This window comes from Dictyoglomus sp. NZ13-RE01 (assembly GCA_002878375.1).
Classification (GTDB): Bacteria; Dictyoglomota; Dictyoglomia; order Dictyoglomales; family Dictyoglomaceae; genus NZ13-RE01.
In genome coordinates, this window is the sequence record NIRF01000001.1 from 57,672 (window position 1) to 115,342 (window position 57,671).

General features: G+C 31.4%; 58 protein-coding genes and 2 tRNA genes (2 of these 60 cut by a window edge). 37 read left to right on the top strand and 23 right to left on the bottom strand.

Annotated elements, in window-relative coordinates; all coding sequences use genetic code 11:
* The 8 genes from dnaN to CBR30_00310 form a co-directional block, all read left to right on the top strand.
* A protein-coding gene (gene dnaN, locus CBR30_00275; protein ID PMQ02132.1) for a DNA polymerase III subunit beta crosses the window boundary here: on the top strand, nucleotides 1-187 show its end. 917 nt of this gene lie to the left of the window's left edge; only the last 187 of its 1,104 coding nucleotides appear in the window; its start codon lies off the left edge, out of view; its stop codon occupies nucleotides 185-187.
* Nucleotides 184-408, top strand: coding sequence for an RNA-binding protein (locus CBR30_00280; GenBank protein PMQ02133.1), 225 nt, complete (start codon nucleotides 184-186; stop codon nucleotides 406-408). The genes dnaN and CBR30_00280 overlap by 4 nt, the downstream gene beginning before the upstream one ends.
* Nucleotides 409-1,515: a DNA replication and repair protein RecF gene (locus tag CBR30_00285; GenBank protein ID PMQ02134.1), complete on the top strand. Its 1,107-nt coding sequence runs from the start codon at nucleotides 409-411 to the stop codon at nucleotides 1,513-1,515.
* Nucleotides 1,496-1,969: a hypothetical protein gene (locus CBR30_00290; protein PMQ02135.1), complete on the top strand. Its 474-nt coding sequence runs from the start codon at nucleotides 1,496-1,498 to the stop codon at nucleotides 1,967-1,969. Before CBR30_00285 ends, CBR30_00290 begins: the two co-directional genes overlap by 20 nt.
* On the top strand, nucleotides 1,950-3,854 hold the full coding sequence (gene gyrB, locus CBR30_00295) for a DNA topoisomerase (ATP-hydrolyzing) subunit B (GenBank protein PMQ02136.1): 1,905 nt from the start codon (nucleotides 1,950-1,952) through the stop codon (nucleotides 3,852-3,854). The genes CBR30_00290 and gyrB overlap by 20 nt, the downstream gene beginning before the upstream one ends.
* Before the next feature lie 12 nt (nucleotides 3,855-3,866).
* Nucleotides 3,867-5,945, top strand: a complete 2,079-nt coding sequence (locus tag CBR30_00300; protein ID PMQ02137.1) for a hypothetical protein — start codon at nucleotides 3,867-3,869, stop codon at nucleotides 5,943-5,945.
* Between the two features lie 186 nt (nucleotides 5,946-6,131).
* Nucleotides 6,132-7,649 (top strand): GMP synthase (glutamine-hydrolyzing), encoded by a 1,518-nt coding sequence (locus CBR30_00305; GenBank protein ID PMQ02138.1) that lies wholly within the window; start codon nucleotides 6,132-6,134, stop codon nucleotides 7,647-7,649.
* Nucleotides 7,650-7,664: 15 nt separating this feature from the next.
* Nucleotides 7,665-8,306 (top strand): lactate utilization protein, encoded by a 642-nt coding sequence (locus CBR30_00310; protein ID PMQ02139.1) that lies wholly within the window; start codon nucleotides 7,665-7,667, stop codon nucleotides 8,304-8,306.
* On the opposite strand, the gene CBR30_00315 is transcribed toward CBR30_00310, so the two are convergent.
* Nucleotides 8,303-8,980 (bottom strand): hypothetical protein, encoded by a 678-nt coding sequence (locus CBR30_00315; GenBank protein ID PMQ02140.1) that lies wholly within the window; start codon nucleotides 8,978-8,980, stop codon nucleotides 8,303-8,305. The two genes, CBR30_00310 and CBR30_00315, sit on opposite strands and share 4 nt — an antisense overlap.
* A gap of 44 nt (nucleotides 8,981-9,024) precedes the next feature.
* Between CBR30_00315 and CBR30_00320 the strand changes: the two genes are divergently transcribed.
* Nucleotides 9,025-10,134 (top strand): glycosyl transferase, encoded by a 1,110-nt coding sequence (locus CBR30_00320; protein PMQ02141.1) that lies wholly within the window; start codon nucleotides 9,025-9,027, stop codon nucleotides 10,132-10,134.
* Here CBR30_00320 and CBR30_00325 read toward each other — a convergent pair.
* Nucleotides 10,106-11,050: a hypothetical protein gene (locus CBR30_00325; protein ID PMQ02142.1), complete on the bottom strand. Its 945-nt coding sequence runs from the start codon at nucleotides 11,048-11,050 to the stop codon at nucleotides 10,106-10,108. The genes CBR30_00320 and CBR30_00325 overlap by 29 nt on opposite strands.
* 57 nt (nucleotides 11,051-11,107) lie before the next feature.
* Here CBR30_00325 and CBR30_00330 point away from each other — a divergent pair.
* A tRNA-Ser gene (locus tag CBR30_00330) sits at nucleotides 11,108-11,202 on the top strand.
* A 3-nt stretch (nucleotides 11,203-11,205) separates the two neighbouring features.
* Here CBR30_00330 and CBR30_00335 read toward each other — a convergent pair.
* The gene (locus tag CBR30_00335) at nucleotides 11,206-12,588 is read right to left on the bottom strand and encodes a sugar kinase (GenBank protein PMQ02143.1); all 1,383 of its coding nucleotides are present in this window, start codon (nucleotides 12,586-12,588) and stop codon (nucleotides 11,206-11,208) included.
* A gap of 179 nt (nucleotides 12,589-12,767) precedes the next feature.
* On the opposite strand from CBR30_00335, the gene CBR30_00340 reads away from it, so the two are divergent.
* The 9 genes from CBR30_00340 (at nucleotide 12,768) to CBR30_00380 (ending at nucleotide 20,137) form a co-directional block, all read left to right on the top strand.
* Nucleotides 12,768-13,622: a hypothetical protein gene (locus CBR30_00340; protein PMQ02144.1), complete on the top strand. Its 855-nt coding sequence runs from the start codon at nucleotides 12,768-12,770 to the stop codon at nucleotides 13,620-13,622.
* Nucleotides 13,623-13,641: 19 nt separating this feature from the next.
* Nucleotides 13,642-13,899 (top strand): hypothetical protein, encoded by a 258-nt coding sequence (locus CBR30_00345; protein ID PMQ02535.1) that lies wholly within the window; start codon nucleotides 13,642-13,644, stop codon nucleotides 13,897-13,899.
* Nucleotides 13,896-14,516, top strand: a complete 621-nt coding sequence (locus CBR30_00350) for a guanylate kinase (GenBank protein PMQ02145.1) — start codon at nucleotides 13,896-13,898, stop codon at nucleotides 14,514-14,516. The genes CBR30_00345 and CBR30_00350 overlap by 4 nt, the downstream gene beginning before the upstream one ends.
* The gene (gene rpoZ / locus CBR30_00355; GenBank protein ID PMQ02146.1) at nucleotides 14,513-14,710 is read left to right on the top strand and encodes a DNA-directed RNA polymerase subunit omega; all 198 of its coding nucleotides are present in this window, start codon (nucleotides 14,513-14,515) and stop codon (nucleotides 14,708-14,710) included. Before CBR30_00350 ends, rpoZ begins: the two co-directional genes overlap by 4 nt.
* Nucleotides 14,711-14,716: 6 nt before the next feature.
* The gene (gene priA / locus CBR30_00360) at nucleotides 14,717-16,822 is read left to right on the top strand and encodes a primosomal protein N' (GenBank protein ID PMQ02147.1); all 2,106 of its coding nucleotides are present in this window, start codon (nucleotides 14,717-14,719) and stop codon (nucleotides 16,820-16,822) included.
* Nucleotides 16,823-16,839: 17 nt separating this feature from the next.
* On the top strand, nucleotides 16,840-17,289 hold the full coding sequence (gene def / locus CBR30_00365; GenBank protein PMQ02536.1) for a peptide deformylase: 450 nt from the start codon (nucleotides 16,840-16,842) through the stop codon (nucleotides 17,287-17,289).
* Nucleotides 17,286-18,227 (top strand): methionyl-tRNA formyltransferase, encoded by a 942-nt coding sequence (locus CBR30_00370; GenBank protein ID PMQ02148.1) that lies wholly within the window; start codon nucleotides 17,286-17,288, stop codon nucleotides 18,225-18,227. Before def ends, CBR30_00370 begins: the two co-directional genes overlap by 4 nt.
* A 2-nt stretch (nucleotides 18,228-18,229) precedes the next feature.
* Complete coding sequence (locus CBR30_00375; GenBank protein ID PMQ02149.1) at nucleotides 18,230-18,862, top strand: hypothetical protein; 633 nt, start codon at nucleotides 18,230-18,232, stop codon at nucleotides 18,860-18,862.
* 201 nt (nucleotides 18,863-19,063) lie between these two features.
* Complete coding sequence (locus CBR30_00380; GenBank protein PMQ02150.1) at nucleotides 19,064-20,137, top strand: hypothetical protein; 1,074 nt, start codon at nucleotides 19,064-19,066, stop codon at nucleotides 20,135-20,137.
* Here CBR30_00380 and CBR30_00385 read toward each other — a convergent pair.
* Both CBR30_00385 and lexA read right to left on the bottom strand, forming a co-directional pair.
* Nucleotides 20,117-21,355, bottom strand: coding sequence for a DNA polymerase IV (locus tag CBR30_00385; GenBank protein ID PMQ02151.1), 1,239 nt, complete (start codon nucleotides 21,353-21,355; stop codon nucleotides 20,117-20,119). The two genes, CBR30_00380 and CBR30_00385, sit on opposite strands and share 21 nt — an antisense overlap.
* Nucleotides 21,356-21,359: 4 nt before the next feature.
* Complete coding sequence (gene lexA / locus CBR30_00390) at nucleotides 21,360-21,950, bottom strand: repressor LexA (protein ID PMQ02152.1); 591 nt, start codon at nucleotides 21,948-21,950, stop codon at nucleotides 21,360-21,362.
* Between the two features lie 230 nt (nucleotides 21,951-22,180).
* On the opposite strand from lexA, the gene galU reads away from it, so the two are divergent.
* Nucleotides 22,181-23,053, top strand: coding sequence for a UTP--glucose-1-phosphate uridylyltransferase (gene galU / locus CBR30_00395; protein PMQ02153.1), 873 nt, complete (start codon nucleotides 22,181-22,183; stop codon nucleotides 23,051-23,053).
* On the opposite strand, the gene CBR30_00400 is transcribed toward galU, so the two are convergent.
* The 7 genes from CBR30_00400 to CBR30_00430 are packed head-to-tail and all read right to left on the bottom strand — an operon-like array spanning nucleotide 23,045 to nucleotide 32,424.
* The gene (locus CBR30_00400; protein ID PMQ02154.1) at nucleotides 23,045-25,798 is read right to left on the bottom strand and encodes a hypothetical protein; all 2,754 of its coding nucleotides are present in this window, start codon (nucleotides 25,796-25,798) and stop codon (nucleotides 23,045-23,047) included. The two genes, galU and CBR30_00400, sit on opposite strands and share 9 nt — an antisense overlap.
* Nucleotides 25,795-26,988 (bottom strand): nuclease, encoded by a 1,194-nt coding sequence (locus CBR30_00405; GenBank protein ID PMQ02155.1) that lies wholly within the window; start codon nucleotides 26,986-26,988, stop codon nucleotides 25,795-25,797. The genes CBR30_00400 and CBR30_00405 overlap by 4 nt, the downstream gene beginning before the upstream one ends.
* The gene (locus tag CBR30_00410; protein PMQ02156.1) at nucleotides 26,988-28,643 is read right to left on the bottom strand and encodes a hypothetical protein; all 1,656 of its coding nucleotides are present in this window, start codon (nucleotides 28,641-28,643) and stop codon (nucleotides 26,988-26,990) included. Before CBR30_00410 ends, CBR30_00405 begins: the two co-directional genes overlap by 1 nt.
* Nucleotides 28,643-29,746 carry a hypothetical protein gene (locus tag CBR30_00415; protein ID PMQ02157.1) on the bottom strand — a complete coding sequence of 368 codons (1,104 nt, stop codon included), beginning with the start codon at nucleotides 29,744-29,746 and terminating at the stop codon, nucleotides 28,643-28,645. The genes CBR30_00410 and CBR30_00415 overlap by 1 nt, the downstream gene beginning before the upstream one ends.
* 4 nt (nucleotides 29,747-29,750) lie before the next feature.
* Nucleotides 29,751-30,947, bottom strand: a complete 1,197-nt coding sequence (locus CBR30_00420; GenBank protein PMQ02158.1) for a glycosyl transferase family 1 — start codon at nucleotides 30,945-30,947, stop codon at nucleotides 29,751-29,753.
* Nucleotides 30,944-31,396: an acid phosphatase gene (locus CBR30_00425; GenBank protein ID PMQ02159.1), complete on the bottom strand. Its 453-nt coding sequence runs from the start codon at nucleotides 31,394-31,396 to the stop codon at nucleotides 30,944-30,946. Before CBR30_00425 ends, CBR30_00420 begins: the two co-directional genes overlap by 4 nt.
* Nucleotides 31,393-32,424 carry a glucosamine--fructose-6-phosphate aminotransferase gene (locus tag CBR30_00430; protein ID PMQ02160.1) on the bottom strand — a complete coding sequence of 344 codons (1,032 nt, stop codon included), beginning with the start codon at nucleotides 32,422-32,424 and terminating at the stop codon, nucleotides 31,393-31,395. The genes CBR30_00425 and CBR30_00430 overlap by 4 nt, the downstream gene beginning before the upstream one ends.
* Before the next feature lie 114 nt (nucleotides 32,425-32,538).
* Here CBR30_00430 and CBR30_00435 point away from each other — a divergent pair, with 114 nt between their 5' ends.
* On the top strand, nucleotides 32,539-33,561 hold the full coding sequence (locus tag CBR30_00435; protein ID PMQ02161.1) for a geranylgeranyl pyrophosphate synthase: 1,023 nt from the start codon (nucleotides 32,539-32,541) through the stop codon (nucleotides 33,559-33,561).
* On the opposite strand, the gene CBR30_00440 is transcribed toward CBR30_00435, so the two are convergent.
* Genes CBR30_00440 through CBR30_00450 form a run of 3 tightly spaced genes read right to left on the bottom strand, consistent with a single transcriptional unit; the run spans nucleotide 33,531 to nucleotide 36,001 of the window.
* Nucleotides 33,531-34,139 carry a hypothetical protein gene (locus tag CBR30_00440; protein ID PMQ02162.1) on the bottom strand — a complete coding sequence of 203 codons (609 nt, stop codon included), beginning with the start codon at nucleotides 34,137-34,139 and terminating at the stop codon, nucleotides 33,531-33,533. The genes CBR30_00435 and CBR30_00440 overlap by 31 nt on opposite strands.
* A gap of 2 nt (nucleotides 34,140-34,141) precedes the next feature.
* Complete coding sequence (locus tag CBR30_00445; protein PMQ02163.1) at nucleotides 34,142-35,578, bottom strand: glutamate--tRNA ligase; 1,437 nt, start codon at nucleotides 35,576-35,578, stop codon at nucleotides 34,142-34,144.
* A gap of 12 nt (nucleotides 35,579-35,590) precedes the next feature.
* Nucleotides 35,591-36,001 carry an osmotically inducible protein OsmC gene (locus tag CBR30_00450; GenBank protein PMQ02164.1) on the bottom strand — a complete coding sequence of 137 codons (411 nt, stop codon included), beginning with the start codon at nucleotides 35,999-36,001 and terminating at the stop codon, nucleotides 35,591-35,593.
* A gap of 97 nt (nucleotides 36,002-36,098) precedes the next feature.
* On the opposite strand from CBR30_00450, the gene CBR30_00455 reads away from it, so the two are divergent.
* From CBR30_00455 to CBR30_00465, 3 genes are read left to right on the top strand one after another with little or no spacing between them, the layout of a single operon-like run.
* Complete coding sequence (locus CBR30_00455; GenBank protein ID PMQ02165.1) at nucleotides 36,099-37,175, top strand: bifunctional phosphoglucose/phosphomannose isomerase; 1,077 nt, start codon at nucleotides 36,099-36,101, stop codon at nucleotides 37,173-37,175.
* Nucleotides 37,172-37,756, top strand: a complete 585-nt coding sequence (locus CBR30_00460) for a serine/threonine protein phosphatase (GenBank protein PMQ02166.1) — start codon at nucleotides 37,172-37,174, stop codon at nucleotides 37,754-37,756. Before CBR30_00455 ends, CBR30_00460 begins: the two co-directional genes overlap by 4 nt.
* Nucleotides 37,753-38,547 carry a transcriptional regulator gene (locus tag CBR30_00465; GenBank protein ID PMQ02167.1) on the top strand — a complete coding sequence of 265 codons (795 nt, stop codon included), beginning with the start codon at nucleotides 37,753-37,755 and terminating at the stop codon, nucleotides 38,545-38,547. The genes CBR30_00460 and CBR30_00465 overlap by 4 nt, the downstream gene beginning before the upstream one ends.
* Here the strand turns inward: CBR30_00465 and CBR30_00470 are convergent.
* Nucleotides 38,544-39,764: a DNA helicase UvrD gene (locus CBR30_00470; GenBank protein PMQ02168.1), complete on the bottom strand. Its 1,221-nt coding sequence runs from the start codon at nucleotides 39,762-39,764 to the stop codon at nucleotides 38,544-38,546. The genes CBR30_00465 and CBR30_00470 overlap by 4 nt on opposite strands.
* Before the next feature lie 95 nt (nucleotides 39,765-39,859).
* On the opposite strand from CBR30_00470, the gene CBR30_00475 reads away from it, so the two are divergent.
* The 5 genes from CBR30_00475 to CBR30_00495 all read left to right on the top strand — a co-directional run bounded on the left by CBR30_00475 (nucleotide 39,860) and on the right by CBR30_00495 (nucleotide 43,338).
* Entirely contained in the window at nucleotides 39,860-40,828 is a 969-nt protein-coding gene (locus CBR30_00475; GenBank protein ID PMQ02169.1) for an acetylxylan esterase, read from the top strand.
* A gap of 84 nt (nucleotides 40,829-40,912) precedes the next feature.
* The gene (locus CBR30_00480; GenBank protein PMQ02170.1) at nucleotides 40,913-41,332 is read left to right on the top strand and encodes an Rrf2 family transcriptional regulator; all 420 of its coding nucleotides are present in this window, start codon (nucleotides 40,913-40,915) and stop codon (nucleotides 41,330-41,332) included.
* Nucleotides 41,333-41,335: 3 nt separating this feature from the next.
* Nucleotides 41,336-41,965, top strand: a complete 630-nt coding sequence (locus CBR30_00485) for an iron-sulfur cluster assembly scaffold protein (GenBank protein ID PMQ02171.1) — start codon at nucleotides 41,336-41,338, stop codon at nucleotides 41,963-41,965.
* Nucleotides 41,966-41,973: 8 nt separating this feature from the next.
* Complete coding sequence (locus tag CBR30_00490) at nucleotides 41,974-42,525, top strand: hypothetical protein (GenBank protein ID PMQ02172.1); 552 nt, start codon at nucleotides 41,974-41,976, stop codon at nucleotides 42,523-42,525.
* A 240-nt stretch (nucleotides 42,526-42,765) separates the two neighbouring features.
* Nucleotides 42,766-43,338, top strand: a complete 573-nt coding sequence (locus CBR30_00495; protein PMQ02173.1) for a hypothetical protein — start codon at nucleotides 42,766-42,768, stop codon at nucleotides 43,336-43,338.
* Nucleotides 43,339-43,340: 2 nt separating this feature from the next.
* Here CBR30_00495 and CBR30_00500 read toward each other — a convergent pair whose 3' ends face one another.
* Genes CBR30_00500 through CBR30_00525 form a run of 6 tightly spaced genes read right to left on the bottom strand, consistent with a single transcriptional unit; the run spans nucleotide 43,341 to nucleotide 49,249 of the window.
* Nucleotides 43,341-43,637: a septum formation initiator gene (locus CBR30_00500; GenBank protein ID PMQ02174.1), complete on the bottom strand. Its 297-nt coding sequence runs from the start codon at nucleotides 43,635-43,637 to the stop codon at nucleotides 43,341-43,343.
* Nucleotides 43,612-45,351 (bottom strand): pyruvate kinase, encoded by a 1,740-nt coding sequence (gene pyk, locus CBR30_00505; GenBank protein PMQ02537.1) that lies wholly within the window; start codon nucleotides 45,349-45,351, stop codon nucleotides 43,612-43,614. Before pyk ends, CBR30_00500 begins: the two co-directional genes overlap by 26 nt.
* Before the next feature lie 5 nt (nucleotides 45,352-45,356).
* Nucleotides 45,357-45,572 carry a hypothetical protein gene (locus CBR30_00510; protein PMQ02175.1) on the bottom strand — a complete coding sequence of 72 codons (216 nt, stop codon included), beginning with the start codon at nucleotides 45,570-45,572 and terminating at the stop codon, nucleotides 45,357-45,359.
* Complete coding sequence (locus CBR30_00515) at nucleotides 45,573-47,090, bottom strand: multifunctional 2',3'-cyclic-nucleotide 2'-phosphodiesterase/5'-nucleotidase/3'-nucleotidase (protein PMQ02176.1); 1,518 nt, start codon at nucleotides 47,088-47,090, stop codon at nucleotides 45,573-45,575.
* Nucleotides 47,091-47,150: 60 nt separating this feature from the next.
* Entirely contained in the window at nucleotides 47,151-48,353 is a 1,203-nt protein-coding gene (locus CBR30_00520) for a hypothetical protein (protein ID PMQ02177.1), read from the bottom strand.
* Entirely contained in the window at nucleotides 48,350-49,249 is a 900-nt protein-coding gene (locus CBR30_00525) for a transporter (GenBank protein ID PMQ02178.1), read from the bottom strand. Before CBR30_00525 ends, CBR30_00520 begins: the two co-directional genes overlap by 4 nt.
* A gap of 123 nt (nucleotides 49,250-49,372) precedes the next feature.
* Between CBR30_00525 and CBR30_00530 the strand changes: the two genes are divergently transcribed.
* Genes CBR30_00530 through argF form a run of 4 tightly spaced genes read left to right on the top strand, consistent with a single transcriptional unit; the run spans nucleotide 49,373 to nucleotide 53,890 of the window.
* On the top strand, nucleotides 49,373-50,551 hold the full coding sequence (locus tag CBR30_00530; GenBank protein ID PMQ02179.1) for a hypothetical protein: 1,179 nt from the start codon (nucleotides 49,373-49,375) through the stop codon (nucleotides 50,549-50,551).
* A complete protein-coding gene (locus CBR30_00535) occupies nucleotides 50,544-51,629 on the top strand; it encodes an amino-acid racemase (protein ID PMQ02180.1) in 1,086 nt (361 codons plus the stop codon). The genes CBR30_00530 and CBR30_00535 overlap by 8 nt, the downstream gene beginning before the upstream one ends.
* On the top strand, nucleotides 51,626-52,954 hold the full coding sequence (locus tag CBR30_00540; protein ID PMQ02181.1) for a GTPase: 1,329 nt from the start codon (nucleotides 51,626-51,628) through the stop codon (nucleotides 52,952-52,954). Before CBR30_00535 ends, CBR30_00540 begins: the two co-directional genes overlap by 4 nt.
* 3 nt (nucleotides 52,955-52,957) lie before the next feature.
* On the top strand, nucleotides 52,958-53,890 hold the full coding sequence (gene argF, locus CBR30_00545) for an ornithine carbamoyltransferase (GenBank protein PMQ02182.1): 933 nt from the start codon (nucleotides 52,958-52,960) through the stop codon (nucleotides 53,888-53,890).
* Here the strand turns inward: argF and CBR30_00550 are convergent.
* Nucleotides 53,871-54,662, bottom strand: a complete 792-nt coding sequence (locus CBR30_00550; GenBank protein PMQ02183.1) for an AP endonuclease — start codon at nucleotides 54,660-54,662, stop codon at nucleotides 53,871-53,873. The genes argF and CBR30_00550 overlap by 20 nt on opposite strands.
* Before the next feature lie 66 nt (nucleotides 54,663-54,728).
* Between CBR30_00550 and CBR30_00555 the strand changes: the two genes are divergently transcribed.
* The 4 genes from CBR30_00555 to CBR30_00570 all read left to right on the top strand — a co-directional run.
* Nucleotides 54,729-54,818, top strand: a tRNA-Ser gene (locus CBR30_00555).
* Between the two features lie 36 nt (nucleotides 54,819-54,854).
* Nucleotides 54,855-55,346: a YfcE family phosphodiesterase gene (locus CBR30_00560; GenBank protein ID PMQ02184.1), complete on the top strand. Its 492-nt coding sequence runs from the start codon at nucleotides 54,855-54,857 to the stop codon at nucleotides 55,344-55,346.
* Nucleotides 55,343-56,980, top strand: coding sequence for a formate--tetrahydrofolate ligase (locus CBR30_00565; GenBank protein PMQ02185.1), 1,638 nt, complete (start codon nucleotides 55,343-55,345; stop codon nucleotides 56,978-56,980). Before CBR30_00560 ends, CBR30_00565 begins: the two co-directional genes overlap by 4 nt.
* A 12-nt stretch (nucleotides 56,981-56,992) precedes the next feature.
* On the top strand, nucleotides 56,993-57,671 hold the 5' portion of the coding sequence (locus tag CBR30_00570; protein PMQ02186.1) for a bifunctional protein FolD. It continues 170 nt past the right edge of the window; the window shows 679 of its 849 coding nt (coding positions 1-679); it begins with the start codon at nucleotides 56,993-56,995; its stop codon lies beyond the right edge, outside the window.

The window sequence follows — 57,671 nt, forward strand, 5'->3', positions numbered from 1 at the left end:
TGCTGAAGTTTTTGGTTCTGAGCAAAGTTTAGATATTGGTTTCAATGTAGATTATCTAATTGAGCCCTTAGAAAATTTGGATTCTGATGAGGTTGAGCTTAATTTTACATCTGATCTTGGACCAGCAGTTATTAAGATTCCAAACGATGATAGCTATATTTATGTTTTAATGCCAGTGAGATTATGAAAGAAGTTATAGATATAGAGATATATACTCCTACTATAACCTTAAATCAATTTTTAAAATGGGCTCGTATTGTAGAAACGGGTGGGCAGGCGAAAAATCTTATTCAGTCTGGAATGGTAAAGGTTAATGGTGATGTTGAAGTGAGAAGACATAGAAGTTTAAAAGATGGTGATTTAGTTGAGGTTGAGGGGAAAATTTACAAGGTGGTGAGTAAAAAATAATTGATTTTGAAAAAATTAAAGGTAGTTAATTTTAGAAACTTAAAAAATGTTGAAGTTGATTTTATTAAGGTCAATATTTTATATGGAGAAAATGCTCAAGGCAAAACCAATTTAATCGAGAGCATTTATTATTTACTTACAGGAAGATCTTTCAGGACCTTTTTTGATAAGGAATTGATAAAATGGGGAGAAGAATACGCATATATAAAAGGGAATTTGGACTGGCAAGAGCAGGATATTTTGATAGAGTCTGCACTAAATGTTCAGGGAGAAAAAAGGATAAAGATCAATCAAAAAACGGTAAAGAGACAGAAAGAGTTGGTTTATTTATTTCCAGTAGTTATTTTTACACAGGATGATATACAAAGTATTAAGGATGAACCATTAAAGAGAAGACAAATGTTTGATAGGTTTTTGTCTATATTAAATTTTCAGTATTATAAAAACTTACTTGAGTATAATAAAATTTTATACCAAAGAAATATTGTTTTAAAAAGTCCAGATAAATTGAAAGATTTGGATGTATGGGACGATTTATTAATAGAAAAAGGAAGTAATTTAACTTATCATCGCCTATCTATTCTAAAGGAATTAGAAAGGTATATTTCAGAGATCAGTAAAAAGATTTTGGGAAGAGAAGCTCTCAAGGTTAAGTATATTTGTAGTTTTACCGTAGATGATATAGATTTAGATAGTATAAAAAGAGATTTTGAAGAGTCTTTAAGTAAACAGAGAAAAGAAGATATAAATAAAAAATATACATCAGTTGGTCCCCATAGAGATGATATAATATTTTATTGGCAAAGAGAGGATAGGGAATATTCATTGAGAAATTTTGGGTCAGGAGGGGAAAGAAAGATAGCCTTTTTAATCTGGAAACTTTCTGAGCTAAAATTACTTTCAGAAAAGAGAAGAGAAAAAGCAATTTTGCTTATTGATGATTTGTTTGCTGAATTAGATGATGAGAAGAAAGAAATTGTTTGGAACTCTATAAAAGACTTTCAAGTCTTTATTACCACTGCTTACAAATTAAAATTTTTGGAAGATCAACCTTATTTTGAGATAAATTCAGGGAAGGTAACTTTCCATGAAGCCTATTTCAAATGAGCTTTGGAATGTATTTTCTTATTTTAAATTAGATGAAAAGTTACGTGAACATCTTCTTATAGAAAAATGGGATGAAGTAGTAGGTAATGTTTTATCTCAACATACAAATCCTAAGAGTATTAGGAATGGTATCTTGTTTGTCGATGTCGATAGCAGTATTTGGGCTCAAGAGTTAAGTTTGTTAAAGCATAAAATAATTGAGGATTTAAATAATATATTTAGTTCAAATATAATAAAAGACATCATGTTCGTAGATAAGGGACATACTTTTAGGAAAAAGATTAAAAATAAAAAGGTAAAATCGAGAGCCAAACTTTCTTTACAAGAGGAAGAAAGAATTGATAAAATAGTTGAGTCTATTGAGGATAGTGAAATTAGAGAAATTGTTAGAAATTATTTAAAAAGCCTTGCAATGTTAAATAAGGGAGGATTTCATGGTTCCGAAAAAAGATAGTTATACTGCAGAAAGCATACAAATTCTTGAGGGAACTGAAGCTGTAAGAAAAAGACCTGGAATGTATATTGGAGATACAGGCGTTCGAGGTCTTCATCACTTAGTATTTGAACTTGTTGATAACAGTATTGATGAAGTTTTTTCAGGATATTGTAATTATATATTGGTGGTAATTAAAAAGGATGGGGGGATTATAGTAGAAGATAATGGAAGAGGTATTCCTGTAGATATTCACCCACAGGCGAAAAAGTCTGCCTTAGAGGTAGTTTTAACTACTTTACATGCTGGTGGTAAATTTTCAAATTCAATCTACAAAATTAGTGGTGGATTGCATGGTGTAGGACTTTCCGTAGTAAATGCATTATCATCCTATCTTGAAGTTGAAGTTAAAAGAGAAGGAAAAATATATAGACAAGTTTATGAGAAAGGGAAACCTAAAACCCCAGTTGAGGTAGTAGGTCAGTCAGAAAGCTCTGGTACAAAAATACTTTTTTATCCTGATCCCTCCATATTTGAGACTGTAAATTTTGATTATGATATTATTGCAAATAGACTTAGAGAGCTTGCCTTTCTAAACAAAGAAGTGACTATTGAACTTATCGACGAAAGAACAAACAAAAGGAATGTTTTTCATTTTGAAGGTGGTTTAACAGAATTCATTGATTTTCTTTCAAAGGGTAAAGAGGTTTTGCATAAACCTTGTTACTTTAAGAGAGAAGAAGGGAATTTAGTCCTCGAAGTGGTATTTCAATATAACACAGGTTATGATGAATTGATTTTGTCTTATGTTAATGGTATTCACACTATTGAGGGAGGAACTCATGTTTCTGGATTTCGTATTGCTCTTACAAGAGTAGTTAATAATTTTGCGAGATCTTGGAATATGTGGAAGGAATCAGAGTCGTTATCTGGTGAGGATGTAAGGGAAGGCTTGATAGCCATCATTAATACAAAGGTACCTGAGCCACAATTTGAAGGGCAAACAAAAACAAAACTTGGAAATTCTGAGGTCAGAAAGTTTGTAGAATCAGTCACAGATGAGGAATTAAGTAGGTTTTTCTCAGAAAATCCTGACGTTGGAAAGTTGATAATTAATAAGATTATTGAAGCATACCGAGCAAGACAAGCAGCAAGAAAGGCAAGAGAGTTAGTAAGAAGGAAAAGTCTATTAGAATCTACTTTACTTCCTGGGAAGCTTGCGGATTGTAGTGAAAAAGATCCTAAGTTTTGTGAGCTTTTTATAGTAGAGGGAGAGTCAGCAGGCGGTTCTGCAAAACAAGGAAGAGATAGAAGATATCAGGCCATTCTCCCTTTAAGAGGTAAAATATTGAATGTAGAGAAGGCTCAACATTTAGCGAAAATTTTATCAAGCGAGGAGATTAAAGCTATAATTGCAAGTCTTGGAACTGGTATAGGGCAAGATTTTGATTTATCAAAATTGAGATATCATAAGATTATAATAATGACAGATGCAGATGTAGATGGAGCTCACATAAGGACCTTACTTCTTACCTTTTTCTATAGACATTTAAGACCGTTAATTGAAGGTGGATATGTTTATATAGCACAGCCTCCTTTATACCTTTTAAAGAGGGGAAAAGAGGAGAGGTATGTTTACAGTGAAGAAGAAAAGGAAAAAGTATTAAAGGAATGGGGAAACCCGGATAATGTTTATATTCAAAGATATAAAGGATTGGGAGAGATGGATCCAGAGCAATTAAGGGAAACCACAATGGACCCTCAAAAAAGAATTCTTCTACAAGTAACAATAGAAGATGCTTTAGAGGCTGAAAGAATCTTCTCAGTTCTAATGGGAAACAATGTAGAAGAGAGAAGAATGTTTATAGAAGAGAAAGCAAAGTTTGTAAGAAATTTGGATATTTAATGGTAAAAAGTTATGAGGAGTATCTGTAAAGAAAAAATTAGAGAAGATGAAAATTTTGAGACTTATAAGATATATTTCCCTTCAGAGGATTTAGTAAATGAACTAAAAGAGAGAGGTATAGAAGCTGTTTATAAAGGAGATCAAAATATATTATGGGATGCTCTGATCACAGATTTAGCTTTAAAAATTAGATTAGAAGATAAAGTCAAGTATATTCCTTTTATACATGATGAGAAGTTAGGAACAGGTGATCAGAGGTTAGCTAATCTTTATGATGATAAAAATAGATTTACTATTACTGAGGATTATGCTCAAAAAGTAACAGGAGCAGTTTATATAAATCAGGATATATCTTATGGAATTTTTTATGCAGTTCCCATAGAGCCCCATGAATATAAAAACTTGGGGTTTCATCTCTCATGGATTTCAAGAAAATGGAGAGATTATAAAAAATTATTGATTAATGACGATAGTTTTACGAGAGCTATAGAGTCACTCGGTTTTACATATAATTACCACAGGGTCTCACAAGTAACACGGTTGGGACCATGTGCTAATATATCTGCTTTAAAAAAGCTTTTTGAAAGAAATCCACAAGCTGAAATCTATTATCTTTTTTCTAAGTCTCTTGGTTGGTATGGTATTGTACCGCGAGAGGCAGAGGATATAAGCCTTTCAAGTATATATTTAGATGAGTCAAATATTAAAATTCTTTTGGAAAAATTGTTTATTCTTGGTGTAAGGGGGACTTTAAAACAGATTAAAAATAAAAATTATAGGAAAAGAGTTATAGAAAGAGCAAAAAAAATTAGGAATTGGTATAAAGAAATTATATTTTCAAACCACAATATCTCTATTGTTGATCTTCATAAGTATATTTCAAAAAAAATAATAGAAGATCTATATAAAAATGATATAGAATTGAAATTTGAGACCACATCTAATATGTTTAGAATAACATCCAAAGAAGAGGTAAAGGAAGATTCTTACTATTTCTTTGATTTAAGTTTGAGAAATCCCCAATTATTTGCTCAGGCTTATAATATGGCTTTAAATAAAGCGGGTTTGCATTTAAAAAGAATGCACATTAAGAATAACACTTTTTCTCCCCCATTTTTTATGGAAGTGTTTTCCATTGAGAAATCAAGATTGATTCTAACTCGATGTAATATTGAGATTAAAAATGATGGGATTTCAGAAGTTCGGTTATATTCTCCCCATTGTACTTCAACCACTTTAATCTCGAAAAATTCTTTATCCAGTGCCTGTGAATTTATAAAAACCCTTTTAGATTCAGAAAGATTTCCTCATGGATTTAGTTTAATTGGAAAAGCAGGACCATTTATGGCGGAGATGAGAAAATATCCAAAAATTTTAGCAGTACCTGAATTAGGTTCAAAATATGCTCCTATGGTAGATTACTTTTTAGGAGAACTTTTTAGAAGGGGAGTAGAGGTTCCTTCCTCTCACTTATTAAGAATTAGAATAAACTTGTTAGACAATTTAAAATATCTGGGAGATACTGAAATAATACTACCCAAGTATCTTTCTATATTTTTCGGTGAAACAGTAGATCCAAAAGATTTTAGCTATTCATGGAGAAATATTGTGGATACTATAGATAAATTTTTGGAAATTATTTCTAATACCCAACAAGGCGAATATTTTCATTTGGCTAAGATTATCTTAGCTGAAAAGGGAATAATCGATTTTGAAAGATCCCATAAATATTTGAAATATAAAGAAAAAATTAAGAATTCCATTGGGATCATAAAAGAAATAAAAATCCCAATGGAATTTTTAGAAGAACTTAAAAATTTGATTTATGAAAGAGAAAAGATTTTAAACCTTTTGAGGGAAAGAAAAAAGAATTCAGATAAATCCCTTTTTGATAAAAGGGATCTTTTAGAGTATAAAATTCTTTTCCTTTTTGGTGTTTTAATAAGAGGTTTGTTGTTAGTAAAAGAATCATTAATTTATATAAACTACCGACCTTACTCCCTTATTCTATATCTGTTAGGAGATGACTTTTTCAAAACCTTAGTAAATAATGCGCAATTTAATTTGGAAGAGATTAAGTTTAAGACTTAGGAACAAATTGAGGACAAGAGCCTTCTGCTTTTACAGGTATTCCAAAGCACATACCTTTATTAGGATCCGATGGGTTTGGTTGGAAAAATTTGCAGTTTTTGCATTTACGCTCTTCCATTTAAAACCCCCCTTTTATATAAATAATTCTACTATATTATTTTATCACATAATGGAGGTAAAGGTATAATGTTTGCAGTTATCGATTTTGGTTCCCAATATACTCAATTAATTGCAAGAAGACTAAGGGAATTAAAAGTATACTCCTTAATTTTTCCTCCTAATGTAGAGACGAGAGAGCTTGAGGGGGTAGAGGGGATAATTTTATCTGGAGGACCTGGAAGTGTTTATGAGGATAGTCTTGATTTAAATATGGATATCTTTAATATTAATGTTCCAATATTGGGGATTTGTTTTGGTTTTCAATTAATAGCTAAGATCTTTGGAGGAGAAGTTGTAAAGGGTGAGAAAGGGGAATACGGACTTACAAAGATAAAAATTATAAATCCATCAAAACTACTTGAAGGTTTAAATGAAGAAGAGATTGTTTGGATGAGTCATCAAGATGTAGTTTCAAAACTTCCAAGTGGATTTGTACCTTTAGCTATATCAGAGAATAATTACCTTTCCGCCTATGAGTCGATAGAGAAAAACATATACGGAGTACAGTTTCATCCAGAGGTAAGTCATACTAAAAAAGGAAGGGAAATATTAAAAAATTTTGTTTTCAAAATCTGTGGGAGTAAAGAAAGCTGGAACTTAAGTAAATTTGTTGAAGATAGTATTAAAGAGGTTAGGGAGCGTGTTGGGAATGAAAAGGTCCTTTTGGCAGTAAGTGGAGGGGTAGACTCTTCAACTTTAGCTGTTTTACTTAGTAAGGCTATTGGTGACCAACTTACTGCTGTTTTTGTGGATCATGGTCTACTTAGAAAGGGAGAGAGAAATGAAGTTGAAAATGCATTAAGAAGTTTAGGAGTTAATCTTGTGGTAATTGATGCTAAAGATAGATTTTTAGAAAAATTAAAAGGAGTTCAGGATCCAGAAGAGAAAAGAAAGATAATTGGACATGAATTTATTAAAGTATTCGAAGAATTTGCAAAACAATATGGACCATTTAAGTACTTAGCCCAAGGCACTCTTTATCCTGATGTAATAGAAAGTGCCCAATCCAAGACAGGTAAGGCTGCAAAAATAAAATCTCATCATAACGTAGGTGGGCTTCCTTCAAACCTGCAATTTGAAATAATAGAACCTTTTAGATATTTATTCAAGGATGAGGTTAGAAAAATAGCAGAAATATTAGGATTACCTCAAAGCTTTATTAGTAGACAACCTTATCCAGGTCCTGGATTAGCTGTTAGAATTGTTGGAGAAATAACAGAAGAAAGATTGGATATTTTGAGAGAGGCGGATGCTATACTTCAGGAGGAATTACGAAAGTGGGAAGGCTATGAACATATTTGGCAGTCATTTGCGGTATTACTTCCTGTAAGAAGTGTAGGAGTAAAAGGGGATAAAAGATCTTATGAGTATACAATTGCTTTGAGAATTGTTGAAAGTGAAGACGGAATGACTGCCCAATGGGTAAAAGTCCCTTATGAGATATTGGAAAGAATAGCTACTCGTATAACTAACGAAGTAAAGAATATTAATAGAGTGGTTTTAGATATTACAAATAAACCCCCAGCCACAATAGAATGGGAGTAAAAGGAGGTCTTTAATATGAGAGAATTAGAAAAATGGCTTGGAGAGAAACAACTTCAGAGAGTAGAGGAATTATTAAAGGAAAGAGGATTTAATGTATTATTAGTTGAAAATAAAGAGATGGCAAAAGAGAAAGTTTTGGAACTTATACCAGAAGGAGCAACAGTTGGTATTGGTGGAAGCATGACCATAAGAGAAATAGGAATAATTGAAGAATTAGAAAAGAGAGGCTTTGAGATTTACCATCATTGGAAACCTGGATTATCCCCAGATGAAGATTTAGAGATAAGAAAAAAAGAATTAATTTCTGATGTTTTCTTATCAAGCGTAAATGCTATTACTTTTTCAGGAGAAATAGTCAATATTGATGGAGTAGGTAATAGAGTTTCAGCGCAAATATTTGGTCCTAAGAAGGTGATTTTAGTTGTTGGTAAAAATAAATTGGTAGTCAACTTGGAAACTGCCATTTGGCATATTAAAAATGTAGTAGCACCATTAAATGCTAAAAGACTTAATTTAGATCTACCTTGTGGTACCTTAGGATATTGCGCTGATTGTAGTAATCCTAAGAAAATGTGTAGAGTTATAACTATTATGGAAGCTCCACCATCTAAAACTGAAATTTGGATTATATTAGTAAATGAAAACTTAGGGTTTTAAGGAAATATTTTCACAAATAAGATAATAAGTAGTAGAGCTGGTAAGAGATTAGCAACTTTTATATTTTTTAACTCTAAAAGATTGAAAGCAATGCCAAGAACAAGAATACCGCCAACGGCAGTCATTTCTCTTACAACAATCTCTGTTAATATAGGACTAACAAGGTTAGCAAGTAGAGTAATAGTTCCTTGAACAATGAGAACGGAAAGGGACGAAAAAGCAACCCCAATTCCGAGGGCAGAAGAGAGCGCAATTGAGGCAGTTCCATCTAATAGTGATTTTGTTAAAAGGATGGTTGGAGTTTGACCTAATCCATCCTGGATAGATCCCATTATTGTCATTGGTCCAATACAGTATAATAAACTTGCAGTTAAGAATCCCTTTGCAAAAGTCCCTTTTTCTCCTCTACTGAATTTTTCTTCGACTTTATTTGATATATCTTTAAAAATACCATCAATATTTAACAGCTCTCCTATTATTCCTCCAATAACTAAACTAAAAACTAAATGTAAAAATTTTTCTCCTTTTAATGCCATTTGCAAGCCAAGATAAATACATACAAGTCCTAATGCGTCCATTAGGATTTTTCGCATGTTTTCAGTAAACTTACTTTTTAATGTAAGTCCTATTAAACTTCCAATTAAAACTGCTATACTATTAATAATTGTTCCCATTAGGGATATAAAATATCATAAAATAAGAATTTAGTCAAAAAGTAATGAGAAGTTTAATAATAGATCTTAGAATGATAAATTATTCTGGGATTGGGACTTATTTGAAAAATTTAGTTCCATTCTTTAAAGATTCTATTTTTTCCCTAAAAGTCTTAGGAAATGTTAGAGAAGTGAAAAATTTTTTAAAGGATGATATAGAGATAATTCCATTTGGTGCACCTATTTATTCCATTTCCGAACAATTAAGTTATCCTTTAATAATTCCAAGATGTGATGTTTTTTGGTCTCCTCACTTTAATGCACCAATATTACCAATAAAAGCAAAAAAAAGAATAGTTACAATTCACGATGTTTATCATCTTGCTTTTTATGAGAGCTTTAATTCTTTGCAAAAAGTATATATAAAGCTTGTTATTAATAGTGCGGTAAATCTTTCTGATAAAATTATTACAGTATCTAACTTTTCTAAATCTGAAATCATTAAGTATACAAAAGTAAATCCAGAAAAAATAGAAGTCATTTATAATGGTGTAGATAATAATAGGTTTAAAATTTTGGATAGAAAAGTTTTAGAACCATTTAGATCGAAATATCCGGAGAATTTTATTCTATATGTAGGAAATGTAAAGCCTCATAAGAATTTGAAAAATCTGTTGAAAGCCTTTTCTATAATTCAAAAAAAGAACTACAAAGATTACTATTTGGTAATTGTTGGCAAAAAAGAGGGTTTTATAACTGGTGATAAAGAAATTTTTCAAATTCTTGAGGATAGTTATGAATTGAGAACCAAAGTAATATTTACAGGTTATATAGAAGATGACGAACTTCCTGTACTATATAATCTTGCAAGGTTATTCGTATTTCCTTCATTATATGAAGGATTTGGTCTTCCTCCCCTTGAAGCTATGGCTTGTGGATGTCCCACAGTTGTATCTAATCTATCCGCAATACCTGAAGTTTGTGGAGATGCAAGTTTTTACGTAAATCCATTAGAACCTGAAGAAATTGCCCTTGGAATTTTAAAGGTTTTAAACAGTGATGATCTAAGGAAAAATTTAATCGAAAAAGGATTAGAAAGAGTAAAATCCTTTAATTGGGAAAAATCAGCCAAGAAACATAGAGAAACTATTCTAACTCTTCTGGATAGGGGATAAGATATGCTTGAGTTATTAGATATTCATCATCAAATCTAAATACCCAATTTTTAAGTATCTCCAAAATAACTTTAAGTTCTACCTTCCCCTCTTTATAGTTTTTGAGTAGATTTAAAAAATGCATCTTTTCCTTTTCTCTTAGCTTTTCAGATATATGACCAAATATGTGTGATAATGTATTATAATGCTGATTTCTTGAGGGCTTCTTTGATAGAGCCTTCAAAAATATTTCTGAATAGATAGAAAGGGACTCTTTGAAATTATCTCTATTTATATTAGCTACAATCTTACCTAATTTTCTAAGCTTTTCTTGACTATAGGTCATAAGAAGATATTTGTATCTTTGATGAAAATCCATGATTTCCTTTACTTCTTTGGCATTTTTCCTAAATTCTCTAAGATCTGCTAAAGAGAATATTCTTGTTAAGAAATTTCTCTTAATATCTGGATTTTTTAATCTACCTTCATCCTCAATAGGAATAAGGGGAAATTTCTCCATTAGTAACATTGCAAAAATCCCTTTTCCCTTGGAGTGGTAGATCTTTCCCTCTTTATCTTTATAAACTAAAGTGTTGGAGACACCGCAGGAAGGAGATTTACTCTTTAATATTGCTCCATCAAATTCATAGTTTGATAAATTTGATATAAAATCCTCAGAAAATTTATACATAATATCTGTTAAATCACTACCAGTGCTTGGTTGAGATATTCTATAGCCTTCTTCTGTTTTATAAACTATTATTTTTTCTCTTGGAACTCCAAGTCCAATAGAAACTTCTGGACATACAGTATTAATATCACAGAAGTCTCTGAGTTTTAGAACAAATTCATCTTTAACAAATCCTCCATCATATCTTACAGGTTCTAAATTTAAACAAGCACTAAGTATAATTTTAGGTCTCATAAAGTTTCTCATAATTATATCCTCCTTTATTGTCAATTCTTATTTATAATGGTATAATCTCTTTTGGATGGAGAGGTGGCCGAGACGGTTTAAGGCAGCCGCCTGCTAAGCGGTTGTACGGGCAAAAACCCGTACCGTGGGTTCGAATCCCACCCTCTCCGCCAACTTTAACTATAAAACTTCTGTAATAACTCTTTGTATTTTTTAAATTTCTCCTCATAATAATCCAATTTATTTATAGGCTCGTATAATGTAAATTCTTTTACTTTAAAATTTTCTGCGTAATTTTTAGGATATATATTATTTGCTATCAAATAAGCTGTACCCTTACTTGTTAACTCCCTCTCTTTTGAAACAAATAAAGGAGTATTAAGGATATCCGCCTTTAATTGGACAATATTTTTGAATCTACACATTCCCCCACCTAATATGATCTTTTCAATATTAAATCCAATATTTCTAATCTCTTCTATGATCAACCTTGTTTCAAAAAATAGTCCCTCCCAAATACTCTGTAATAGATCATTTAATGTGGTTTTGATAGTAATTCCGAAAAACATTCCCTTTGCATCCTTATTGGGAGATGGAATATTTCTCCCTAAAATATAAGGGAAAAAGAAAAGCTCATTTTCAAACTGAAAATTTATTCTTTCAATTTTTCTTTTAATATTTAAACCATTTCTAATCCAATTATAAATTCCGCCGGAAAAATGAATTCCCCCCAACAAATAATATCTATCTTCAAGAAGGCATCCCACACTAAATCCCTTTTTCCCTACATCCTTTAAAATATTTAGATTATCTGATAAAAGGAAAAAGGCTTCTGCAGTTCCCCAAGAATCATATAAAGTTGAATAATCTAACTCAAGAGGGAAACTTCCAATAGGATGGTCATGACCTCCTAAAAAAACTGGAATTGTATTGTAATCTCCTATGTAGCTTCCACATGCCTTTATATTCGGTAAAATACTTTCATTTAACCCACATAAATTTAAGATTTCTTTGGACCAGTACTTATTTCTGATATCAAAAATGAGCATTCTACTTGCCAAAGAATAATCAGTTATAACTTCACCAGTCAGTAAATAATTCACAAAATCTACAGCATTTAGCCATTTCCATACTCTACTCCATATATCTTTTTGATTTTCCCTTACCCATAAAATCTTCGCTAACGAATATTTAGGTGAAACTTTTAATCCAGTAATTTCAAAAATTCTTTCCTTGTTAATGGAATTTAGAATGTTCAACTCCTTTTCTCCTCTAAGGTCTAACCAAGAAAATATATTGGTAAGTGGTTTTCCTTCTTCGTCAATGAGTAGACCAGCCTCCCCCATTCCAGAGACTGAAATACCGCCTATACTTTTTAAAGGCATTTCCCTTAATGTATTATAGATGGCTTCTTTTATAAAGTTCGGTGATATGGAATAATCACTACTTATTTGGGTTGGTATAACTTTTTTAGAAATAATTTTTCCTTTCTTGTTCCAAAGAAAAATTTTTATGTTTGTTGTTCCTAAATCAATTGTTAGGAGATTTTTAAGACTCATTTTAAGTGATCCTTTCTTAATGAGATTCTTATATTCTCTTCTTTCACAATTCCTACATCAACTTTCTTCTAAATTTTATTTTCTTCACTATCTCACCCTCTTTCTTTCATCTTACCATATTTTACTACTTTTAATTCCAGACTTCACAAGGTTATAAAAAAGTGATATTTTAATAACATATGAGGGGAATGACTGCCTCATGTTTTAAAGAGATATCCTTTGGGAGCCTTAAGCTTTATATGGAGTTTAAGGGGTACAATCATCGTTTTTTAGAATTAAAAATTTATCTTCCACAAAATCTCACATATTTAGAGAAAGAATTTATAGATAAAATAAGGAGTAATATAAAAAGAGGACAGGTTATATTTAATCTTAGAATGTACAATAATATTGAATCCATCCCTAAACTTAACTCTTCTTTTATAGAGGAGTCTTTAAAGGAAATTGAAAAAATAACAGGGAAAAAGGAAATCTTATCTGATTGGAAAGAGCTTCTTATTAATCCTCAAGCATTTACATTAGAACCTAAAAGTTTTTCAAATGAGGAAGTGGACTTTATAAAAAAAGAATTTGATCTTCTTTTGGAAAATTTTTTAGAGGAAAAAAGGAAAGAAGGAGAAGGAATATCTAAAAGTCTTGAAAAGTGTATCCAGATAATTAAGGAAAATCTGGAAAAAATTGAGGCTGAGGATGAAAACTGGAAAAAAGAGGTTCATGAAATCTTGAATAAAAAATTGGAAGAATGGAATATTACTATCGAAAGAGATAGATTAATTCAAGAAATTGCTCTGATCATAATGAAAGCGGATATTAATGAGGAATTAGAGAGGCTTAAAATTTTTATTGCTAAATTTGAGGAAGAGATGAAAAGAGATGATAGTATTGGAAAAACTTTGGACTTTATAATTCAAGAAATGTGGCGTGAAATAAATACTCTTTCCAGTAAAACCGCAAAGACAAAAATTATGGAGTATTCTTTAAAAATAAAAGAGGAGTTAGAAAAAATGAGGGAATTAATTAACAATGTGGAGTAGGGAGTGAAATGACATGAAGATAAAATTAATTAATATTGGTTTTGGGAATATTGTAGTTAGTTCAAGAATTGTTGCTATAATAAGCCCTGATTCAGCTCCTATCAGGAGATACATCTCCGATGCTAAAGACAGGAATGAACTTATTGATGCCACATATGGTAGAAAAACAAGGGCAGTTTTAATATTAGATAGTGGACATATAATACTTTCTGCTCTTAATCCGGAGACTATTGCAGCAAGATTAGAAGGAATGGAAGAAGAGGAGGAAAAGGAATGAATTCATCAGGACTTCTTTTTGTACTTTCTGGACCATCTGGGGTAGGAAAGGATGCTGTCTTGGATAAATTACTAAATAAAATTCCAAATTTAGTTAAATCTATTTCGGTAACAACAAGACCCATGAGGGTAGGGGAGAGGAATGGAGAAAATTATTTTTTTGTAGATGAAAAAACTTTTAAAGAAATGGTTGAAAAGGGAGAATTTTTAGAATGGGCTCAGGTTCATTCTTATTTTTATGGTACTCCTAAAAAATTTGTTGAAGAAAATATAAGACAGGGAAGGGATGTAATTTTAAAGATAGATGTTCAGGGGGGATTAAATGTAAAGAATTTATATAAATCTGCAATTCTTATCTTTTTGCTTCCTCCTTCTTTGGATGAGTTGAGAAGAAGATTAGTTGGGAGAGAAACTGAAAAAAGTAGTGATCTGGAAATAAGGTGGAAAAATGTGCCACTTGAAATTTCTAAAATTTTTTATTATGATTATTTAGTTGTGAATGATAACATAGATGAGGCTGTTGAGAATGTGAAAGCAATTATTTTAGCAGAGAGATGTAGACTTACAAAGGAAAAAGCAGAATATTGGTTAAAGAAATTAGGAGGTTGTGAGCAATGAAGGATTCTTTAGACGAATTATTAAAAATAATACCAAATAAATATATTTTGACAGTTTTAATAGCAAAAAGGGCAAGACAGATAAGCGAGGAATTAAAGTTCCTAAGACAAGTTATGGCAAGAGATCCTCAAACTATGGCTATTGAGGAATTATTAAATGGAAGGATCACATACGAGGAGGAGAAATCTAAGTAATTAAGGGTGTTAATTGCTAAGGTTATACTTTTTGATACGCGTATCCCTGAGAAAGATTTCCTTTATTACTATATTCCTGAAGAATTAGTAGATTCTGCTCAGGTTGGTAAAGCGGTAATAATACCTCTTAAGAAGAGAAGAGTCTTAGGCTATATCTGGGACATATCAGAAGAAGAAGTTCAAGGTTTAGAGTTAAAACCAATAACGGCTGTTTTAGAGAAATTTCCTATTTTATCCTCTTCTCTTATCTCTTTGGTTAATTGGATAAGTGAATATTATGAAAATTCTCTTTTCAAATCCGCAAACTATATCTTTCCATCTGGCATAAATTTAAAATTGAAAAGAATATTTAAAAGAGTAGAACCATGTAGCACTAAACTTACTAAAAAACAAGAAGAAGTTTATGAGATATTAAAGGAAGAAAAAAATTTAGAAAAACTCAAAAAAGAGGTTAAAGTTTCTGAGTCTCTATTAAGAGATCTAATAAGAAAAAATGTTATTACTGAAAGAATCGAGGTAGAATTATCGGAGAAAATACCAAGAAAAGAGTTTTTTTATATACCTAAAAGAGATAACTGGGATATTGATAAGGATAGTCTGTTAGAGTTTAGTAAGTTAAAACAAAGTTTAAGTAATAAGCCGTTGTTATTATTTGTAGAAAACAGGAAGGAACGTTGGAGAATATATATAGAAGTAATAAAATATTTCTTCAATAAGGAAAAGCAAGTATTAATTATTTTTCCAACCTTAAATTCTCTTTTTGATTTTCTTCAATTTTTAGAAGATAAGGTACCAATTAAATATTATCCATATCATGGTCTTCTTACGCCTGCTCAGTCTTATCAGGTGTATAAGTTATCATATGAGGAAAAACCTATTTTAATTGTATCTTCTGGAAAGGGAATTTTTTTACCCTTCAGTAGTTTAGGAGTAATCATATTGGATGAGGAAGAAAATGAATTCTATAATATGAGAGAAAAGGAGCCAAGATTTGATGTATCAAAAGTTGCTGTTAAAAGAGCAGAACTTGATAAAATACCTATTATCTTAGGAACAAGCTCTCCCTCAGTAGCATCTTTTTATAATTCCATAAAAGGGGTTTACTCTCTTTACAGAAAGTCAGCAAAAAAGCCTAAAATATCTGTTATCGATATGAGGAGAGGGAAGGGAGAAGTTCTTTCCTATTATACTTTAAAAAGGGTGAAAGAGGTTCTATATAATAATAAACAGGTCTTTTTTTTACTAAATAGATTGGGCTATTCTACATACCTTCAGTGCAATGATTGTGGTTATACTTTTTATTGTCCTCATTGTAGTACATCTTTAGTTTACCATTCTGATACACTTGAGTTAAAGTGCCATTATTGTGGATATAGTATGCCTGCTGTTACAACTTGTCCTAAATGTGGTGGTTACAGTTTTAATTATGGAGGATTAGGTACAGAAAAATTGGAAAGTTATCTGAAAAGATTATTTCCAAAAAAGATTGTACAGAGATGGGATAGTGAAAAAGATATAAAAGATGAGACTATTTTATACAAGAGTGATATTATAGTGGGAACAAGACTCATTGTTCCATGGATTCCTCGTATGTCTGTAGGGTTATTAATTGTAGTCAACTTGGATAATTTTTTACATCTTCCTGATTTTTCTATGCCCGAGAAGATATTTCACTTAATAAGAAGAATAATGTCAGACTTTCCAGGAGAAGAATTAATAATTCAAACTTATTCCTCACAGCATTATGTCATTAGGGCTCTAAAAGCAAATTTTTATAACCTTTTTCTTCATGAGGAACTTAATTTAAGAAAAACCTTAAGTTATCCTCCATTCTCTACATTACATCAAATTCTATTAATAGGTGATGATGAAAATGAATTGATAGAAGAAGGTATAAAGCTAAGAGATATGATAAAAGAAAAATATGAAAATTTATCTATTTTAGGTCCTGCCCCTTTCTTTCCTATGGTTTTAAGAGAAAAATATAGATATCAATTAATAATTAAAGATGAAAGTGATCTTCCTTTAAACTTGAAAAATATTGTAGAATACAATAATACTTTTGCAAGTTATAAGGTTATAATTAACAAAGATGTTAGGGAAATTTTATGATTTTGGGAGGTGAGGAAATGATTTTAAAAATTTATACTATTGAACATCCTGTCTTAAGAAAAAAGGCGAAAAATGTAGAAAAGATAGATAATAATATAAAAAAATTAGCGGAAGCAATGTTTGAAACCTTAAAAACTGTAGATGGTGTTGGACTTGCCGCTCCACAAGTAGGAAAAAGTTTGAGAATGGCTGTTATTTCTTACGAGGATCAAGATTTGGTAATAATAAATCCTGAGATTATTGAGAAAGAAGGGGAATGGGTAGATATTGAGGGATGTTTGAGTATTCCAGGAGTTGAAATTCCGGTAAAGAGAGCTCAAAAGATTACAGTAAGATTCCAAGATTTGAATGGAAAAACAATAGTAATGAAGGCTGAAGGAATGTGGGCGAGAATTTTCCAACATGAAATAGACCACTTAGATGGTATCTTGATTGTTGATAAGATTGAAGAAGATGTAAAGGTATGAAGGTAATTTTTTTTGGTACTCCTCTTTTTGCAAGGATAATATTGGAGAAACTTTATGAGAAACATAGGATCTTAGCAGTTTTTACTCAACCTGATAAGCCAAAAGGAAGAGGGAAAAAAATAGAACCTTCCGAGGTTAAAAAATTTGCCTTAGAAAAGGGTATTCCAGTATTTCAACCAATAAGCTTAAAAAATAAAGAGGTAGAAGAATTAATTCAAAGTTTAAACCCAGATGCTTTAATAGTAGCATCCTATGGAAAAATAATTCCTGAGAAAATTTTAAATATACCGCCATACGGTGGTATTAATGTTCATGCTTCAATATTACCAAAATATAGAGGAGCAAGTCCCATTGAAAGGGCTCTTTTTAATTGCGAGGAAGAAACAGGAGTATCTATTATGCAAATGACAAAAGAATTAGATGCAGGACCAGTTTGGAGTATAAGGAAGATTCCAATAGAACCAAAGGATAACAGAGAAACTTTAACACTAAAACTTGCCAATCTTGGGGCAGATTTATTGATAGAGACTCTTCCACTCATTGAGGAAAGAAGATTAATTCCAAAAGAGCAGGATCATAGCTTAGCTACTTATGCAGAAAAGATAAAACCAGGGGAAGAAAAAATAGACTGGAATATGCCAGCAAAAAAGATTTGGTGTCAAATTAGAGCATTATCTCCAGAACCTGGAGCATATACTTATTTTAGGGAAGGAATACTTAAAATATTGGATGCAGAAGCATCTCAAGATAGTATAGAGGGAGAGGTTGGAAGTGTAGTTAAAATTGATAAAAAAGTAGGTTTTGCAGTAAAGACAGGGGATGGAATACTTTGGGTGTTAGAAGTAAAACCCGAAAATAAAAAGAAAATAAAAGCAATAGATTTTATTAATGGTTATAGGTTAAAGATCGGAGATAAATTTTATAATGTAAAGTTGTAAAAGTGAAGAGAAATTTGTTTATCTTTCTTATACTTTTTTTCTTTGTTTTTCTTTTTGAGAACCTTAAAGAGCCATCAAACACAAGGATGGAAAAAATCGATGATGTATGGGTATTATTCCAATATAATAATCCTGTACCAAGCTTTGACACATGGAATAGAACTCCAAAGGGAAGAGAATCTATTTCCTTAGACGGAACTTGGAAATTTAAAATAGATCCTAATGATATAGGTATACGAGATGAAATGCCTTGGTATTATCCAGAAATTGAAGACAGTAGCTGGGATAAGTGTCTTGTTCCTTCTGTATGGGATCTTTATAAGGATAAAGATGGAAAGGATTACAGGTTTTATGATGGTAAGGTTTGGTACCGCAGAAAGTTTATTATTCCAAAGGATTGGAAATATAAATTTGTTAAGGCAAATTTTCTTGGTATAAATTATAGGGCTAAAATATGGATAAACGGAAAATTTGTTGCCACACATGAAGGAGGGTATACTCCATTTTCTTTAGATATAGGTGATTTTTTGGATTATGGAAAAGAGAATGTTATTGCCATTCAGGTTGAAAGAAGAGTTTGGGGAAAAGTAAAGGATGAAGAGATACCGCCTGGTAATTTTGATTGGTGGCCATAGGGCGGAATACATAGAAGTATATACTTAGAAGCATGCAATCAAATAAATATTAGTAAGATCTTAGTTTATGCTCCCTATGAAGAAAAAATTCTTAAGGCGAAAGTAATAGTTTTTAATCATTCGGAAACTTCGGGAAAAGTAAAAGTAAAATTTAATCCTGGTTTAGGGACTGGAGGAAATATTGAAGAAAAAGAGCTATTTATGAATCCCAAGGAAGTAAGAGTTGTTTCATTCAATATAATGATTCTAGATGCAAAACCATGGGATATATCCTCTCCAAGGATTTATGAGGCTTATGCAAGCTTAGATAATGGAGATACTTTGTTTGTAAAATATGGACGCCGTACAATAAAAATTTTAGGAATAAGTTTATTATTAAATGATAAGCCTGTATTTCTAAAAGGTGTTAATTGGCATTGTGAAAATTCTATATCTGGGGGAGCAATGAGTCCAAAAGAAATTTTTATGGATCTAAATTTGATTAAAAAGGCAGGGGCTAACTTTATTAGATTATCTCATTATAATAGGCACCCAGCCGTATATGAGTGGGCAGATGAGAATGGTTTATTAGTAATGGACGAGGTAGAAAATTATTGGATGAAGGATTATCAATTATACTATCAGACAAAAGAATATGGATTAGGATTGGCTTTAGCTGTTTGCATGGCTTGGAACCAAATGAATCATCCTTCTGTTATTATTTGGAGTGTAGCTAACGAATCTGAGACGCACACCCCCTTAGGTATAGACGCTTTTAAAATAATGTACAGTAATATCAAAAAATTAGATCTACATGAAAGACCTGTAACCTTTGCCTCTTGGGGCTCTCAGAAGGGTTGGCGGGAGGAATCTGGGGCTTTTAATTTTGTAGACATAATTGCAATAAACGAATATTTTGGGTTTTTCTATGGAAAATCAAAAGACCTTATCGATAGATTAAAGGAGCTTCATATGAAATATCCTTCAAAACTAGTACTCATTTCAGAGTCGGGCATGTGGGCGATTTGGGGAAATCATGGAGATAGTTCTGTAGTTGGGACTGAAGAATACCAGAAGGAATATTTTAAAGAGCATTGGAATATTGCGGTAAGTTTTAAGGATTATTTAGTAGGATATACATGGTTGGTTTTTGCAGATCATCTTTCCAGACACCAGCCAAACTCTGCAATTCCTTATGTTTCCACTATGGGAATCGTGGATAGAGAAAGGAGACCCAAATTAATCTTTTACTATTTTTCTCAAGCAGAAATACCTTCATACTCTTATATCCATTAAAGGAAACTTAAGTTTCTTTTCTTTGTTCTTTCTTACTAAACTACTTGAGCTAATATAGATAGACTGAGATCCATACTTTTTTATAATTGTTTCTACTGCAGAGTATAGCCTCTCCATTTTTATAAGTTTTTTTGGATCCTCAAATAAAGTCAGTTGTATATTTTGATCATCTATAAAATCTGTGAGGATTATGCCTGTTTGTCTATATATTCTATTTGGGTTATAAATTTTTTCAAATCCCTTTCTAATTAATGGGGCAAGAAAGAAGGGGATAGCAGAAGGGGTTAAAAGTTTTATATCCATGGCTTCAGCTTTAAAGTCTTGCCCTTTTAAAAAGAAAATAATTCTTCTGGGAGCAAGTTTGAATCTTCTTGCCTTGAAACAAGCCTCTTCAAGGTTTTTCATTAAATGAGCAAAGATAATACTTTCGTCATTAGTAGGTTCAAAGGTGCATGCTTTACTTATACTTTTATAACTACTTTTCGACGTAGATATTACAGGGTATACACTTATACCGTTTAACTCTTTCCATATTTCTAAAAATGGTTTTGTTAGATACTTTTTAATAAAATATTCGTCTTTTTTAGCAAACTGAAGAGCTGTCTCAATTCCAAACTTTTTTAATAAAGCAGAAGTATTAGGACCTATTCCCCAAATCTCTTCCAAAGGTAGATCTTTTAGATAGAGATGAATCTCATTTCCAGGTATACAGGTGAAGCCACCAGGCTTTTGGTATTTTGACGCTATCTTAGCTAACACTTTTGTAATACTTAATCCTACTGAGATGCTTATTCCTAATTCTCTTTCAATATCTCTTTTTATCTTTTCTGCAATATTTTCGTAGGAAGATCTATAGAGCCTTCTAAGTCCTGTCAAATCTACAAAAGCTTCATCAATGGAATACTCTTCTACCTGGGGAGAGTATCTTCTTAGTATTTCGAAGATTCTTACAGAAAAGAGACTATAAGTTTCGTAGTCTAATGGTAAAACTTCCAGTTCAGGACATAATTTTTTGGCTGTGTTTATTAACATCCCTCTTTGAATACCTTTAGCTTTTGCTTCATAACTTAGAGCAACAACAATGCCTCTTTCCCTTCCAACTACAACAGGTTTTCCTTTTAAATGAGGCTTTAAAGCTTGTTCGCAAGAAGCAAAAAAAGCATCAGCATCGACATGCATAATTGCTCTTGGCCATGGATAAATACATAAGACTTCCATAATTTCACTTATATTTTCTAATTACCGCAATAACTACGCCTGTAATTTCAAGCTCATTTTTGGGTATGATGGGATCATATTTAGGATTTGCTGGTAATAAAACTATCTTATTCTGTTCTTTCATGAAATATTTCATGGTCCATTCTCCATCTACTTTTGCAATCACAATATCGCCATTTCTAGGTAAAAGTCCTCTTTGCACTAAAACCAAATCTCCAGGGAGGATTCCTGCATCTTTCATAGAGTCTCCTGTAACTTTAAGAAGAAATGTGGCTTGAGGATTTTCCACTAAAAATTCGTCTAAAGAGATAGTATCCAGTAATATTTCCTCTGCAGGACTTGGAAAACCTGCTTCAATGGTTCCTAATACTTTTATGGGATGTGAAAGATTTTTGAGTATTAACTTCCCTTTTTCATCTCTTTTTAAAAATCCATATTTTTCCAAACTTTTGATTAACTTGAACACTGAGTTTTTTGACTTTAGTTGTAGAAGATGTGCAATTTCTGAGTAAGTAGGCATTCTGCCCTTTTCATAGTAGAATTGCATTATTAATTCTACTCTTTTTAGCAATTTTTCATTAATCTTATTTTGCATACTTTTATTATAGGTGAACGTTTGTTCACTGTCAAGAGAAATTTCTAAATTTCTGTAGAGATTTGAAGAAGAATTGTGTTAATGTTAGAATATATTTAGCTGATCTTATAGATATAATGATCTTTATGCTCCTATGGAAAGAAGATTAGTGAAGTAGAAATGGGTGGTAGAGTAGGGGATTTTTTAGCACAATTTATTATTAAAATACCTGGGAAAGAGGAGGTTTAAAGATGAGTATCAGAAAGGCTGTTTTTCCTGCTGCAGGGCTTGGTACTCGCTTTCTTCCTGCAACAAAGGCTCAACCTAAGGAAATGCTTCCAGTTGTTGATAAGCCAATCATACAATATGGAGTTGAAGAGGCAGTAGCTTCTGGTTTAGAGGAGATTGTTATTGTAACTGGGAGGAATAAAAGAGCTATAGAGGATCACTTTGATATTTCCTTTGAGTTAGAGTATTTTCTTCAGAAGAAAGGAGATTTAGATCTATTAAGACAGGTAAGAGAGATATCAGATCTTGCTACAGTTTACTATATAAGACAGAAAGAGCCCCTTGGTTTAGGACATGCGGTATTAGTTACTAAGGAAATAGTTAAAGATGAACCTTTTGCAGTAGTGCTTAGTGATGATTTAATTGTTAGTGAAGTTCCATGCTTAAAGCAAATGATAAATATATATGAAAGATATAAGTGTTCTGTTATTGCTGTAGAGAAGGTTCCAATGGAGGAAGTTAAAAATTATGGTATTATTGCAGGAAAAGAGATAGAAGAAGGTTTATATCAAGTTACGGATTTGATTGAGAAGCCAAAAGTGGAAGAGGCTCCATCAAATTTGGCTATAGTTGGAAGATATATATTAACTCCTGAGATTTTTAATATGTTGGAAAGGGTAAAGCCTGGAAGAGGAGGGGAAATACAGCTTACTGATGGATTGAAACTTCTTTTGGAAAAAGAGGCAATCTATGCTTATGAATTCAAAGGTAAAAGGTATGATACTGGAAACAAATTGGGTTTTCTTATTGCCTCTGTAGAGTTGGCATTGCAAAGGGAAGATATTGGTGAAGTATTTAAGAAATATCTCTTAGATTTGTTAGAGAAATTAAGATAAAACTTTAATTTTACCTTCTTCTATATAAATAACTTGTTCAAAGTAGTTATTGTAATCTTCGTTTAATAGGACATGGGTAATTATGAAAATTTGATCAAAGTGATCTGCAAGCTCACCCGTTGTTAGAAGTTCTAATAGGGCGCTCGCTCTATCTTCATCAAAGGAGCCTAAAGGTTCGTCTAAGAAAATGAAGCCTGGAGCATTGCCTTTTTCAGGTAGACTTGCAAGGGCAAAGGCAAGTCTTAGAGCTAATGAGAATTGATCCTGTGTTCCTCCGCTAAGTATGTCTTTCTCATAATATTCGTTTGTTTCTTTTCTATAGATCTTAATTATAAATTTTTCTGGGTCCAATTTTACCATTTTATAATTGTCTGAAGTAAGCTTAGGTAGTATTTTTTGCAAATAGGCAGAGGTTCTTGGAAAAATGGCATCTATAATCTTTTTTTGAGTCTCGTCCAAAAGTTTCCCCGCATAATCCATTTTCTTTCTTTCTCTTTCTAATCTTTCTATCTCTTTTTCTGTTTCATCTGGATTTAGATCTTCTTTGTTTTTTCCTGTTATTTTCTCATACTCTTCTAATTTTGACTTTAATCTTATGATTTCCTCATTTAAATTTTTTTCTTCTTCTAAGATCTCCATCTCTTCGTTCTCATTTAATTCTCTATTGCAAAGTTCGGTCCATTCTTTTTCTTGAAAACTCTTTTTGAAATCATTTATTAACTCATTTAACGTTCTTTCCTGATTCTGTTTTTCTCCCCTTTTCATGTTTAGTTCTTTTTTGATTTCTTCATAATGCTCTTCTACTTTTTCTTCTCTCAACCTTTCTATGTTTCTCTTTATATCTTCTTTATACTCTGGTGTGGGAGTAGAAGAAAGATTTTTTAATATGCTATCCAAATCTTTTTTAATATTCTCTATTTCTCCCTTAATAGAGTCTATTCTTTTTTTATTTTCAGATATATTTTGGGATAAGTTTTCAAGATTTTTAATCTTTTCTTTTATCTGTGCTTCTTCAGCAATAAGAGTTTCTAATGTATCTGGTGGATTTATACCTATTATATTGGAATACTTATCTATATTATTTTCAATTTCCTTTACTTTATTTTCTAATTCATTTACAAGCTCATTTATCTCCTTCCCTGATACTTTTATATCTAATTGAGATAACTTACTTAGTAGAGATTGTTTTTTATTGTTAACTTCATTAATCGCATTCTCATATTCTTCAAGCTCTCTTTCTTTTTTACCTTTCAATGATAAAAGTTCATTTATTGAGTAATCAATGAGATCTTTCCTTATGATCTCTTTTAGTTTATTAAATTCTTCTTCAATTTTTCCCTTATCTTCTTGCAATTGTTTATCTAAGCCTTCCCTCTTAGTTTCTAATTTGATCTTTTCACGTCCTAAGCTATTTATTCTATAAATGGAGATAAAAATTAATGGAAGGAGAACAAAAAGAGGAATAAGGGCAATTCTATAAAGGGTAGAGAGAAATAATAGTAATGCACTTAAAGAAGCAAAGGTAATAATATATACTTTTTGCCTCTTAATATCTTTAGAAATCCTTTCTATTTCTGAATTGTATTTTTCTAACTCTTTAATTTTATTTACTTCTTCTTCTAAGTTTTTGTAATTAATAGCATTTTCAATGTCAGTGATCTCTTTTTCTAAAGAGGCTTTTTCCTTAATTGTCTCAAATTTTGACTGTAAATCTCTAAATTCCTTTATGACTTCTGAAAGCTTTTCTTTTTGATCCTCTAAATCTTTTAATTCCTTTAATTTTTTATGCAATTCTATATAAGAATTTATTTCTTCTAATCTTTGATATAGGTTTGGAAGTTCAATTCTTTCTTTTTCCCATTCAGCTATGTTACTTTTTAGCTCTTCAATATTTTTTTCTTTATCATCTAATCTATTCTTGAGTTGAAAATATTTCTCAATCTCACTTAGCTCTTGCTCATACCTTTTCAATTCTTCTACTTTAGTTTTGTAATTCTCTTCTTCCTTTAATAAATCTGATATTTCTTCATTTAGTTTTTTTAATTCATCCTCTAATCCTTTAATCTTTTTTGCCAATTTTATAGCCTCAAACTCTTTTTTCCTTTCTCTTAATTTGGAAATTTCGTCTTCTAATTCAGGAAGGGATCTTTTTGCATTACATGCATCCCTGATAATATTTGCATATTTAAGTTCTTCCTCTATTTCTTTTGCTCTTTTCTTTGCATCATTGGATAGTTCACTTAATTTATCAAGGTTAAATAGTGAGGAAATGATAGCTTTTCTATCTTCACGTCCCTTTCCTTCTAATACACTTAGTTTTTTCTGGGCTACAAAACACGTATTAAGAAGGGTTTCATAATCTAAACCTATTTCCTTTACTATTCTTTTATTTATATCTTCTATTTTCTTCTCATTTATTAGTTTTCCATCTTTATAGACTATACATAAATGTCTATCTCTCTTTCCTCTCTCAATTTCCCTTTCGATCTTTAATTCTGTTTCATCTATCTCTAAGGTTAAAGTAACACTTGCCTTCGTGGCAGAAAAATTGATTAGATCTTTTACACTTCTTTGATTTAAATATACCGGTTTTCCAAACAGGGCAAAAACAATAGCTTCAAATAAACTACTTTTTCCTGCCTCATTTTTCCCTCTTATTAGAATCATACCACTTGATTTAAAATCTAACTTTGCATATTCATATCTTTTAAAGTTTTTCAACTCCAGACTTTTTATCCTAATCATAAAAGATCACCAAAATTGTCAGATTTTTCGAGAAAACTACTGACCCATTCATAGGATTCCTTTAATATTTCTTTATCTTGCTCCTGGGATTGTGATAAGAGTTCATTGTGTATTGTTTCCAGGACTTTTCTTATGCTAAGATCTTCAGATGAAATGGTTGTTGTCGATAAATCATATATATCCAAGTTTTGAGTATCTAAATCAAAGAAAAAGTTCAAATTATTTCCAACATCCAATATTTTTTCACGGTTAATTTGTGTAAATAAATCCGATGAAATTTTTCCCTTTAATATGCACCTTAGCAGTTGTTCCTTGGATGATTGTTTCTTGATTTCATTAATAATTATCTCAGTAGGATCTTCAGTTGTTTTGTTTTCTATAATTACTTCTATGGATTTCATGGGTTGAGAATTTGTCTTGATATATTCTACTTTACTTACTTTATTTTTCTCAATCACAATAAAGTAAAAGCCTGTATCATTTTCCTCTTCTCCAAAGTTAACTCTTTCCGTAGCTCCAGGAATAATAACTTTTTTGTTGCTGAGATCGTAATGTCTATTGGTATGGAGATGCCCAATTATATATAAATCAAAAGGCAATTGATTTAAGGAGGACTCTTTTATTTGAGGTTCTCTTGCTTTTGGATGGGCAAACTTTTCTACCGAATAGTGTAATAATAAAATTTTTATAAAGTCTCCATCGTAGGAGTTTTTTAATTTTAAAAGTTGCAATGGATCAGGCTCCCTATCCCTTAGTCTCATATCAGTAGAGATTCCGGAGATTAGCACTTTTTCACTTCCATTTTTCTCCCAGATCACAGGTTCCAATTCTTGCAATTTTGTAAAAGCTTTTACAAATCCTGCCTTTTCAAATATTCTAATAGGATAAGAATCTTCATCAGCGGAAATAAGGGAATCATGAGTTCCAGCAACTGTAAAAACATCAATTCCATTTTCCTTTAGATGTGCAAACTGCTCCATAACAAATATCAATTCTATATTTCTTGGATTTGGCATATCAAAAAGGTCTCCAGCTTGAAAAAACAAATCCACTTTCTCATTTATAGCGAAGTCTACTACTTCTTTAAAAGCTCTTCTTAAAAACTCCCTTCTTTTTCTCAATTGTTCAGGATTCATTTTTTTGTAGAATTTGTTTAGGTGATTATCTGAAGTTACTACAATTTTAATCATTAAACCTCTTCCTCCAACTCACCATCAGGTATTGGGTAGGAGGTGTTTACCAAAGAGTCTCTTCTTGCCTTTTCAAATTCCCTCTCCAAATCTATATCATATCCCCCTTCTGCAGTTTCCCTTTCTCCTATTTTAACGATGACAGGTACCCTTGTCAAATTACCAACTATTATAGCCTCTCCTATATTTAATCCTGGTAGATCCTTGAATAAAGCTTCTGATAGAGCTTCTGAAGCCTCTTTAACGGCTATTTGATCATTTGGATTTGTTAGTTTCATAATTATTTGACTGCCACACTGGGATAAAGTATGAGGGCTAATTTTGTAAGGTCTTTGTGTGATAACAATTAGAAATACCTTAAACTTTCTACCTTCAGCAGCAATAGAATTTATTATTTTTGCACTTTTTAACCTGTTATCTCTATCACTGGGAACTAAATTATGGGCTTCTTCTAAAACTATGAATAAAGGATATTTTAAGCCCTCTGATTTAGCTTTTATCCATATCTCATCTAATAAGTGGCTTACAATAAGGTCCATTAAATTTCTCTCTAAGCCTGCAAGATCTATTACTGTTATATGGGCAGGTTTTAGTATTTTTTCCACCTGAATATCATCAAATCCCCAAATTGGATAATCCTTTATCCATTTTACGTATTTTAATGCCTTTATAGCACCATTTACTAAATCCTCATTTATTTTTCTTTTTTTTGATTGTGCTTTACTCGCTAATTCTCTTTCATAATTTTCAAAGGATAATGGTTCTTCTTCCTCTTTTTCTCCTATATATTCTTGAAGTTTATTATATAGATCATCTGGTGTAAAACTTTCCTTAGTGTCTCTAAGCTCTTTAAGGGCAATTTCTATTGAATTTCTTATATTCGTTGCCTTTTCATCGATACCTAATATATCATGGATCTGATTATCTTCTAATTCACTAAATTTTATGGAGAACTTTTCAACAGGTCCTATATCTAAATCCGAAAATCTTGTTGGAATTCCAGGTATTCTATAAATAGTAACTTTATCTGCAATAGAAGAGGGCTGTAATAAATCCTTTTTCTTTCTAAGTAATACGTAGTCACTATTTGGATCAAAAACTAATACTGTTGCACCTAATTTTACTAACTTTTCCAAGAGAAGTCCTGTAAGATAAGATTTTCCAGCCCCTGTTTGAGCTATAATTGCTAAGTGTCTTCTAAGCCCATTTGGATCCAAAGTTACCTTAACATTTGGGCGGTACAATAATGTTCCTATCTCAATGGATGTACTTTTTCCATGAGTAAAAAATCTTTGAAGTAGATCATCAGGTGCTAAGTATACAGGAGAACCTGGGAGAGCAACAGAGCGAGGGAATTGTATATTATCGTTTTTATCTAAATAACCTAATACCCTTGCTGTTGCAATAAGCTGAGTTGGAATAGAATAATTTAATCCCAATAATTTTTTTGTAGATGAGTAATCTTGTCTTTCATCTAATACATCTGAATAAGCTCTTAAACTTTCTACTTGAGCTAAAACATCTACTTCCTCTCCTAATATGGCTACACCTTTTACTGTTACATATTCTAATCTTTTTGGAGCCAGCTCTCTTGTTGTAACAAATTGGAATCTATCACATAAACTTTCTCCGATCAAATAGCCTATCTCTTTCATTAGAAAAACCTCCTTTGACTCCTATCTAAAGGAAGAGGAGTCCCTAATTCTTTTTCTAAGATCATCATATATCTATCTAAATCAGGCTCTTTTCTTAGTCTTACCAATTGATCTACTAAGTATAAGTGAGTTTGGTATACCTTTATTCCACCGCAAGAATTATTTATTAAGGAGATTAGAAATTCAATTTCATCAGCCCTAATAAATTCATAGTCAGTGTTTAAAAAAGCTTGATTTCTTTTGATAATATAGGCAGGAAAATCTATTCTTAAAAGTTGATCTTGTGGTAGTAATCGAATATACAAATTAACAAAGGAGTCTAAATCTTTTAAAAGCTCACTTATATCTGGATTATTTTCTATTATTTCCCATTGTTTTTTACCTAAGATTCTTTTCCCTCCAAGTAGAAGTGGGGTAGAAAATCCTGTATCGTGTGGTATCAAATAAGATATTAACTCTGTATCAGTAGGATAAATTTTAGATTCTATTACTTTTCCTTCGGATTCTAATAAAATCTGTGATAAAAAAGTATCCCTACTAATTTTTGAGATTGATACTAATAATAAATCCCTTTCCTTTGAAAGCTGGACAAGTTCAATAGTTTTACGAAGAACATCCTCTCTTAGGAAGTTAAAATCTCCTAAATCTATAGAATATAGATAAATAAGATGTGAAATTCTTGACGATAAAGAACCATCTATAAAAATAGCATAGTCTTTCTCATTATCTTCTATTATCTGTAGAGCTAAGTCCATCTCTATATTTTGTAATATGAGATCGGAAATATTCTCCAGCTGATTATGAGAAACATATCCTGGAATAGCCTCAATATTTACTTTTACCTTCTCATAATTTTTATCACCTATTGCTAAACCTTGAGATAATATGAGATATGGACCAAAAGCCAAAGATAATATTCTTTGGGATGCATCTATTGCAAATATTGGAAGAATAAAATTATTCTCTATTAATGGATGCCAGTGGTTTTTAAAATAATTTTTAAAGGATTCCTCAATATTCAGGAAATCCTTTGATAAAATTCTTAGTAGATCCTTCTTTTTCTTACTTAATTCCTCTATGAATAAAGTTGTAAAATCTGGCATGTTATCACTTTTTACTCTTTTTTATTAGATTATTATATATCTCTAAGAGCCTTTTGTTCAAATTTTCAGAGCTAAAATCATTAGCAATTTCCCTTGCTCTTTTAGAAAGTCTATTATATAAATCCTTATTTTCTGTAATTAGAATTATCTTTTTTGCGAATTCATCGATACTATTTTGGGTATTTGGAATTAAAAATCCATTTTCTCCATCCTTTACTACATCTCCTATAGCTAAATCCTCTAAAGCAATTACAGGTAGCCCAGAGAACAATGCTTCTAAAACAACCATTCCTTGGGTCTCTGTTAATGATGAGAAGACGAAGATATCACTTGCATAGTAACTTTCAATTACATCTTTATATTCCAAATATCCTGTAAATATTGTTCTATCAATTACCCCTAATCTTTCTGCCTCTTTTATTAAGCCCTCTTTTACTCTTTTATCAGGATTATCTCCAACTATTACTAAATAATATGGGTATGAAGACCTTTTAAGCCTTTGTAATACCTTAAGAAGAAAGGGAATGTTTTTTTCCTTTCCTAATCTACCCACAAAGAGCAAAATTATTCCATCCTTTGGGAATTTTCTATTCTTTCTTGCAATTGATTTATGTACAGGCACGAACTCTCTTAAGTCTAAAGCATTTGGAAGAACTTCTATGGGTTTATTTATCTCATAACTTTCCAATATCTTTTTTACTTTTGTTGATGGTGCAATTACAAGGTCACAAAGATTGCAATAGGTTTTACTCCACCATATAGCAATGCTTTTTGCTGTCTCTTCAGTGATTATTTTGTTTTTTACAAACTCTGGAAAGTGGTCCCAAACGTAATATGCATACTCGTCAAATAATGTATGATAGGTATGTACTAATGGGATTTTTCTTTTTCTTGCTTGTTGCCAACCAAATATTCCTAAGGAAAAAGGAGTATGGGTATGAATGATATCTAACTTTAATTTATCTAATAAAAGATCATATTTAATTGAATAAGGTTTTGCAATTCTATGCTCCTTTTGAAAGGGAAAGGTTATTGATGATAGGGTAAAAACATTCTTTTCTTGGGAAGAATTAGGAATTTTAGGGATAAATACAAAAACATCGTTTCCAGATTCTTCTAAAAAATTTTTTTGCATTTTAATGGCAGTAACAACACCATTTTTTTGTGGTTTGTAGGTATCACTAAAAAACCCAATTCTCATTTTATCATTCCCAAAAAGTATGATATTAAGCCTATTAAAAATCCTAAAATTGCTCCAGAGAAAGCCTCAATAGGGGTATGCCCTATGGATTCCTTTAAAGAGATTTCCTCTTCAATGGGATATTTCTGTAAAATTTTATTTAAAACTTTTGCTTGTTCTTCTGTAGCAAGGCGTACCCCTATAGCATCTGCTATTACAATCCCTGCAAAGAAGGTGGAAAGTATAAATATTGAAGATGTAAAACCTTCTTTAAATCCCAAAATAGTAGATAAGCAAATAGTAAGGGCGGAGTGAGAACTTGGCATACCACCCCACTCAAAGAAAGTTTTTACTGCTAATCTTTTTTCCTGAAAACTCCTTATGATCCCTTTAATAATCTGAGCAAATATGGCGGAAAAAACTGGAATTAAAAATAGTGGCTCTTTTAAGAATGAGAATATCTCCATCATTTTGTTATCGTAACCTTTCTTAAATATCTTGGATTATCAGGATCTAATCCTTTTATAATTGTTAAGAAATAAGTAAAGAATTGGGCAGGTAATATGAAAAGAAGTGGTGTTAACGATTCAGGTATTTCAGAAGATATATAAAATCCATTATATTTTTGATTAAGAGCTTCTTCATTGGAGAATAAAAATATATCAACCTCTTTTTCTTCTAATATTTTTAATGTTTCATAGGATGTGGTAAGACTTTCTCCTTTGGGTATAAACATAAAAATGGGAAATCCGAAAGAAACAAGTGCTAAAGGACCATGCAGAAAATCTGCAGTAGAGTAAGGTTCTGCTAAGATATAAGAAGTTTCTTTTAATTTGAGTGACATTTCTAACGCAGATGCTAAATTATATCCTCTACCTAAAATAACACAATGCTCCATAAATTTATAGGGTAATGCTTTTTCTTTAATTTCTCCCTCTCTTCTTATAACTTCTTTAAGAGAATTAAATAATTTTTCAACTTCTTTTGAATTGTTTCTATTTAGCCAAATGTTCGCTAAAAGATAAAGAGCAAAAAGCTCTGCTAAGTAGGTTTTTGTTGCTGAAACACTTTTTTCTTCTCCAGCATTTAAATAAATAACGTTTTGAGCTAAGTTTGCAAGCTTACTATTTAGATTGTTTGTAATTCCTATGGTAAGTGCTTTTTGGTTATTTGCATTTCTAACTACCTCACAAATATCTTCACTTTCACCAGATTGGGACACTGCAATTACCAAAGAATCGTTTAATTGAGGTGGAGAATTATATATAGTGTATAAAGATGGGGCACAAAGGGAAACGGGAATTTTTATATTGGATTCAAAATAATATCTTCCCCAAACACAAGCATTATCAGAGGTTCCTCTGGCTACAAATATAATGTTCTTAGGATTAAATTCTTTTATTTTCTCAGTAACTTTTTCAAAAATCTCTATGTTATTATATAATTTTTCTAATACTTCTACTCCCTCTTTAATTTCTTTATACATGAACTTCTCCATATATGTTTATCCTCCTAATATTATGGTAAGAAAGTTTATCATTGCTAAAAATTCTATGTCAAGTAAGGCGCAAATTTTGACAAATAATTTCAATAATATATAATACCATATGATATGGATGTTTTTAAGGAATATTTATTAAAAATAGAAAACAAACTTTTAGAAAACTGGCAAAAGTTTTCAAACCAGTTACCTCTATATCTTTATTCTGCTTATCATATGGGTTGGATTGATGAATATGGGAATTTGCTTTTAGAAGGTAAAGGTGGAAAAAGATTAAGACCTTTATTTTGCGTAATTGTTAACCAAGCCTTTAATGGTCCATTAGATGATGCTTTAAATATAGCATGTTCGCTTGAGTTTCTTCATAATTTTTCTCTTGTACATGATGATATTCAAGATGAAGATGTAAAAAGACATAATAGATGGACAGTTTGGAAGTTATGGGGAATACCACAAGCAATAAACGTTGGAGATTCACTATTTAATCTTACTTTCCAGGTTTTAACTCAGTTATCTTCTCCCACACTTTTATCAGTAAGCTTAAAAGAAATTACAAATGCTATTCAGGAGTTAATAGAAGGACAATATATGGATATAAGCTTTGAGAAAAGATTAGATGTATCCTTAAAAGAGTATATGGATATGATTGAAAAGAAAACAGCAAGACTTTTTGCAGTATCTTTCTATTTAGGGTCCTTTTCTGCAAATTATAAAGATGATTTATCACGAAAGTTTTTTAACATAGGAAAAAACTTTGGTATCTTTTTTCAAATTGTAGATGATATTTTGGGTATATGGGGTGATCCTGATAAGACAGGGAAACCAATTTTAAGTGACCTTTGGAAGAAGAAAAAAACTTTTCCAATTATACTACTTACTCAAGAGGCATCTGAGAAAGAAAAGAGAAAAATTGATGAGTTTTGGAGAAAACCAGTTCTTTCTGATCAAGATGTATATTATATTTTAGAGTTATTAGAAAAGAAGGGAATTAAGTTTGCTTCTTTTAATACTGCGGAGAAATACTTTCAAAAGGCATATAAAGAGCTTGAGGAATTTAAAGATTTAATTGATATATCTCTTATCAAGAACTTATTTGCAAATTATTACAATTTAATTGACTCACTCCAAAGGTGAAGGATCTCTTTATCTACATTTTTAAGATAATTAACTATTTTCTTTGAATATTCGCTTTTTTCTAAAGTCCATCCCCATTTTTGTGGCTCATACCTACTTAGCATACTAAGCAGAAATAAAATTAAGTAATGGATAGCTAAGGGTGGTAAAGAAGTATCTTTGTTTAAGAACTCGAATAGTTCTCTTAATGTAAACTTTTCACCTTCGGGTACTTGATATGGAGATATGGATTTAAAGAAAAGGGGGAAGAGCCCCTTTTCTTTAACTAAAATAGTCTCACTTCCTGGGTCATAATTTTCGCTCCAGTTTATGGATTTTTCTCCAGCAACTCTTACTGTAAGCCCATGAAGCACCTCATGAGGTACTTCTTTAGTTTTAAAAAAGATTGTTATTTTGGCTAAAGAAACAAGCCCATAAAAAAGAACTATTGGAGAAATATATAGGTCTATTTTTCTACTGCTTTTAAAGGATAATTTTGCTTGTTTTAATGTATAATGTAAAAAGCTCTTTTCATTATCATTTAAATTATTGATAATCTTTTTCTCTACTTTATCAAAGATACTATATCTTAAAAACATGATTATAAATTTTCTTCAATATATTCAACAAACTTTTTTATCCTTCTAATAGTTTTTTCTTTTCCTAATACTTCAACAAGTTCATAAAGGCTTGGTCCTACAGTCTTATTGGTTAGGGCTACTCTAATAGGATGGATTAATGTACCTGTAGATATATTTAGAATTTCCGCCAAATTCTTTAAAGTCTTTTCAAGATTTTCTGCGGTAAACACTTCTAATCTTTCCCACTCGAAAGCTAACTTCCTAAGATATTCTGGAAGCTTATCTGTCTTAATAACTTTTTTTACAGTCTCTTTATCATAATCCAGATCATCTAAGAAGAAGTAATCACCATATTCCCTAATTTGAGCTAAGGTCTTTAATCTTTCTTGCAAAAGGGAAACAACCTTTAAGTAATAATTCCAGTCAAAATTTTCTTCTTTTACTAATCCTGCTTCTTTTAAGAAAGGATAGGTTAATTCAGCTAATTTTTCCTTTGGTAAAGCCCTTATATGTTGAGTATTAATCCATTCAAGCTTTGTAATATCAAATATTCCTGGGTTTTTCGTTACTTTTTTAAGGTCAAATAGTTCAATGAGTTCCTCGACAGTATAAATTTCTCTATTCTCCTGTGGAGTCCATCCTAATAAAGCCAAATAATTTACTAAGGCAGTTGGTAAATATCCCATTTTTTTATATTCTGTAACAGAGGTTACTCCATGCCTCTTACTTAGCTTTGATCTGTCAGGACCTAAAAGTAGAGGAAGGTGGGCAAATTCAGGAGGGGTCCAAGAGAGAGCCTTGTATATAAAAAGCTGTTTTGGAGTATTGGAAATATGATCTTCACCACGAATTACATGAGATATTCCCATAGTATAGTCGTCAATTACTACAGCAAAATTATAAGTTGGTATATTATCAGATTTTAGTATAATGAAATCTCCTATGTCATCATTATTAAATTCTATATCTCCTCTAATAAGATCGTGAAAAACAGTTTTCCCTTCTGGAACTTTTAATCTGATGGCAGGCTTTCTTCCCTCTCTCTCGTATTTTGCCCTTTCCTCATCAGTTAAATATAGGCATTTTCTATCATATTTTGGGGGTTGTTTGTTTGCAAGAGCAATTTTCCTTCTCTCCTCAAGTTCTTCAGGTGTGCAATAACAGTAATAGGCATAACCTAATTCTAATAATTTTTTAGCATATTTTTGGTATATTTCTAATCTTTGCGTCTGATAATATGGTCCTTCATCCCATGTTAAACCAAGCCAAGTTAAGCCTTCTAAAATATTTTTCTCATACTCTTTAGAAGATCTCTCAATATCGGTGTCTTCTATTCTTAATATAAAGGTTCCTCCATTATGTCTTGCAAAGAGCCAGTTAAAAAGGGCAGTGTGAGCTGTACCTACATGCAAATATCCTGTAGGGCTTGGCGCAATTCTAACTCTAATATCCTTCATACATCACTCCTCCTATAGTATTTTCCAGGAATAAGTTACTTCCGCTGTACCACGAAGAATTGCAGAGACTGAGCAATATTTTGTTTGTGAGAGCTCAATAGCCTTTTTTATATTTTCCTCTTTTAGATTTTCTCCTTTAAAGATATATTCAATGTGAACTTTTGTATAAACTTTGGGATGATCCTGAGCCCTTTCTGCTGTTATACTCATTTCAAAGGATTCGACTTTTTCCTTCATTTTGTTTAATATGGATATGACATCCATGCCAGTACATCCACCTAATGCTACAAGGACTAATTCCATTGGACGAGGTCCTTCATTCTCTCCTCCATGATCTGGAGTGGAGTCCATTACAATTTGAAAGTTAGATGGTGTAATTCCTGTAAATTTCATTTTTCCGTTCCAAATAACTTTTGTCTCCATCACTAAACCTCCTTTAATTAATTTCTTCAAAAGTATACAATTAATGTAAATGTTGTCAATATTTATTGATTAATATAAAATAACTAAAAAAAGGAGGATGGTAGTTATGGAGATATTGAATAGTGTTGAAGAGATGAGAAAACTTGATCCCAAAGACATGATAGGAGCCGTTTATAATCTTCCAGAACAAATAGAATCTGCTATGGAAATTTCCTATGGTTCAGAGCTAAAAATAGAAAAGGCGGATATTAATAAAGTTTTGGTTTTAGGTATGGGAGGCTCTGCAATTGGTGGAGATGTACTAAAAAGTGTTGCATTTGATGATGCAAAAGTACCAGTACTTGTAAATAGGGATTATTCTTTACCAAATTTTGTTGACGAAAATACTTTAGTATTTGCTGTTAGTTATTCTGGAAATACTGTGGAAACTTTAGAGTCTGCAAAAAAATCCTTTGAAAGAGGAGCAAAAGTTGTAGCCATTACAAGTGGAGGTGAGCTTGAAAAGTTTGCTATAGAAAAGGGTATAACTCTTATAAAAATACCTAAGGGACTTGCTCCAAGAGCTGCTATAGGATACGTAACTATTCCTTCTTTAGTAGTAATGGATAGATTAGGATTATTGCCATCTCAAAAAGAGGCATTAAAAGAGACAATTGAATATTTAAAGAAAGCAAGGGAAGAGTTTAAAATAGAGAATCCTTTAGAGAAGAATATGGCTAAAAAACTTGCGAGCTTGGTTTTTGGTAGGATTCCATTAATATATGCTGTAGAAGAGAGATGGGCAGTTGCAGGGTATAGATGGAAATGTCAATTTAATGAAAATGGAAAGTATCCTGCATTTACCCATTTCTTCCCAGAATTAAATCACAACGAAATTATGTCTTGGGAAGCAGATTCAAAGATAATAAACTCCTTTGCTCTTATATTTCTTTATACATCATTAGAAGGTGAAATGAAAATTAGAGTAGAATTTATGAAGGAAAAAATTGAAGAGAGGGGAGTTCCAGTTTTCCTCTGGAAAGGTGAAGGAAACTATCCACTAACTAAATTTTTCTCTCTTACTTATTTAGGGGATTTTACAACAGTCTACATGGCATATTTAACAGGAAAAGATCCATTTGCTATTGGTTTTATAAACGAACTAAAATTAAGAATTGGGCAAAGTTTATCTTGAAGGTTTTAGCTTTAGCTGATTTTGAATCTCCTGCATTATATGAGAGATTTAATCATACTCCATATAAAGGTGTAGAAGCGGTAATATCATGTGGTGATGTATTGCCAGAGTTATTGGAGTATCTCGTAGATGTATTAAATGTTCCTGTTTTTTATGTTTTAGGAAATCATGACGAAAGATATCTAAAGGAGCCTCCCAAAGGATGTGAAAATATTGACGGAAAAATAATTACTTTTGGAGGAATGAGAATTTTAGGTTTGGGAGGCTCCCAAAGGTATAGTGATGGGGTTCTTCAATATACTGAAAAGGAAATGAGCTGGAGAATTAGGAAGCTATATTTCAAGTTAAGAAAAGGAGTCGATATAATTGTTACACATGCTCCACCTTATGGGATCCATGAAGGGAATGATTATGCCCACAGAGGATTTAAAGTTTTTTTAGATTTAATTAACAAATACCAGCCATTATATTTTCTCCATGGGCATACTCATATGAATTATAACTTTAGGAGTTCCAGAATTTCTCAGATTGGAAGAACAAAAATAATTAATTGTTCTGGTTTTGTAGTTTTAGATTTATGAGATTTTTGTTGAGAAACATATTTAAAAAACATAAGCGATTAAAGAGTTTTGAGGAGAAACTGAAAGAAGAAAGAGCAGTTTCTTGGAGAGATTTAGGTTATCAAACCATAGAGGTAGATAAAATTGTTGGAAGTGTAGGAAGATATTTAGATTTTGATGAGGAGTTTAGACCATTAAAAGAGAGTTCTATTCATAGATTAAGAGAGTTAGAAAATGCTATATTAAGAGGAAAAATTTTGCCACCTATAGAAGTTTATAAGATAAAGGATGAATATTATGTTTTAGATGGTAACCATAGAGTAGCTATTGCAAAAAAATTGGGACAAAAAGAGATCGATGCTCACGTAATAGAGTATCTACCACCTGAAGATTCCTTGGAAAATATACTTTTCAGAGAAAGAGCGGATTTTGAGCTAATTACAGGTCTTAAAGATATCGTTTTAACAGAGGTGGGACAATATAAGAAGTTATTAAATCAAATAATGGAGCATAAGTATTACATGAGTGAGAGAAAGGGTAGGGAAGTAAATATAAAAGATGCAGCAAAAGATTGGTATAAAAATATTTACCTTCCAATCATAAAAGAGATTGAAAAGGAAAGAATTATTGAAGCTTTTCCCGGAAGAACTTTAGCGGATCTGTATGTATATATATCTGATCATAAATGGCTTGAGAGTCAAAAAAGAGGATATGATATAGGATTTCATAAAGCAATAGAGGATTTCAAGAATTTGGTCCCAGGTACTTCTTTGAAGGATAAGATTAAAGAAATTTTTAAGATAAATATTTAAAATAGAGATAATTGATCTTTTCCTTCATTAAAAACTTTTATTTTACCATAAACCCCGTCAAAACCAGGTTCTACTGATATTTTACCCTCTCTCATATTTTTTATTCCTTCTGAAATTTTTGGTCCAGATACTCTTTGAATCTCCTCAATAGAAATATTCATCAAAATATCCAATTCTGTTCCTAAAGTATTAATCATTTTAAAATATTCTTTTTGAACAATAGAAGAAGAGGAATCTTTTCCCAAAGCTTGAGCAATAATTTCTTCTAAAGGGACTAAATTTATATAAGGAATTTTATGTTCAGGTATAAAGCCCTCTTCTCTATCTGCTAATTCTTCTACTCTATGGGCTACTCCGATAGTTAAAGGTTTTCCACAAATTGGGCATATATTGTTTAATTTAATACTCTCCTTTGGTGAGAGAACCACATTGCAGTTTCTATGTCCATCATAATGATATTTCCCTTCTTCTGGAAAAAATTCTATAGTAAAAAGAAATTTAGTTTTATCTTGATTTTTTATGGCATTGAAAATTTCTCTATAATTTAGATCACATTGAAAAACATTTGCTTCTCTACCTATCTTATTTGGAGAGTGGGCATCTGAATTTGATATGAGACATATTCTATCAAGGCTTGAGAGTCTCCAATTCATTTTTGGATCACTACTTAATCCTGTTTCTCCTGCAAAAATTTTATTAGAAAGATTCCCAAAAGCTTCTTCTATAGAGTTAAAGCCCGATTGAGAACCAAAGATGGAGAACCAGGGGGTCCACATATGGGCTGGGACTACATAAATCTCCTCAGATATTTCCCAAATTAATGGAAGTAAGTTTCTTAAATTTACACCAAAAGTAGGTCTGCCATCATTATTAAGATTGCCAAACTTCTCCAACAAACGATTAATCTTATATGTAATCTCAATTGATGGGGAAAATAATAGTATATGTATTCTTCTTACTTTTCCATTTTGTTGATATATATTGCTAATTTCAGTGGTTAATATAAAGTTTACTCCATTATACTCATATATCCCATAACTTTTTTCTTTTAATTTATCTCTAAGTTCTGAAAACCATAAGGGATGAGTGAAATCTCCGGTTCCTAAAAGTTGAATTCCTTTTATTTTTGCCCATTTACTTAGATTTTCCAAATCCATGTCTGAGCTTGTAGCTCTACTATATTTTGAGTGAATATGAAAATCTGCAATAAATTTCATTTTTCACCTCTTTTCTATAAAATAAAATCTTGATAATATTTTAAAATATGAAAAGAAATTTGTTAATAAAAACTTTATGAGGGAGGTATTTAAATATGTTTTTTGATATGACTTTGCCGGAATTGGAAAAATATCTTCCAGAGGTTGAAGAACCCAAAGATTTTGATCAATTTTGGAAGAGAACCCTTGAAAAATCAAGAGAATTCCCTCTTAATCCAGTATTTGAAAAAGTGGATATAGAATTTAAAACTTTGGAGTTTTATGATGTTACCTTCTCAGGATATATGGGACAAAGAATTAAAGGTTGGTTTATTTTACCTAAAAATACCAAAGAAAAACTTCCTTGTATTGTAGAGTTTATTGGCTATGGAGGAGGTAGAAGTTTTCCAACCGATTGGCTCTTTTGGGCGAGTGCAGGTTATGCCCATTTAGTTATGGATACAAGAGGTCAAGGAAGCTCTTGGAGTAAAGGAGATACTCCTGATTATGACAGTGAGCCTTTTGATCCTTCTTATTCAGGATTTATGACAAGAGGAATTTTAAATCCTGAGAAGTATTATTATCGCAGAGTATTCACTGATGGGGTTAGAGCAGTGGAAACTGCCATGTCTCATCCCATGGTAGATAAAGATAAAATCGCTGTAACAGGGGGAAGTCAAGGTGGAGGAATATCTATCGCTGTGGCAGGTTTATCAGAGGATGTAAAACTTTTAATGCCAGATGTACCCTTTTTATGTCATTATAGAAGAGCTATATCTATAACAAATGATTATCCTTATTACGAGATTGTCCAATACTTAAAGGCTCATAGAGATAAGGAAAGCATCGTATTTAAGACTCTCTCTTATTTTGATGGTGTTAATTTTGCAAAAAGATCAAAGGCGAAAGCACTATTTTCTGTAGCTTTAATGGATACTGTCTGCCCACCATCTACAGTTTTTGCAGCTTATAATTATTTCCCTGGCGAAAAAGAGATAAGAGTTTATCCTTTTAATGGGCATGAAGGAGGAGGTCCTTTTCAGGCTATTGAGAAATTGAAGTTTGTAAAGAAACATTTTGGTTAATTAATTTTTATGAAATTGACATTATATAAATAGTGTTATAAAATATGCCTAAAAAAGTAGTAATTAGAAAGAGGTGTATTTATAATGAAATTGTCTACAAGGTCAAGATATGGTTTAAGAGCATTAATATACTTAGCAAATAATCAGGATAAGAGTCCTATTAGTGTTCGAACCATAGCTCAAAATGAGGAAATTCCCTTAAGATATCTGGAGAGGATCATGAGGATTTTGGCTAAAAGGGGATTTGTAAAGGCAGAGGTAGGGGCAGAAGGTGGGTATAGATTGGCGAAGTTGCCAGAAGAAATTAAAATATTGGATGTTATAGAAGCATTGGAGGGTCGAATTAGTTTAGTATTGTGTTTAGAGAATAATACTAAATGCAAAAGAGCGGAGATATGTCTTTCAAGACCTTTATGGAAAGAAGTAAATGATGCTTTAAAGAATGTACTTGATAAATATACTTTAAGAGATTTTATTATCTCTAAGGAGAAATTGGAGGTTTAAATCATGCCATTACAGTATTCTGATATTGTGTTAGAGCATTTTAGAAACCCAAGAAATGTAGGAGTTATTGAAGATGCTGATGCTATGGCTATAGAAGGAAGTCCAGCGTGCGGTGATCAAATAGTAGTTTATCTTAAAGGAGACAAAGATACAAAACGAATTATAGATATTAAGTTTCAATCTTTTGGCTGTGCTTCAAATATTGCTACAGGTTCTATGCTTACAGAGATGGTCAAGGGAAAAACTATAGAAGAAGCAATGCAGATAACATGGAAAGATGTGGCAGAAGCTTTAGGTGGTCTTCCTCCTATCAAAATGCATTGTTCAGTTCTTGCTGTAGATGGGTTAAGATCTGCCATAAAAGCATATTTAGGTGAAAAGAAAAAAGAAAAAATAACAATAGAGGATTTAGTAAATATACTATCGAAGGTATTCTATCCTAATTTACCTCATGATATTGTATCTCTAAAGCTTTTAAACTATATTAATTTTAATGAAAAGACAGGAAAAGTATATTTAGAGCTTTTGATATCTCCTGATGATCCTTATAAAAATCATATTAAGGAGGAAATAGAGGAAAAGTTGAAAATGATCCCTGAAGTTAAAGAGATAGAGATTAAGTTCTTAAAATAATTCTCAGTATGGAAAAGTTTATATACTTAGTGCCAATTGGAGAAGTTAAAAGAGAGATATTAGAGGATCTTAAAAACAATCTTCCAAAAGTTTTTCCCTTTAAATTTGTTATTGGAGATGAGATTCCAATTCCTAAAGATAGTTTTAATGAAAAAAGAAAGCAATATTTAGCATATTCCTTTTTAGAAGAATTATCAAAATTAAATATTAATGCCTATAAGATTCTTGGTGTAACAAATGTTGATTTATATGCACCATCTTTGAATTATGTATTTGGTCAAGCAAAATTAGGTGGAAGAGAGGGAGTTATTAGTCTTGCAAGGTTAGATAATAGTTTTTATGGATTTTCTGAGTGTTTATCTGTACTAAAGCATAGGGCTCTTAAGGAAGCTGTTCATGAATTAGGACATTGTTTCGGATTAGAGCACTGTACAAACTCAAATTGTGTAATGTACTTTTCCAATAGCTTGAAAGATACAGATAATAAGGATTATAATTTTTGCTATCTCTGCAACATAAAATTTTACAAAATCTTGGAGAATTTACAAATTCTTAAATAATAGAAAAGGCGAGGTCTTTTTTGCCTCGCCTCCGGCTTTTAACTTTTTGCTTGTTTCAACTGTTCTGCTAATCTTTTCTTCTTTCTTTTTTCTCTTGCTTTTCTTCTCTTTCTTTTCTCTCTAACTCTCCACTGTCTTCCCATTCCTTACCTCCTATTAGTGTTTCTCTAAATCGTTAATTATTATACCAAAAAATGATATAATCGTAGATAATAATTCTTTAATGGGGAGGAAGGAAAAATGGGTACATTTGAGATTGTGGATTTAACATTAGAGTTAACTCCTAAACTTCCATTTCAAGAGGAAGAATTTCTCAGCATAAGAGAGTTTTCAAAAAGTGTAGAAAAGATAGAACTTTCATCTATAACTGGTACTTACATAGAATTTACATATGATGAGTTCCCTAAGGATTTCCTAATTAGGGAAGCAGTAGTTTTGGATATTACGGATATTTGGTTAAAAGATATTATAACTGAGGCAAGATTTGAGAATATTTATATAGAAGAGGGGAGTGGAATAATTTTGAAATCAAAATGGTATTCTCGATGGACTTCAGGTGAGATTAAAGTTGATCCACCTATTTTGTCTATTCCTGCTTGTGAAGTTTTGATTAAAAATAAGATAAAATTTCTTGGTACAGATTTTCCATTAAGCAAAGAGGCTCGTGAACTTCTCTTATCAAAAGATATTATATTGATCCATAATTTATACAATCTTTTGGCTCTAAAGAAAAATAAGGTTTTACTGATAATTGCGCCATTAAATATAAAAGGGATAAAAAGAATACCAGCCAGAGTTTTTGCACTCCAATAGTACTAATTTTTTTCTAATATAATAGGCATTTCTCCACTCTTAACCATGAATAACTTTTCTCTTATTAATTTTTCGATTATATAATGGTCATTTAAGTTAAGATAGATATATTTAAGTTCAGTTACCTCCGTAAGCAAAGTTTCGTATCTTTTTTTATTTTTTTCTAATTCTTTTTTGTAATAAATATAATCACTGAGACCAAGAAAAATAGGTTTCAAAAGGTATATTAAAATTATTATCGCTAATATTGTGAAAAATGGATTTTCTTTTTTTTTATGTGGTACGGATGACACCTTTATATATCACTCCTCTTTCAGGATCTATCGTAATTATTTCCCCTGAGCTTATTTTTTCTTTTATTTCTGCTCCAACAATAATTGCTAAGCCCTTACTTCTTAGAGCAATAAGATCTGGATGTAATTTTTCACTCTCAATAATCAGTCCTTGCAATTTATCAGAAAGAGAAGCAATTTCCTCCGAATATTCCTTAATTATAAGTATATCTCCCTCCTGTGTTTTACTAAGGGCTTCTTTTGCAGTTTCTGCTATAACAGCTCTTGCTATTTTTGTATCTCCTCCTAAACCATGCCCTCTTCCAATTATCTCTGATATAACATGCACTTTTATTAGATTTGTCATTCCCGATATTCCCATTGGTACCCCAGCAGTTATAACCACAGTATCTCCACTATTGATATATCCCTTTTGTAGTAATAGGCGAGTAGATTTATCAAACATCTCATCTGTAGTATAAAAAACTTCAGTTAATAAAGGTATTACACCCCAAGATAAACTTAATCTTCTTTGTACCTCTGGAAAGTGGGTAATAGCAAAGATTGGTACTGATGGTCGGTACTTAGAAATTTGTCTTGCTGTGAATCCGCTATGGGTTGCAGTAATTATTGCTTTTGCTTTTATCTGACGTGATATTTCGCAGGCAGAGTAGGTAATAGACTGAGTTATATTCTCATTACATAATGGGGCTAAGAAACTATCGTAAGGAAATTCTTCTTCTACTTTTCTTGCTATTTTGTCCATCATCTTAAAAGCTTCAATAGGATACTTACCTACAGCTGTTTCATTGGATAACATTATTGCATCTGTTCCATCTAAAATGGCGTTTGCTACATCACTGACCTCCGCTCTTGTTGGAGTTGGATTATTTACCATAGATATCAACATTTGAGTGGCAGTAATAACTGGTTTTCCGCTAAGTCTTGTTTCTCTGATAATCTTTTTCTGAAGCAACGGTACTTCCTCGTTTGACACTTCTACTGCTAAGTCTCCCCTTGCAACCATTATTCCATCCGCAACCTCCAAAATCTCTTTAAAATTTTGAATAGCTTCTTTCTTCTCAATTTTAGCAATAACTGGGATTCTTGCATCATGTAATTCTAAAATTTCCTTAAGTTCAATTATATCCTGAGCTCTTTGCACAAAAGAGAGTGCTATAAAATCTACTTTATTTTCAATACCAAACAAAACATCTTTTTTATCTTTCTCTGTTAAGGAGGAGACTCTTAGAGGTGTATCAGGAAAGTTAACACCTTTGTGGCTTGATAAAGGACCACCATGTATAATATCACATAAAACTTTGTCTCCATTTATTTTCCTAACCTTAAGCTCAATTAAACCATCATCAATTAAAATTCTATCTCCTTCTTTTACATCCTCTAAAATGTGTGGATAATTAACATATAAAATTTTTTCATTACCGACACATTCCTTAGGAGTAAGAGAAATTTCCTCGCCATCTTTAAGAATAATATTTTCTTTTTCCAATTCTCCGATTCTTATTTTTGGCCCTTGCAAATCTTGAAGTATAGCAGTGCTTTTTCCAAGCTCTTCAGAAATTTTTCTAATAAGTTCTATTCTTTCGCCATGGACATTATAGTCGCCATGAGAAAAATTTAATCTTGCTACGTCCATTCCTAAACTAATTAGAGTTCTCAAAGTCTTCTCATCTTCTGAAGCTGGACCAATTGTACATACTATTTTTGTTTTCCTAAACAGAACAATCACTCCCCTATCTCTTTAATATAAATTTTTGAGCCATCATGCAACGCTCCTTCTAAACCTATCTCAAATCCATTTTCATCAAAAATGATACATTCCCCTTTTAAACATTTTTTGTATATATCTATATTATATGATATCAGGGCATGCATTACTTGCATGCCCTGATATATCTTTACAGGTTCATCATTAACAAAAACAGTTATAACATTAGCCATTTACTTAATTATAATACTTCTCCCATCAATCTTAGGAGCTATAGGAGAATGCTTCTTTAAATATTCTACAAATATATCTCTTAGCATGTCCCAGTATACTAAATTCTTTCCTTCTTTAAAAGTAACAAAATTATCACCACCAGCTGCCAAGAAATCATTGGTAGCAACTATATAAACCTTATCTAATTCTAATGGTTTATCTCCAACTAAAACCTCAACTACTCTTTGTCCCACAGGCTTTCTCATATCATAGGTTACTTTTAGACCTGATTGTTGCAAAATTCCCTTTTCTAATTTTGCACTTTGTTCTAGTAATTGAAGGATTTGTTTGCCAGTAAGCTCCATAGTAACTACTACATTATCAAAAGGAAGCAATGTATAAACAAGTTCCATTGTAATTGGACCCTTAGGAATATCAGTTCTTATACCACCACTATTTTGAAAAGCTATATCAGCTGAAGTTGCCTCCCTCATAGCATCACAGATAACATTTCCAACATTTGACTCCTCGTTATAATTTCTTACCAAGTCCACTAATGTTTCTCCAACTACTTTAGAGAATTCCTCTTTTAACTGATTATTATATTTATCTACAATACTTGCCACCTTTTCATCAAACTTGTTTTCAGGTCCAGCAAATACTGTTTTTAACTCATTTTCCTTTGTATAACCTAAGATCATATTTGTTTCGGGTTGTATTTGTAATTCCAATACACCTAAATATATGCCATTATATCCAGCTTGGGTAATTATTACTCCTCTTTTAATTAAAGGATTGTTTACAACAGTATGGCTATGTCCTCCAATAATTACATCGATGCCTGATACTTTCTCTGCTAATTCTTTGTCTGCATCAAAACCTAAATGTGATAATACAATGACTAAGTTTGCTCCTTTGCTTCTTACTTCATCAATAATATTTGGTAAAACTTCTACTGGATCTAAAAACTTAAGATCTTTTACATAATCGGGTTTTGTAATGTATGCAGTTTCTGGAGTAGTAAGACCTATAATGGCTATCTTTAATCCTTTCCTTTCAACAATGACATAAGGTTTTAAATAAGGGAGATAGTTCCCATTTTTATCGACTATATTTGCTGATAAATAAGGGAAATTTGATTTTTTAGCTAAATTTTGTAATACCTCTTGTCCCCAATCGAATTCGTGATTTCCTACAGTCATTGCATCGAATTTAAGATAGTTCATAATTTCAACCACAGGTTCTCCTTTAAATATATTAGATTGAGGTGTGCCTTGGAACATATCGCCAGCAGAAAGTAGTATGGTTCCATCTGGATTTTTGGATCTTTCTTCGTTTATCATTTGAGCTAAGTAAGCAGCACCGCTTACTGGAGTCTTTTCACTTATGGACCTTACTATATAGGGCAAAATTCTTCCATGAAAATCATTTATGTGGAGAATAGTAAGATTGATGGAGGGAACATTCTGTGCAAATACTAAGTTAGCGAGTACAATCAAAAGAAGAGATAACAAAAAAATCTTCAAAAACTTTCTCATAGCGTACACCTCCATAAGAAATATTTTACTTTATTTTACAATAAATTTTGCTATCTTGTTTTAAAAAATTGTTTTTAAGAAATTAAATATTATTAATATAACCCCTGCTTTTATTACTTCTGGATATAGCTTATTCCAATCAGTTTTAAAATATTCCTTAGTAAAAATTAGACAAAGATGTGTTGGAGACATCATTACCCCAGTGTATCCACTAATAAAAGAGAAAACTACCCATTTTAATGTTTGACCATAAGGCATCAAAGAAAGTAATATAGGAAAAGTTATGCCTATAGATGCTTGAGTTACTCCCGTGAGAAGTCCTACTATGAAAGGAAGGGTAAAGAAAATAATCGACAAAGGTATATTCATGGAAGATAGAAAATAAGAAATATCACTAATAGCATTTGCTTTTTCTAACATTCCCTTAAATATCATTACAGAAACAATTAGTATTAAATTTTCTATCTTAAGAGCATCTTTTAAAGTATTTTTTATTTCATCTAAAGAATATCTAAAGATTAAGAAAAGGGCAATAATAGTTATTAATAGAACATGTAAAAGATCTATATGAAAAGCTAAAACTAATAAAAGGATAAAGATAAAGGGAGAGAAATTAATCAAAAAATTGATGAATTCTTTTTTGCAATCACATTCATGAATTTCCTCTTTTGTTAATTGAAGCTTATAAAAAGCAAGAATAAAACCAATAACAAATACAATAATTCCAAATATAAAGGTTTCCCTTACTAAAATAGGTATTTTAAAATCAGATAAAGAGGATACAAGAATAATTCCAGGATACAATGGAAGAAAGGGCTCCCATACATGCCTAAACCAATAATTAATAAAGGCTTTTTTCTCGGCAGAAATATCATTTCCTTCTGACATTTCTTCGAGAAGAGGGGCTGAAAATAAAGCACCACCCACAGAAGGTAGAAGTCCCATAATTATTGGCATAGACATAAGATTTATTTTTGGGTTTTTTACCAGGTTTTTTAAAGATGTTACCATATTTTTTAGAAAATTTTTATTCCTTAAAATATTTTCTAAAACAGCAATCAAATAAAGAATAAGAACAATATTAATGGTATTCCAAGCAATTGTTGAATTTAGAGCAGTTTTCAAAATTTCTATAAATGGAATACCAAAGCTAACTCCTAAAATTATGCTTCCTCCTAAGAGAGCCCATGCCAAGGGTACTTTGTTGAAAATAGCACTTACAATTAAACCAAATATGATGCTAACCTTTAAAAAAGCTATCATTTTATCACCCCTATCCAAAAGTTTAATGTTACTATAGAGAGGAGAGTTGAATAAAATATTGCTTGAGAGGAAAAAGTATAATCAAGTCCATATTGTATTGATAAAACAAGAGTTAAAAGCATAGCAGGCATTGCAGATTGAAGAATCATAACTTTTCCACCTATTCCCCCAATACCTAAAAGATGATTAACTTGATTAGCTATATACGGAAGGAATAAAAGCTTAAATGCTATTCCTACGAAAAGTGCTAAGTAATGGCTGTTTTTAGATGATTTTTCTAAGGATAAACCTAATAAAAACATCATCATAGGAGATGTTACTCTTCCTAAAGTTTTTGTAGCATCTATTATATAACTTGGAATTGATATGTTTCGTAACGTAAGTGCCAATACAAGCCCCCATAATGGTGGATTGACTAATAATCTCTTTAGGGCGAGTTTAAAATCAATTTTGTTTCCCATAGTTAAAAGTTGTAGGATTATTATGCCATAAGTATAGATCATTGGTATGAGTCCCAATTGATCATAAATAATTCCGTATATTAATCCCTCTGAATTGAAAACTTTCTCTATTATGGGATATCCCATATAGGTTACATTTCCACAAAAACTGATGAGGAAAAAGCTTCCTAAAGTTGGATTAGGTAATTTAAGAAATTTGCCGATTATTAATGCCAGAATGCTTACTATTATACCAATAATCCAAACTCCTATTATTATTTTCCAGAAGGACCCTTGGATTGAATTTGTATAAAGGGATGAAAATACTAAAGAAGGAAGAGAGAAATTAAAAACAAATTTAGAAAATATCTCTTTATCTTCCTTCTTAAAAATCTTATCTTTTGCTAAATATCCTAATAATATGATAAATATAAAACTAAGCAATATATCAAACATAGTTAGTATTTTAACAAGAACCTATGGGATGAGCAAATAAAAATTTTTGTTAATAATGGTAATTGTTGCATTTATTTTCAAAACATATACAATATAAAAAGATTTTTAAGTAGGAGATTAAGCATGAAAGCAGTAATTTGGTTAAATAATGAAAATATATTAAATAACTTTAGAATAAACGATATAAAAATATATGGAAAAACAATATTCGATTATCAACGAGAAATATTAAACTCTTTAGGTTTCCAAGATATCATAGTTACCAAAGAGAAGGATATAACTAATATAGAAGAGGATATTCTGCTAATAGGAGGAAATGTAATCTTTGAAAAAGAGTTAATATTAAAACTTTTAGAGATTAGTGATTCAGTTCAATTGGTAAGAAATGATCTTTCTATTGGGATATGGAAAATACATCATAAAAATAAAGATTATTTTCGCAATATAGATGTAGGTGATTACTTTTGTGCAAAGTTAGACTCTTACGATGAGTTTTTAAAGGCTTTTAAACATTTGTCAAGTTTTGATTTTTCATTAAAAAATATTAAACTTGCATTTATAGATTTAGATGGAACCATCTATCTTGGTGATAACCTAATTAACAATGCGGATAAGTTTATTAATTTGTTGAGAGCTAATAATATTTATTTTTATTTTTTATCTAATAATTCTTCAAAATCTAAAAAGGATTATGTTATGAAATTAGCAAAATTAGGGATTATGGTAAGTGAGGAGAATATAATTTTATCAACAGATGGACTCATTGATTACTTGAAAGAAAAAAATGTGAAGAAGGTTTATACAATTGGGACTGAAGCTATGAAAGAGCAGATAAGAAATTCGGGAATAATTCCAGATTCTGAAGATCCTGAATTTGTCGTACTTGGTTATGATACTGAGATTACCTATGAAAAATTGAAGAAGGGTGCTATATTCTTGCAGAAAGGTATTAACCTTTTAGCTACTCATTGTGATAAAGTATGTCCTTCTCCTGAGGGTTTTCTGCCTGATGTGGGAGCCTTTTTAGCATTATTTGAAACAGCAACTTCAAAAAAACCTCTAAAAATCTTTGGTAAGCCCAATATTGAAATGATAGATTCGTATATAAAAAGGCATAAAGTCAGCCCTTCGGAGGTAGTAATAATTGGGGATAGGATTTATACAGATATGCAACTTGCTAAAAATATTGGTAGTAATTTTATTTTAGTATTAAGTGGAGAAACCAAATTAGAAGATGTTTTTCAACTCAGTATTTCACCAGATTTGATAATAAAAAATGTAGGAGAGCTCGTATATGGCTAAAAAGTTTCCTTGTTTAGAGATAAACTTGGAGGCAATTTATAATAATGCAAAAGTAATAGTTGAGATAGCAAAAAATTTTGGAATTAAAATTTCCGCAGTTACAAAAGTAAGTTTGGGAGACCCTAAAATCGCAGAGATTTTATTAAAAGCTGGTGTGTGTTGTCTTGCTGATTCAAGAGTTGAAAGTATTAAAAAAATGAAGAAAAATAAAATTGAAACAGAGTTTTTACTTATAAGGTCTCCGTCTTTTTCTCAAATTAAAGATACACTTCTTTGGAGTGATATAAGTTTAAATTCTGAACTCATTGTATTAGAAAGATTAGAAGAATATGCAAGAAAAATTAAAAAAAAGCACAAAGTTATATTAATGGTAGAAATGGGAGATTTAAGAGAAGGAATTTGGGATAAAAAAGAGTTATATGAGACAATTAAAAGGGTAAATAACATGAGTTACATAGAGCTTGTCGGGATAGGGACTAATTTTACATGTTTTGGTGGAATTATTCCCACTGAAAGCAAGATTGAGGAATTTAACGAGTTGGTATCACAAATTGAAAAAGACTTTGCTATAAATCTTCCAATAATATCAGGAGGCAATTCCAGTAGTATTCCCCTACTTTTTGAAGGAAAGTTAAAAGGAAAGATAAATCATTTAAGAATTGGAGAGGCAATAATGTTAGGAAGAGATACAGTGTATAGAAAACCCATACCAAATGGAAGAACAGACACCTTTATTATTTATGCTGAGATTATTGAACTAAAGGAGAAGCCATCCTTGCCTTGGGGATTGATAGGAGAAGATGCTTTTGGTCATAAGCCAACTTTTATTGATAAAGGAATTAGGAAAAGAGCAATTCTTAATATAGGTAGACAGGATATAGATCCTAAAGGATTAATTCCATCTATAGATGGGGTAGAAATCTTAGGAGCGACATCTGACCATCTGATATTAGATATTACGGAAAGGGATGATTTAAAAGTTGGAGATGTTATAGGATTTTATCCCAATTATTCATCTCTTCTTTTGGCGTTTACATCGCCTTTTGTTAAAAAGATCTATAAGGGGTTGATTGTATGAGGAAAAAAGTAATTATTATGGGAGCAGGAGGTAGAGATTTCCATAATTTTAATGTATTTTATAAAGATAATCCTGAATATGAAGTAGTAGCTTTTACTGCAGGACAAATTCCAGGAATTGAAAATCGTGTATATCCACCTGATCTTGCAGGAGAATTATATCCAAATGGAATTCCTATTGTTTCAGAAGATAAATTGCAAGAATTAATATTAACTTACAAAGTAGACGAAGTAGTCTTTTCTTATAGTGATGTTTCTTACAATTATGTTATGCAAAAAGCGAGTATTGCTCTTGCAAATGGGGCAAGTTTCAAACTAATTGGTACAGAAAGCATGCTAAAAAGCTCAAAACCTGTAATTAGTGTCTGTGCAACAAGAACTGGTTCTGGAAAAAGTCCTACTTCAAGATACGTGGTAAAAATTTTGAGAGACCTGAATTTAAAGACCGTAGTTGTTAGACATCCAATGCCTTATGGAAACTTAAATAAACAGAGAATACAAAGGTTTGAGAAACTTGAGGATTTGGATAGATATGAATGTACTATAGAAGAAAGAGAAGAATATGAACCTCACATTAGGGAAGGAGCTATAGTATATGCAGGAGTTGATTATAAGGAGATACTTAATGAAATAGAAAAGTATGCGGATATTATTTTATGGGATGGCGGAAACAATGATTTTCCTTTTTATAAACCAGATCTTGCCATAGTAGTTACAGATCCTTATAGAGTTGGTCATGAATTAACTTATTATCCCAGTGAAATTAACCTATATTTAGCGGATATTTTCGTAATAAGTAAAGTAGATACAGAGGTCGAAGATAAAATTAGGATGTTAGAAAAAAATCTAAGAAGTAGGAATCCACAAGCTAAGATTGTTTATGCAAGTTTCCCTATATATGCAGATCCAGAGTTAAATATTGAAGGTAAAAAAGTATTAGTAATAGAAGATGGTCCTACAGTTACCCATGGAGAGATGCCCTATGGTGCAGGATATTTATACGCAATAAGTAAAAGGGCAGAAATAATTGATGCAAGACCTTATGCTATAGGTTCCATTTTAGATGTTTACAATAAATACCCACATATAAACAAGGTACTACCAGCTTTAGGATATAATAAAGAACAGTTGAGAGAGCTTGAAGAAGTTATTAGTAGAGTTCCTGCAGATTATGTAATAATTGGTACACCTGTTGATTTAAGATCTATCATAAAAATACCCCAAAGATCTATAAGGGTTTATTATCAATATAAAGAAGAGGGGTCTATTTTTCTTAAAGATTTAATTATAGATTGGCTGAAAAGTAAAAATTTATATGGGGGTTAAACTATGAATAGTTTGAAAGGAAGAGATTTTTTATCTGTAACCGATTTTAATAGAGAAGAGATTGAGGAAGTTTTGTTTCTGGCAAAAAAATTAAAACTTGAGTCAATGACTGGAAACAAATTATCAAATTATCTAAAGGGAAAGACTGTAGCATTGTTTTTTGAAAAACCATCCACAAGAACAAGAATATCTTTTGAGGTGGGAGTTTACGAGTTAGGAGGATATCCATTATATTTGAATACACAGGATATGCAATTAAAAAGAGGTGAGACTATTAAAGATACTGCAAAGGTTTTGGAAAGATATGTTTCAGGAATTATGGCAAGGGTCTATTCTCATAATACTTTAATAGAGCTTGCAGAGTTTGCGAGTATTCCAGTAATTAATGGACTTTCTGACTTAGAACATCCATGCCAAATTCTTGGAGATTTCTTTACTATTAGAGAAAAGAAGGGAGATAAAAAAGTTAAGATTGTTTATTTAGGGGATGGGGGAAATAATGTTGCCCATTCTTTAATTTTAGGGAGTGCAATATTAGGTTACGAGTTAGTTTGTTCATGCCCTGATGATTACTTACCAAATCCAGACATATATAATAAAGCTCTTAATATATCAGAGAAAACTGGTGCAAAAATCTCAATAGAAAAAGATCCTAAAATAGCAGTAAAAATGGCGGATGTACTTTATACTGATGTATGGGTTAGTATGGGACAAGAAGGAGAAAAGGAAAAAAGATTAAGTGTCTTTCCTCCTTATCAATTGAATTCTAATCTTCTATCCTTAGCAAAAGATGATGTAATTGTTATGCATTGTTTGCCAGCCCATAGAGGTGAGGAAATAACTGATGAGGTTATGGATAGTGCATATTCAGTAGTGTTTGATCAAGCGGAAAATAGACTTCATGTACAAAAAGCTATCATGGCTTTATTAATTTAAGCAGAAATTCTCTGCTATACTTAAGATCTTCCAATGGATTTTTAAAAGAGGTCTCCACAGTGAGGGGACCTCTATAATTTATTTTTCTTAATCTATCAATTATCTCAGAAAAGTTTATAAACCCTTCTCCTAATCTTAAATATTTTCTATTTCCTTCATCATCAAAACTTTGACCATCATAATCTCTAATATGAACATTTTTCAAGTACTTTAAAATTTTGTCTGAATATCTTTTAAGTGAAAATTCTGTAGAGAAGAGGTACTCAACATCTAAGGTAATTCCAACATTTGACCAATATCTGTTTATCAAACTCTCATAAAAATCTGGAGGAGACTGTAGATAGGGGACATTTTCAATGGTTAAGGTAACATTATATTTATAAGCATAATCTACCATTTTATCAAAAATAAAGAATATACTTCTTAATAAAGAAGATAGACTTGTTCTATATGGTGGATGAAGAACAATGATTTTTATATTATATTCACCTGCTCTTTTTATTAACCTTCCAAGATTAGGAAAAATTTCTTTATATGGTTTATGAAGTATATTTTTAGGTGCATGTAATGAAAAGGCTTTATCTTTATATTTTTTTGATTCCTCAAAAACACTAATAATGTCCTCTTCAGTGAAATTTCTTGGTATAAAAATCTCAAAACCATCGTAATTTTCACTGGTTATGTGACTCATAGCCTTTTTTGTATCTTCTATCTTTTCAGACACTGGACTATCAGGATTCAAGAATACAGCGGTAGAACATGATAAAAGCATTTTATAAATTTCTCCTTCTTACATCTTTTTTTATAATTATATTCTATGTTATAATAATTGTGCAAAGGGGAGGTGTCCGAACTGGCTAAGGGGCCGGTCTTGAAAACCGGTAAGGCCGTCATGGCCATGTGGGTTCGAGTCCCACCCTCCCCGCCATAAACCAACAATAGCAGGAAAACTGGAGGTTGAGTTATGGTAAAGATTGGTGTTATTTCCGATACACATCTTCCTTCCCGCTATCCATCTCTTCCTCCTAAGGTTATAGAAAAGTTAAAAGGTGTTGATTATATTCTTCATGCTGGAGACTGGGAGGACTTATTTTTTTTGCCTGATTTAGAGAAGATAGCAACTGTTTATGGAGTTCATGGAAATATGGACCATCCAGATGTGAAGATAAAATTGCCCCCAAAAAGAGTAATTGAGATTGAAGGAGTGAAAATTGGTCTCATACATGGTGGTGGAGCTCCTTTTGGTATTAAGGAACGTATAAGAAAAGAATTTATCAATGACAATGTGAGAGTTATAGTTTTTGGGCATACTCATAAACCATTAATAGAATGGGATAATGATATCTTATTTTTTAATCCAGGTTCACCTACTGATAAGTTTTTCACTGATAAAAATACAATAGGTTACCTTTATATTGATAAAGATAAAGTTTGGGGAGAGATTGTTGAATTATGAATAAGATTACTCATCTTTTAGATAAGTTAGGAATTAAAGAGGATGATTATTTTTTATATGGATGGTATATCGCAAAAGTTCATTGGAGACTACTGGAAAAGCTAAATAAAAAAGAGGATGGAAAACTTATATTAGTTTCTGCTATTAACCCTACACCTCTTGGCGAAGGGAAAACTACAACTACAATTGGATTAGGAGATGCTTTATCCTCATTAGGAAAAAACGCAATGATTTGTTTAAGAGAGCCATCTTTAGGTCCTGTATTTGGAGTTAAAGGAGGAGCTGTTGGAGGAGGAAAAGCTAAATTATATCCAGACATTGACATAAATTTACATTTTACAGGAGATATTCATGCAGTAACCACCGCTGTAAATCTACTATCCGCATTAATTGATAATCATATTTATCATGGAAATAATTTAAAAATAGATCCAAGACAAATTTTTATTAAAAGATGTTTAGATATGAATGATAGACAATTAAGAAACATAGTTGTTGGACTTGGAGGAAAAAGTAATGGTTTTCCAAGAGAAGATGGTTTTGAAATTACCGCTGCATCTGAAATAATGGCTACCCTTTGCTTAGCTAAAGATTTAAAGGACTTAAAAAGAAGATTGGGAGAGATCATTATAGGAGTTAATTGTGATGATGAACCTGTTTACTGTAAAGACTTGAAGGTAGAGTCTGCCCTTACTGTTTTGTTGAAAGATGCCTTATCTCCAAATTTGGTACAAACATTAGAGGAAACTCCTGTTTTTGTACATGGAGGTCCTTTTGCTAATATTGCTCACGGAACAAATTCCCTAATAGCAACTAAGATGGCATTAAAGCTTGCTGATTATGTTGTTGTAGAGGCTGGATTTGGGGCAGACTTGGGAGCTGAAAAATTTTTTGATATAAAAAGTAGAATAGGAAATCTTAAGCCATCCTGCGTAGTTTTAGTGGCTTCTCTTAGAGCTTTGAAATTTCATGGAGGAGCTAACAAAAAGGATTTAGAGAAGGAGAATATTTCTGCTTTAATAAAAGGGATTCCTAATCTTCTTCACCATGTGCATATCATAAGGGATGTTTTTCATTTGCCCCTTGTTGTTGCAATAAACAAGTTTAGTTTTGATAGTGATGGTGAAATAAAAGTCTTAGTTGATACTTTAAAGGAGCATAATATTAGGTTTGCAATATCAGAGGTATACAATAAAGGAAGCAATGGAGGATTAGAATTGGCTAAGGAAGTATTAGAAGCTATAGAATTTGATGATAATAATTTTGAAGTTCTATATGATTTAGAGGAACCTTACGAGGAAAAAATTGAAAAGATTGTTAGAAAAGTTTATGGAGGAAATGGAGTTTTGTATACTGATAAAGCAAAGGATGATTTGGAAAGAATTTATAAATGGAGTTATAATGGTTTACCGGTTTGCATGGCAAAGACCCAATATTCCTTATCTGACAATCCAAAATTATTAGGAAAACCTGAAAATTTTCAAATTACTATAAATAGGTTTAAAATCCTTTCAGGAGCAGGATTTATAATAGCGTATGCTGGAGATATTTTAACCATGCCAGGACTTCCTAAAAATCCGTTGGCAGAAAAGATAGAAATAGATGATTACGGAAATATATCAGGACTTTTATAGGGAGGCTTTATCATGGCGGAGATATTGAAGGGAAAACCTGTAGCAGAATTTTTAGAATCTGAAATTATGAAAGAAGTAAGCAATCTTAAAGAGAAAAATATTTATCCTAAGCTTGGAATAATCGGCATAAATGTTAATGAAGAGTCGAGGGCTTATTCAGATAATATTGAGAAGGTCTTTGGAAAATTAGGAATTAAAGTCGAAAAGAAGTTTTATGACGAAAGCATTTCCTTAGAAGAACTCAAAGAAATATTTATAAATCTGAAAAATGATGATTCTATTCATGGTATATTACTTTTAAGACCTCTTCCCGAGTATTTTGAAAAGCAAAAAGTTTATAAGTTTTTACCGAGTAGAAAAGATATTGAGGGTTTAACTTACGAAAATTGTGGAAGACTATTCTATGGAGAGAAAAGTTTTGTCCCTTGTACTCCTCTGGCAGTTTTGGAATTATTAGATTTTTATAATATACCTATTGAAGGGAAGCACGTGGTTATAGTAGGAAGAAGCATTTCTGTTGGTAGACCTTTATCCCTTTTATTTTTGAATAGAAATGCTACAGTTACTATCTGCCATTCAAAAACTAAAGATTTAGCACTATTAACAAGACAGGCGGATATTTTAGTTTCTGCAGTTGGCAAAGCTAATTTTATTGATGAAAATATGGTTAATGAAAATGCTATTGTAATTG

What these genes read in the sequence shown, in the direction of transcription:
- CBR30_00415 (PMQ02157.1), bottom strand. Translation starts at nt 29,746, where the DNA reads ATGCCAGATTTTACAACTTTATTCATAGAGGAATTAAGTAAGAAAAAG.
- CBR30_00305 (PMQ02138.1), top strand. Translation starts at nt 6,132, where the DNA reads ATGTTTGCAGTTATCGATTTTGGTTCCCAATATACTCAATTAATTGCA.
- CBR30_00470 (PMQ02168.1), bottom strand. Translation starts at nt 39,764, where the DNA reads ATGAAATTTATTGCAGATTTTCATATTCACTCAAAATATAGTAGAGCT.
- CBR30_00315 (PMQ02140.1), bottom strand. Translation starts at nt 8,980, where the DNA reads ATGGGAACAATTATTAATAGTATAGCAGTTTTAATTGGAAGTTTAATA.
- CBR30_00420 (PMQ02158.1), bottom strand. Translation starts at nt 30,947, where the DNA reads ATGAGAATTGGGTTTTTTAGTGATACCTACAAACCACAAAAAAATGGT.
- def (PMQ02536.1), top strand. Translation starts at nt 16,840, where the DNA reads ATGATTTTAAAAATTTATACTATTGAACATCCTGTCTTAAGAAAAAAG.
- CBR30_00350 (PMQ02145.1), top strand. Translation starts at nt 13,896, where the DNA reads ATGAATTCATCAGGACTTCTTTTTGTACTTTCTGGACCATCTGGGGTA.
- CBR30_00560 (PMQ02184.1), top strand. Translation starts at nt 54,855, where the DNA reads ATGGTAAAGATTGGTGTTATTTCCGATACACATCTTCCTTCCCGCTAT.
- CBR30_00410 (PMQ02156.1), bottom strand. Translation starts at nt 28,643, where the DNA reads ATGAAAGAGATAGGCTATTTGATCGGAGAAAGTTTATGTGATAGATTC.
- CBR30_00525 (PMQ02178.1), bottom strand. Translation starts at nt 49,249, where the DNA reads ATGTTTGATATATTGCTTAGTTTTATATTTATCATATTATTAGGATAT.
- CBR30_00550 (PMQ02183.1), bottom strand. Translation starts at nt 54,662, where the DNA reads ATGCTTTTATCATGTTCTACCGCTGTATTCTTGAATCCTGATAGTCCA.
- CBR30_00455 (PMQ02165.1), top strand. Translation starts at nt 36,099, where the DNA reads ATGGTAGTTATGGAGATATTGAATAGTGTTGAAGAGATGAGAAAACTT.
- CBR30_00280 (PMQ02133.1), top strand. Translation starts at nt 184, where the DNA reads ATGAAAGAAGTTATAGATATAGAGATATATACTCCTACTATAACCTTA.
- CBR30_00400 (PMQ02154.1), bottom strand. Translation starts at nt 25,798, where the DNA reads ATGATTAGGATAAAAAGTCTGGAGTTGAAAAACTTTAAAAGATATGAA.
- CBR30_00335 (PMQ02143.1), bottom strand. Translation starts at nt 12,588, where the DNA reads ATGAGTCTTAAAAATCTCCTAACAATTGATTTAGGAACAACAAACATA.
- CBR30_00435 (PMQ02161.1), top strand. Translation starts at nt 32,539, where the DNA reads ATGGATGTTTTTAAGGAATATTTATTAAAAATAGAAAACAAACTTTTA.
- CBR30_00430 (PMQ02160.1), bottom strand. Translation starts at nt 32,424, where the DNA reads ATGGAGAAGTTCATGTATAAAGAAATTAAAGAGGGAGTAGAAGTATTA.
- rpoZ (PMQ02146.1), top strand. Translation starts at nt 14,513, where the DNA reads ATGAAGGATTCTTTAGACGAATTATTAAAAATAATACCAAATAAATAT.
- CBR30_00485 (PMQ02171.1), top strand. Translation starts at nt 41,336, where the DNA reads ATGCCATTACAGTATTCTGATATTGTGTTAGAGCATTTTAGAAACCCA.
- CBR30_00495 (PMQ02173.1), top strand. Translation starts at nt 42,766, where the DNA reads ATGGGTACATTTGAGATTGTGGATTTAACATTAGAGTTAACTCCTAAA.
- CBR30_00565 (PMQ02185.1), top strand. Translation starts at nt 55,343, where the DNA reads ATGAATAAGATTACTCATCTTTTAGATAAGTTAGGAATTAAAGAGGAT.
- CBR30_00510 (PMQ02175.1), bottom strand. Translation starts at nt 45,572, where the DNA reads ATGGCTAATGTTATAACTGTTTTTGTTAATGATGAACCTGTAAAGATA.
- CBR30_00290 (PMQ02135.1), top strand. Translation starts at nt 1,496, where the DNA reads ATGAAGCCTATTTCAAATGAGCTTTGGAATGTATTTTCTTATTTTAAA.
- CBR30_00515 (PMQ02176.1), bottom strand. Translation starts at nt 47,090, where the DNA reads ATGAGAAAGTTTTTGAAGATTTTTTTGTTATCTCTTCTTTTGATTGTA.
- CBR30_00490 (PMQ02172.1), top strand. Translation starts at nt 41,974, where the DNA reads ATGGAAAAGTTTATATACTTAGTGCCAATTGGAGAAGTTAAAAGAGAG.
- CBR30_00405 (PMQ02155.1), bottom strand. Translation starts at nt 26,988, where the DNA reads ATGATTAAAATTGTAGTAACTTCAGATAATCACCTAAACAAATTCTAC.
- CBR30_00480 (PMQ02170.1), top strand. Translation starts at nt 40,913, where the DNA reads ATGAAATTGTCTACAAGGTCAAGATATGGTTTAAGAGCATTAATATAC.
- CBR30_00380 (PMQ02150.1), top strand. Translation starts at nt 19,064, where the DNA reads ATGAATCCCAAGGAAGTAAGAGTTGTTTCATTCAATATAATGATTCTA.
- CBR30_00340 (PMQ02144.1), top strand. Translation starts at nt 12,768, where the DNA reads ATGAGGGGAATGACTGCCTCATGTTTTAAAGAGATATCCTTTGGGAGC.
- CBR30_00320 (PMQ02141.1), top strand. Translation starts at nt 9,025, where the DNA reads ATGAGAAGTTTAATAATAGATCTTAGAATGATAAATTATTCTGGGATT.
- CBR30_00310 (PMQ02139.1), top strand. Translation starts at nt 7,665, where the DNA reads ATGAGAGAATTAGAAAAATGGCTTGGAGAGAAACAACTTCAGAGAGTA.
- CBR30_00540 (PMQ02181.1), top strand. Translation starts at nt 51,626, where the DNA reads ATGAGGAAAAAAGTAATTATTATGGGAGCAGGAGGTAGAGATTTCCAT.
- CBR30_00465 (PMQ02167.1), top strand. Translation starts at nt 37,753, where the DNA reads ATGAGATTTTTGTTGAGAAACATATTTAAAAAACATAAGCGATTAAAG.
- CBR30_00445 (PMQ02163.1), bottom strand. Translation starts at nt 35,578, where the DNA reads ATGAAGGATATTAGAGTTAGAATTGCGCCAAGCCCTACAGGATATTTG.
- argF (PMQ02182.1), top strand. Translation starts at nt 52,958, where the DNA reads ATGAATAGTTTGAAAGGAAGAGATTTTTTATCTGTAACCGATTTTAAT.
- CBR30_00475 (PMQ02169.1), top strand. Translation starts at nt 39,860, where the DNA reads ATGTTTTTTGATATGACTTTGCCGGAATTGGAAAAATATCTTCCAGAG.
- CBR30_00440 (PMQ02162.1), bottom strand. Translation starts at nt 34,139, where the DNA reads ATGTTTTTAAGATATAGTATCTTTGATAAAGTAGAGAAAAAGATTATC.
- CBR30_00300 (PMQ02137.1), top strand. Translation starts at nt 3,867, where the DNA reads ATGAGGAGTATCTGTAAAGAAAAAATTAGAGAAGATGAAAATTTTGAG.
- CBR30_00385 (PMQ02151.1), bottom strand. Translation starts at nt 21,355, where the DNA reads ATGGAAGTCTTATGTATTTATCCATGGCCAAGAGCAATTATGCATGTC.
- CBR30_00450 (PMQ02164.1), bottom strand. Translation starts at nt 36,001, where the DNA reads ATGGAGACAAAAGTTATTTGGAACGGAAAAATGAAATTTACAGGAATT.
- CBR30_00520 (PMQ02177.1), bottom strand. Translation starts at nt 48,353, where the DNA reads ATGATAGCTTTTTTAAAGGTTAGCATCATATTTGGTTTAATTGTAAGT.
- CBR30_00535 (PMQ02180.1), top strand. Translation starts at nt 50,544, where the DNA reads ATGGCTAAAAAGTTTCCTTGTTTAGAGATAAACTTGGAGGCAATTTAT.
- galU (PMQ02153.1), top strand. Translation starts at nt 22,181, where the DNA reads ATGAGTATCAGAAAGGCTGTTTTTCCTGCTGCAGGGCTTGGTACTCGC.
- CBR30_00425 (PMQ02159.1), bottom strand. Translation starts at nt 31,396, where the DNA reads ATGATGGAGATATTCTCATTCTTAAAAGAGCCACTATTTTTAATTCCA.
- CBR30_00530 (PMQ02179.1), top strand. Translation starts at nt 49,373, where the DNA reads ATGAAAGCAGTAATTTGGTTAAATAATGAAAATATATTAAATAACTTT.
- CBR30_00325 (PMQ02142.1), bottom strand. Translation starts at nt 11,050, where the DNA reads ATGAGAAACTTTATGAGACCTAAAATTATACTTAGTGCTTGTTTAAAT.
- CBR30_00370 (PMQ02148.1), top strand. Translation starts at nt 17,286, where the DNA reads ATGAAGGTAATTTTTTTTGGTACTCCTCTTTTTGCAAGGATAATATTG.
- gyrB (PMQ02136.1), top strand. Translation starts at nt 1,950, where the DNA reads ATGGTTCCGAAAAAAGATAGTTATACTGCAGAAAGCATACAAATTCTT.
- lexA (PMQ02152.1), bottom strand. Translation starts at nt 21,950, where the DNA reads ATGCAAAATAAGATTAATGAAAAATTGCTAAAAAGAGTAGAATTAATA.